Annotated in this window: 44 protein-coding genes and 3 pseudogenes; 18 read left to right on the forward strand and 29 right to left on the reverse strand. The window is 52.9% G+C overall.

Annotated features, from left to right (window positions below; all coding sequences use genetic code 11):
* Nucleotides 1-192 (reverse strand): annotated as a pseudogene (locus G491_RS36160) (IS4 family transposase); the annotation flags it as partial.
* A 300-nt stretch (nt 193-492) separates the two neighbouring features.
* Between G491_RS36160 and G491_RS0124155 the strand changes: the two are divergent.
* The 4 genes from G491_RS0124155 (at nt 493) to G491_RS0124170 (ending at nt 4,947) form a co-directional block, all read left to right on the forward strand.
* Complete coding sequence (locus G491_RS0124155) at nt 493-1,098, forward strand: TetR/AcrR family transcriptional regulator (RefSeq protein ID WP_028316378.1); 606 nt, start codon at nt 493-495, stop codon at nt 1,096-1,098.
* 37 nt (nt 1,099-1,135) lie between these two features.
* Nucleotides 1,136-2,098, forward strand: coding sequence for an ATP-binding protein (locus G491_RS32310; protein ID WP_051327502.1), 963 nt, complete (start codon nt 1,136-1,138; stop codon nt 2,096-2,098).
* Nucleotides 2,099-2,119: 21 nt separating this feature from the next.
* Nucleotides 2,120-3,424, forward strand: a complete 1,305-nt coding sequence (locus G491_RS0124165) for a GMC family oxidoreductase N-terminal domain-containing protein (RefSeq protein ID WP_035220034.1) — start codon at nt 2,120-2,122, stop codon at nt 3,422-3,424.
* A gap of 242 nt (nt 3,425-3,666) precedes the next feature.
* Nucleotides 3,667-4,947: an ATP-binding protein gene (locus tag G491_RS0124170; RefSeq protein ID WP_248635512.1), complete on the forward strand. Its 1,281-nt coding sequence runs from the start codon at nt 3,667-3,669 to the stop codon at nt 4,945-4,947.
* A gap of 167 nt (nt 4,948-5,114) precedes the next feature.
* Here the strand turns inward: G491_RS0124170 and G491_RS0124175 are convergent, their stop codons facing one another.
* The 15 genes from G491_RS0124175 to selA form a co-directional block, all read right to left on the reverse strand.
* The gene (locus tag G491_RS0124175) at nt 5,115-5,600 is read right to left on the reverse strand and encodes a TIGR00725 family protein (protein WP_028316381.1); all 486 of its coding nucleotides are present in this window, start codon (nt 5,598-5,600) and stop codon (nt 5,115-5,117) included.
* An 82-nt stretch (nt 5,601-5,682) separates the two neighbouring features.
* Nucleotides 5,683-7,086, reverse strand: a complete 1,404-nt coding sequence (gltA, locus tag G491_RS0124180; RefSeq protein ID WP_028316382.1) for an NADPH-dependent glutamate synthase — start codon at nt 7,084-7,086, stop codon at nt 5,683-5,685.
* Between the two features lie 65 nt (nt 7,087-7,151).
* Nucleotides 7,152-7,997, reverse strand: a complete 846-nt coding sequence (locus G491_RS0124185; RefSeq protein ID WP_015949084.1) for a sulfide/dihydroorotate dehydrogenase-like FAD/NAD-binding protein — start codon at nt 7,995-7,997, stop codon at nt 7,152-7,154.
* A gap of 258 nt (nt 7,998-8,255) precedes the next feature.
* Nucleotides 8,256-8,831, reverse strand: a complete 576-nt coding sequence (locus tag G491_RS0124190) for an electron transport complex protein RnfA (protein ID WP_015949083.1) — start codon at nt 8,829-8,831, stop codon at nt 8,256-8,258.
* A gap of 45 nt (nt 8,832-8,876) precedes the next feature.
* Nucleotides 8,877-9,488, reverse strand: a complete 612-nt coding sequence (gene rsxE / locus G491_RS0124195) for an electron transport complex subunit RsxE (RefSeq protein ID WP_015949082.1) — start codon at nt 9,486-9,488, stop codon at nt 8,877-8,879.
* Nucleotides 9,489-9,506: 18 nt separating this feature from the next.
* Complete coding sequence (rnfG, locus tag G491_RS0124200) at nt 9,507-10,100, reverse strand: RnfABCDGE type electron transport complex subunit G (RefSeq protein ID WP_015949081.1); 594 nt, start codon at nt 10,098-10,100, stop codon at nt 9,507-9,509.
* Entirely contained in the window at nt 10,093-11,082 is a 990-nt protein-coding gene (locus tag G491_RS0124205; RefSeq protein WP_028316383.1) for an RnfABCDGE type electron transport complex subunit D, read from the reverse strand. Before G491_RS0124205 ends, rnfG begins: the two co-directional genes overlap by 8 nt.
* Nucleotides 11,083-12,351, reverse strand: a complete 1,269-nt coding sequence (locus G491_RS0124210; RefSeq protein WP_028316384.1) for a 4Fe-4S dicluster domain-containing protein — start codon at nt 12,349-12,351, stop codon at nt 11,083-11,085.
* A gap of 77 nt (nt 12,352-12,428) precedes the next feature.
* The gene (locus G491_RS0124215) at nt 12,429-12,800 is read right to left on the reverse strand and encodes a cytochrome c3 family protein (protein WP_015949078.1); all 372 of its coding nucleotides are present in this window, start codon (nt 12,798-12,800) and stop codon (nt 12,429-12,431) included.
* 185 nt (nt 12,801-12,985) lie between these two features.
* A complete protein-coding gene (locus G491_RS0124220; protein ID WP_015949077.1) occupies nt 12,986-13,414 on the reverse strand; it encodes an iron-sulfur cluster assembly scaffold protein in 429 nt (142 codons plus the stop codon).
* Between the two features lie 13 nt (nt 13,415-13,427).
* Nucleotides 13,428-13,631 carry a hypothetical protein gene (locus G491_RS0124225; protein WP_015949076.1) on the reverse strand — a complete coding sequence of 68 codons (204 nt, stop codon included), beginning with the start codon at nt 13,629-13,631 and terminating at the stop codon, nt 13,428-13,430.
* Nucleotides 13,632-13,634: 3 nt separating this feature from the next.
* Nucleotides 13,635-14,603: a GSU2086 family protein gene (locus G491_RS0124230; protein WP_226992311.1), complete on the reverse strand. Its 969-nt coding sequence runs from the start codon at nt 14,601-14,603 to the stop codon at nt 13,635-13,637.
* Nucleotides 14,596-15,192: a D-sedoheptulose-7-phosphate isomerase gene (locus G491_RS0124235; RefSeq protein ID WP_028316386.1), complete on the reverse strand. Its 597-nt coding sequence runs from the start codon at nt 15,190-15,192 to the stop codon at nt 14,596-14,598. Before G491_RS0124235 ends, G491_RS0124230 begins: the two co-directional genes overlap by 8 nt.
* A complete protein-coding gene (locus tag G491_RS0124240; protein ID WP_169829515.1) occupies nt 15,189-16,520 on the reverse strand; it encodes a tetratricopeptide repeat protein in 1,332 nt (443 codons plus the stop codon). Before G491_RS0124240 ends, G491_RS0124235 begins: the two co-directional genes overlap by 4 nt.
* A gap of 51 nt (nt 16,521-16,571) precedes the next feature.
* Complete coding sequence (selA, locus tag G491_RS0124245; RefSeq protein ID WP_035220037.1) at nt 16,572-17,972, reverse strand: L-seryl-tRNA(Sec) selenium transferase; 1,401 nt, start codon at nt 17,970-17,972, stop codon at nt 16,572-16,574.
* A gap of 136 nt (nt 17,973-18,108) precedes the next feature.
* On the opposite strand from selA, the gene G491_RS0124250 reads away from it, so the two are divergent.
* The gene (locus G491_RS0124250) at nt 18,109-19,257 is read left to right on the forward strand and encodes an acyl-CoA dehydrogenase family protein (RefSeq protein WP_028316389.1); all 1,149 of its coding nucleotides are present in this window, start codon (nt 18,109-18,111) and stop codon (nt 19,255-19,257) included.
* Nucleotides 19,258-19,330: 73 nt separating this feature from the next.
* Here G491_RS0124250 and G491_RS0124255 read toward each other — a convergent pair whose 3' ends face one another.
* Entirely contained in the window at nt 19,331-20,686 is a 1,356-nt protein-coding gene (locus tag G491_RS0124255) for a hypothetical protein (RefSeq protein WP_028316390.1), read from the reverse strand.
* A 751-nt stretch (nt 20,687-21,437) separates the two neighbouring features.
* Between G491_RS0124255 and G491_RS0124260 the strand changes: the two genes are divergently transcribed.
* The 4 genes from G491_RS0124260 to G491_RS0124275 all read left to right on the forward strand — a co-directional run bounded on the left by G491_RS0124260 (nt 21,438) and on the right by G491_RS0124275 (nt 22,724).
* Nucleotides 21,438-21,974, forward strand: a complete 537-nt coding sequence (locus G491_RS0124260; RefSeq protein WP_028316391.1) for an ATPase — start codon at nt 21,438-21,440, stop codon at nt 21,972-21,974.
* Nucleotides 21,967-22,149, forward strand: coding sequence for a hypothetical protein (locus tag G491_RS0124265; protein ID WP_035220039.1), 183 nt, complete (start codon nt 21,967-21,969; stop codon nt 22,147-22,149). The genes G491_RS0124260 and G491_RS0124265 overlap by 8 nt, the downstream gene beginning before the upstream one ends.
* A 102-nt stretch (nt 22,150-22,251) precedes the next feature.
* Nucleotides 22,252-22,440, forward strand: coding sequence for a hypothetical protein (locus G491_RS0124270; RefSeq protein WP_015949069.1), 189 nt, complete (start codon nt 22,252-22,254; stop codon nt 22,438-22,440).
* Nucleotides 22,437-22,724, forward strand: coding sequence for a type II toxin-antitoxin system RelE/ParE family toxin (locus tag G491_RS0124275; RefSeq protein ID WP_028316393.1), 288 nt, complete (start codon nt 22,437-22,439; stop codon nt 22,722-22,724). Before G491_RS0124270 ends, G491_RS0124275 begins: the two co-directional genes overlap by 4 nt.
* 347 nt (nt 22,725-23,071) lie before the next feature.
* Here G491_RS0124275 and fdhF read toward each other — a convergent pair whose 3' ends face one another.
* A complete protein-coding gene (fdhF, locus tag G491_RS35065; RefSeq protein ID WP_084511674.1) occupies nt 23,072-25,834 on the reverse strand; it encodes a formate dehydrogenase subunit alpha in 2,763 nt (920 codons plus the stop codon).
* Between the two features lie 431 nt (nt 25,835-26,265).
* Here fdhF and G491_RS0124295 point away from each other — a divergent pair, with 431 nt between their 5' ends.
* The 3 genes from G491_RS0124295 to lepB are packed head-to-tail and all read left to right on the forward strand — an operon-like array spanning nt 26,266 to nt 27,868.
* Entirely contained in the window at nt 26,266-26,820 is a 555-nt protein-coding gene (locus G491_RS0124295; RefSeq protein WP_028316396.1) for an RNA polymerase sigma factor, read from the forward strand.
* Nucleotides 26,813-27,025 carry a hypothetical protein gene (locus G491_RS0124300; RefSeq protein ID WP_028316397.1) on the forward strand — a complete coding sequence of 71 codons (213 nt, stop codon included), beginning with the start codon at nt 26,813-26,815 and terminating at the stop codon, nt 27,023-27,025. Before G491_RS0124295 ends, G491_RS0124300 begins: the two co-directional genes overlap by 8 nt.
* Before the next feature lie 45 nt (nt 27,026-27,070).
* Nucleotides 27,071-27,868: a signal peptidase I gene (lepB, locus tag G491_RS0124305; RefSeq protein WP_028316398.1), complete on the forward strand. Its 798-nt coding sequence runs from the start codon at nt 27,071-27,073 to the stop codon at nt 27,866-27,868.
* Nucleotides 27,869-28,194: 326 nt separating this feature from the next.
* Here lepB and G491_RS0124310 read toward each other — a convergent pair whose 3' ends face one another.
* Both G491_RS0124310 and G491_RS0124315 read right to left on the reverse strand, forming a co-directional pair.
* Nucleotides 28,195-28,659 carry a GNAT family N-acetyltransferase gene (locus tag G491_RS0124310; protein ID WP_028316399.1) on the reverse strand — a complete coding sequence of 155 codons (465 nt, stop codon included), beginning with the start codon at nt 28,657-28,659 and terminating at the stop codon, nt 28,195-28,197.
* Nucleotides 28,660-28,690: 31 nt separating this feature from the next.
* Complete coding sequence (locus G491_RS0124315; protein WP_028316400.1) at nt 28,691-29,935, reverse strand: radical SAM/SPASM domain-containing protein; 1,245 nt, start codon at nt 29,933-29,935, stop codon at nt 28,691-28,693.
* Between the two features lie 142 nt (nt 29,936-30,077).
* On the opposite strand from G491_RS0124315, the gene G491_RS0124320 reads away from it, so the two are divergent.
* A complete protein-coding gene (locus G491_RS0124320; protein WP_084511675.1) occupies nt 30,078-30,416 on the forward strand; it encodes an acyl-CoA dehydrogenase C-terminal domain-containing protein in 339 nt (112 codons plus the stop codon).
* 604 nt (nt 30,417-31,020) lie between these two features.
* Here the strand turns inward: G491_RS0124320 and G491_RS0124325 are convergent.
* The 5 genes from G491_RS0124325 to G491_RS0124345 are packed head-to-tail and all read right to left on the reverse strand — an operon-like array spanning nt 31,021 to nt 40,333.
* A complete protein-coding gene (locus G491_RS0124325; protein ID WP_028316402.1) occupies nt 31,021-31,968 on the reverse strand; it encodes a carbohydrate kinase family protein in 948 nt (315 codons plus the stop codon).
* Between the two features lie 51 nt (nt 31,969-32,019).
* On the reverse strand, nt 32,020-35,163 hold the full coding sequence (locus tag G491_RS0124330; protein WP_028316403.1) for a spermine/spermidine synthase domain-containing protein: 3,144 nt from the start codon (nt 35,161-35,163) through the stop codon (nt 32,020-32,022).
* A complete protein-coding gene (locus tag G491_RS0124335) occupies nt 35,160-37,979 on the reverse strand; it encodes a spermidine synthase (protein ID WP_028316404.1) in 2,820 nt (939 codons plus the stop codon). Before G491_RS0124335 ends, G491_RS0124330 begins: the two co-directional genes overlap by 4 nt.
* Before the next feature lie 20 nt (nt 37,980-37,999).
* Entirely contained in the window at nt 38,000-39,637 is a 1,638-nt protein-coding gene (gene nadB, locus G491_RS0124340) for an L-aspartate oxidase (RefSeq protein WP_015949058.1), read from the reverse strand.
* 42 nt (nt 39,638-39,679) lie between these two features.
* Nucleotides 39,680-40,333, reverse strand: a complete 654-nt coding sequence (locus G491_RS0124345; RefSeq protein ID WP_028316405.1) for a TIGR04211 family SH3 domain-containing protein — start codon at nt 40,331-40,333, stop codon at nt 39,680-39,682.
* A gap of 182 nt (nt 40,334-40,515) precedes the next feature.
* On the opposite strand from G491_RS0124345, the gene G491_RS0124350 reads away from it, so the two are divergent.
* The 4 genes and pseudogenes from G491_RS0124350 (at nt 40,516) to G491_RS0124360 (ending at nt 43,365) form a co-directional block, all read left to right on the forward strand.
* The gene (locus tag G491_RS0124350; protein ID WP_248635514.1) at nt 40,516-40,989 is read left to right on the forward strand and encodes a DUF1178 family protein; all 474 of its coding nucleotides are present in this window, start codon (nt 40,516-40,518) and stop codon (nt 40,987-40,989) included.
* 249 nt (nt 40,990-41,238) lie between these two features.
* Nucleotides 41,239-41,499: pseudogene (locus G491_RS36820) on the forward strand (site-specific integrase); the annotation flags it as partial.
* A 3-nt stretch (nt 41,500-41,502) separates the two neighbouring features.
* The gene (locus G491_RS36610; RefSeq protein ID WP_487042736.1) at nt 41,503-42,228 is read left to right on the forward strand and encodes a tyrosine-type recombinase/integrase; all 726 of its coding nucleotides are present in this window, start codon (nt 41,503-41,505) and stop codon (nt 42,226-42,228) included.
* A 9-nt stretch (nt 42,229-42,237) separates the two neighbouring features.
* On the forward strand, nt 42,238-43,365 hold the full coding sequence (locus tag G491_RS0124360) for a hypothetical protein (RefSeq protein ID WP_028316408.1): 1,128 nt from the start codon (nt 42,238-42,240) through the stop codon (nt 43,363-43,365).
* On the opposite strand, the gene G491_RS0124365 is transcribed toward G491_RS0124360, so the two are convergent.
* The 4 genes from G491_RS0124365 to G491_RS0124380 form a co-directional block, all read right to left on the reverse strand.
* Nucleotides 43,366-44,142 carry a hypothetical protein gene (locus G491_RS0124365; protein ID WP_028316409.1) on the reverse strand — a complete coding sequence of 259 codons (777 nt, stop codon included), beginning with the start codon at nt 44,140-44,142 and terminating at the stop codon, nt 43,366-43,368. It abuts the gene before it with no gap.
* Nucleotides 44,143-44,222: 80 nt separating this feature from the next.
* Nucleotides 44,223-44,996 carry an IS21-like element helper ATPase IstB gene (gene istB / locus G491_RS0124370; protein ID WP_028316410.1) on the reverse strand — a complete coding sequence of 258 codons (774 nt, stop codon included), beginning with the start codon at nt 44,994-44,996 and terminating at the stop codon, nt 44,223-44,225.
* Nucleotides 44,993-46,249 (reverse strand): IS21 family transposase, encoded by a 1,257-nt coding sequence (gene istA, locus G491_RS32315; RefSeq protein ID WP_169829516.1) that lies wholly within the window; start codon nt 46,247-46,249, stop codon nt 44,993-44,995. Before istA ends, istB begins: the two co-directional genes overlap by 4 nt.
* 174 nt (nt 46,250-46,423) lie before the next feature.
* Nucleotides 46,424-48,319, reverse strand: coding sequence for a restriction endonuclease (locus G491_RS0124380; RefSeq protein ID WP_028316411.1), 1,896 nt, complete (start codon nt 48,317-48,319; stop codon nt 46,424-46,426).
* Between the two features lie 538 nt (nt 48,320-48,857).
* Here G491_RS0124380 and G491_RS0124385 point away from each other — a divergent pair.
* Nucleotides 48,858-49,058: pseudogene (locus G491_RS0124385) on the forward strand (hypothetical protein); the annotation flags it as partial.

Here is a 49,058-nt window from a genome sequence, read left to right on the forward strand (position 1 = left end):
AAAAGGCAGCAGCACAAACAAAAACATTAGCCCGACCGTGTCATATCCCCGTTTTTTGACAATGCCGCTGCGTCTCAGGAGCGACCGGAATTTCAGTTCCCTGAATGCTGAATTGATTTCAGAATCCATGGAAATGCTGGTGTTTTGAATTTGTTTTTGCATTGAGAGGGAAAATGTTTTACTTGTATTCATAGCGGCTCTTTCTTGTGTGTTATTAGGTGTTTGGCGATGTCTAATATTACACAATTAAGGCCGCTTTTCAAGTATTTTTTATATTATTTCAAATGGTTATATCTGTCCCCCTCCCATATTTCTTGTGCGAAACTTGAGTAAGAATCAAGGCCATAACGGCCTCCGTCCACATTTTTGTTGACAAGGGCGTCCGCGTCCCGTATTTTTTGTCCGAACGATTAAATATTCCATTCTGTGCGTCCGCCTTTTTTTTGCGCCCCAAAAACTGGTTGGACGTCCAGCCAGATTTCTGGAGGTGAAATGAACCAGCCCAAGGGAAACGCCAAAATCCAAAAAATCCTGGAAGCAGCCAGAGTCATCTTAGCTGAAGAAGGATACACAGCAGCGACCATCAGCCAAATAGCCGCCAAGGCGGAAGTCAGCAGAGGGCTGCTCCATTATCATTTTAAAAGCAAGGAAGATCTGCTTGTGCAGGTTTTCCGCCATAATATGGAAGATATTCTGGAGGCCACCAACAATATTTTCAGCAATGCGGAAAACCTTTCAGATCTTGCCGCAGGCCTGACTCAGGCCTTGCAGTTTATCTTGGAGTCGGACCCCTATTATTTTACTTTGTTTATGGAGAGTTGGACCTTGGTCCGCCAGGGGCCGGAGGCCATGACGCTTCTTAGGGAGTTTCATGCAAGGTTCAGGCAGGCCATCCACGACGGGTTGGAAGGCATGGCGCAAAAGGGGGCGATTCAGCCTGCGAAAAACCTTGAGGGAATGGCTGCCGTCCTCACCGCCATCGTGGATGGGATCAGCCTGCAGATGACTATTGAACCTGTGTTGAGCAAGGATAATTCCATATGGGGTGCGGTTCGCTCGGCCATTGTCCTGCTGGCCGGGCAAGAATGTGAATCTTAACAAGAGCGAGTGAAATCAAACTTTGGGGGAACGGTTTATGGAGGCGGCGAAACTTGAGGGCAAGGCTGGAAACAAAAAGGAAGAGTATACCGGAACGCCTGGGGATTTTTGGAGGATGCACGGCTGGAGGCGGCCGCTGCATTTTCTTCACGCAGTGATTTACTACGGAGATACCAGGCGCTACGTGCATGTTTTGACGGTGGTTCTCACGTATGTCATGGAGCGATCTCCCAAGTTTTTAAATAACAGCGCTGCCTACAAATGGCTCCTTAACTGGCTTCCCAGAAGGTATCACGGCAAGGTGCTGACGTGCGAGCACGCCGCCCAAATTCTTACCCTGAACCAAGACGTCCACGTGCAGCCGGATCAGGCCAAACGGGTTTTGACCTACGACATGGTCAACCAAATCGTTCTGAAGAATCCCAACTCTGTGGCGGTTGGAGATTGCGCATGCAGGGTGCGGCGGGAAAATCCATGCACGCCTTACCATGTATGCATGTTTGTGGGGGAGCCCTTCGCCACTTACGCGGTGCAGCACGGCAAAGAAAAGCTGAACATTCACTACGTCACCCAGGAGGAGGCCCTTGCTGTTTTGCAGCAGGCGCATGAAGCCGGATACGTGCACAACGCTTTTTTTAAGGACGCGGCCGGAGACCGCCTGTTCGCCATATGCAATTGCTGTTTGTGCTGCTGCGGGGGCATGCAGGCGCAGAGCTGGCTTCGGGATTTTTTCCAGGGCGACAACCCGGAGCTGAAATTGCTGGAATCCTCCGGATACGTTGCGGCTCATGATCCTGATAAGTGCCTGGGGTGCGGCCAGTGCGTGGAGGCGTGCGGGTTTCTGGCGGTAAAAATGAAGGACGGGCGGCCTGTGGTGGAGTCGGACAGATGCCTTGGGTGCGGCATTTGCGTGGACAAATGCCCGTCAGGAGCCATTCTCCTGGAGAGGGATTATTCCAAGCCGGAGCCTTTGGATCTATCGGCGCTGGAAACCATATAGGGAAAAAACTAGGAGGGGTGCATGAAAACGATAGAGACCGATGTGGTTATAGCGGGTTCCGGACCTGGAGGCGCCACCGTGGCGCGGGAGCTTTCTTTGGCGGGGAAAAACGTGGTCATTCTGGAACGAGGCGCTCATCATAAGGTTCGAGGAAACGTGGCCGGGCCGTTCTCAATGGTTGAGAAAATGGGCTTTACCTGGTCCAGGGAAGGCCTGAACATGCTTCGAGCCCTAACCACCGGGGGCAGTTCCATGCTCTTTTGCGGGGCGGCCATTCCAGCGCCGACCTGGCTGCTTGAAAAGTATGGCGTCGACCTGACGCCTTTCATGGAGGAGGCGGAAAAAGAGATCGGAATAGCCGCTTTTCCTGACAGCCATATCGGCCCCGGCGCCCGCGCCCTTATGGCTGCCGCCCATGCCCTGGACATTCCGTGGGAGCCCATGAAAAAATTCATCCGGCATGACTTGTGCGATGTTTCCTGCCCAGTATGCATGTACGGATGCAGGAAAAAAGCCAAATGGACGGCCAGGGATTATGTGGAGGAAGCGGTCAAAAACGGGGCGCAGTTGATTAACAAGGCCCGGGTTGACAGGATTATGGAAAAAAATGGCCAGGCGGCCGGAGTCCTTGCTCAAACCCCGGAAGGGGAATTGGCCGTACGAGCCAAAGCGGTGGTGATCGCCGGCGGTGGGCTTGGAACTCCGGTCGTCCTGCAGCGCTCGGGGATCGAAAATGCAGGGCAAGGACTGTTTGCAGATCCGCTGGTCATTACCTACGGAGTGTATAGCGGCCCGGAAATGGACATGCGTAAGGAAATTCCCATGTGCTGCGGCAATCTGGATAATTCGCACGACGGCATCATCATAGGCGATCTTATGGACCCTCTGCCTACCTTTTTGCTTCAAATGATGTACAAGGGAATCAGCCATATTCCCAAATCGTTGTCCCACTCCAAAATGCTGGGTGTCATGATTAAAATTCGGGACGAAATATCGGGCCGCATCTATCCTGACGAAACTTTTTCCAAACCCTTAACCCCTGCGGATCAGCAAAAAATCGACAGGGGTATACAGGTTTCGCGCAAGATACTGGCCCAAGCAGGCTGCAAGCCGGAAACCATCGTTTCCACGCCGGTCAGGGCCGCCCATCCAGGAGGAACCGCGCCTATCGGGCAGGTGGTGGACAGGGATTTGGAAACCCGTATTACGAATTGTTTTGTATGCGACGCCAGCGTATTTCCCGAGCCTTGCGGCCTACCTCCGGTATGGAGTTTAATCGGGTTTGGGAAGCGCTTAGCGCAAACCCGCTTGATTGATGCAATTTAGGGGGTAAAAACACAATGCTTTTGGATTTCAGTAATTATTCAAGCAAAGGCGTCAAAACTGACATAACTTCTTTGTTTACACCCGGAAAGTCAGGACTTAACTTGTAATTTATTCGATCTTGTGGTAATTGCTTCTCATCCATCCTATCACCTTAGAAAACTCGATGAGCAGCCATGGACCACGCCACTTTAAAGACGCTGATAACCTCTTATAATGCTGATCCTGGGCCCCAAAGCCTTTTAATGGCTATTGTCAGAGCTTGCCTGGAATTGGAGGAATACCAAACCGGCCTGGAATTTTTGGCAAACAAGGACGCCGCCCTTGCGCAATTGTCGCCTGAAGACCAGGCGGACGCAGCCAGATTGTGCCTTCGGGGCGAGGCGCCGGAGTTGGCCTTATCCGTCTGCCTGGACGCAGACCCCCGCTGCCTGATTTTACGCGCCAGGGCGCTGCTTGAATTAAACCGGCAAAAGGAGGCCCGGGATCTTTACGCAAGCGCTTTAGAAAAGAACTCCGCCCTGGAAGACCTGCATTTTGAGGCTTTGTTAGAGGCTAAGGTAGTGGAACAAGCCTCTGGGCCCAACGGCAAGGTTGCCCATCTGCGCGTCATAGCAAATGGCGCCAGGGATGACTCCGAGTTGAACCGATTGTTGACCCCCTTGGAGCCGACCGTCACTTTTAGTGATGTAGGCGGCCTGGAGGACATTAAACGGCAAATTTGCCGAAAAATCATTCTGCCTTTTCAAAAACCGACCATCTTTCAAAAATTCCGGAAAAAAGCCGGAGGCGGCATATTGCTCTACGGCCCGCCGGGGTGCGGTAAAACCCTGTTGGCCAGAGCAACGGCCGGGGAATGCCAGGCCGCCTTCTTTAGTGTGACGATTGCGGACATTTTGCACATGTATGCCGGGGAATCGGAACGGAAGCTCAACGCCATCTTTGAAAACGCTCGGCTGGAGGCGCCTTCGGTCATATTCTTTGACGAGTTGGAGGCGATAGGAGGCAAAAGGAGGTTTAACTGCGAAAGAACATCCTCCAAATTGGTCAGCCAGTTTTTGTACGAGCTTGACGGTTACTCTCAAAATAATCAGGGATTGCTTATCATAGGCGCTACCAACGCGCCCTGGGCTGTTGATCCCGCCTTTTGCAGGCCAGGCCGCCTCGACAGGGTATTTGTCCCTCCTCCTGACAGGGAAGCCAGGGAGCGCATTATAGAAATCCACCTTAAGGACCGCCCCGCCGCCGACTGCGTCAGCCCCAAAGATTTAGCAAAGGCTACTAGGGGTTTTTCAGGCGCTGATCTGTGCAGTTTGGTGGAAACCGCGTGCGACTGGGCCATTGACGCCTCTTTAACATCCGGGGAGGAAACGCCTCTAACCGGCGAGTTTTTCGAGACTGCCATGAAGAAGGTAAAGCCGACGACCATGGAGTGGCTTACCACTGCCGGAAATTACGCCGGATACGTCAATGAATCCGGCCAGTACAATGACGTCCTGGAATTTTTAACGAAGTACGGAAAGTAACCCTGCTCTCACCACTCGGAACGAACCCTTACCATGGCTCAAAACAATGAGAAATCCGCATATTAGCGTTATTTTTGCTTTATTTCTCTATTTTGGCGCATCAGGTGCACTTTTTAAATGGCCCCCTCAATAAAAAAAATCCGCCAGGTAAAGTTAAAAGCAGACTTTTAAGGCAGGTCACGCAACAAACGCTTTATTTCAGTGATTGCCTCTTCGGGATTCTCAACTAGAACAAACATTCCGGTTTTTGCCATGTTCGCCACAACCGGGCCTGGGTCCCAGCCCATGCAGATGACAGGGCGCTGGCTTTTCATGGCCAGGGCGATTTCAGAAAGAGTGCCAGCGGCGCCAGGACAGGCCACCACCACTTGGGAGGACAGGACGTTGATGTAATTTCTGGCCGCGTTCATGCCCGTAAGGATCGGTATATCAATATATTGGGAAGTCTGGGAGGCGTCCGTGTCAGGCAGCACGCCGATGGTGAGTCCTCCGGCATCTTTGGCGCCTTTGGCGGAAGCGTCCATGACCCCGGCGGCCCGGCCGCCGTTTAAAAGCGCCCAGCCTTCCCGGGCGATGAGTTTGCCCAGTTTATAGGCCTGGGCTTCGCTGTTATCCGTTACACTTCCCCCGCCCATCACGCCGATAACTATCATGGTTTGACCCCATCAATAGCAAAAAGGCAGGGCATCCTAAACGGAAGCCCTGCCTTGATATCAATTCTGCATCCTTGGAGTTTTACCAGCCCAGCTTAAGGTAATCTTCCATGGAGTTGGCTGCGGCGCGGCCTGCGCCCATGGCCATGATGACCGTAGCCATACCGGTGACGATGTCGCCGCCGGCCCACACGCCCTTCATGGTGGTTTTGCCCGTGTTGGGATCTGCCACGATGTAGCCCCGTTTGTTCAGTTCCAGGGCCGGGGTGGTGGAGGTGAGCAGCGGGTTTGCGCCGGCGCCCACGGAGATGACTGCCAGGTCGCATTCCAGATCGAATTCAGAGCCTTCGATGGGCACAGGGCGGCGGCGTCCGGAAGCGTCGGGTTCGCCCAGTTCCATTTTCTTGCAGTGCATAGTGGTCAAGCGGCCGTCATCCGTGCCGGAGAATCCCAGAGGCGCCGTCAGGAGGAAGAGCTCTATGCCTTCCTCTTGCGCATGGTGGATTTCCTCGCCGCGGGCGGGCATTTCTTCGCGGGAGCGGCGATACACGATCTTGACGGTTTCCGCGCCCAGGCGCATGGCCGTGCGGGCGGAGTCCATGGCCACGTTTCCGGCGCCGATGACGACCACGTTCTTGCCGATGACGATAGGCGTATCGTATTCGGGGAAGAGGTAAGCCTTCATGAGGTTGGAACGGGTCAGGTACTCGTTGGCCGAGTATACGCCGATGAGGTTTTCGCCGGGAATGCCCAGGAAGTAGGGCAGGCCGGCGCCGACGGCCACGTAAATAGCGTCGAAGCCTTCTTCGAACAATTCTTCCAGGGACTTGATGGCGCCCATCACCTGGTTGCACTCAAACTTGACGCCCAGGCGTTCCATGTAATTGATTTCCGCAAACAGGATTTCCTTGGGCAGACGGAACTCGGGAATGCCGTACAGAAGCACGCCGCCAGGCTTATGGAAAGCCTCGAACACGGTGACGTCGTGTCCGTTAAGGATCAGGTCGCCGGCCACGGTGAGCCCGGAGGGGCCGGAGCCGATAACGGCCACTTTTTTGCCGGTGGCAGGTTTCTTCTCGGGAATCTTGACAGCGCCGTTTTTGCGCTCCCAATCCGCCAAAAAGCGTTCCAGGCGGCCGATAGCAACGGGTTCGTCCTTTTTACCCAAGATGCACTTGGACTCGCATTGCACTTCCTGGGGGCAAACGCGGCCGCATACTGCGGGCAGTGCGTTGGTTTCCTTGATTTTTGCGATGCCGGCGGCGAAGTCGCCCTTGGCAATCTGCTTGATGAATCCGGGGATATCGATGCCCACGGGGCAGCCCTGACGGCAACCGGGATTCTTACATTGAATGCACCTGGAAGCCTCCAGCATGGCTGTTTCTTCTGAGTAGCCGAAAGGAACTTCTTCGAAATTTCTTGCCCGAACTTTAGGGTCCTGCTCGGGCATGGGCTGCCTGGGGACCTTTTCTTTTTTTTCTGCCATTATAACACCCTCTCTTTTGAGCCGATGGGTTTAGTAAATTCGTTTTTGCCTGGATGCAACAAAACCTATTCCTTGCAGGAGCAGTTGCAAGACGCCGTGAAGCGGTCCATGGAGACCTTTTCCTCAGCCATGTAGCCTGCGAGCCTCTGGGAGAGACCGTCGAAGTCCACTTTGTGGCCGTCAAACTCGGGGCCATCCACACAAGCGAACTTGGTGTCTCCGCCCACGGAAACGCGGCAGCAGCCGCACATGCCGGTGCCGTCCACCATAATGGCGTTCAGGCTGACCAGGGTAGGCACGTCATATTGCTTGGTCACGGAGCACACGAACTTCATCATGGGCACGGGGCCGATGCCGACGACCAGGTCGACTTTCTCGCTCTCCAGCCTTTTCTTCAAAAGGTCCGTTCCAAAACCATGGTAACCGCAGGACCCGTCGTCCGTGCATACTTCAAATTCGGTGGAAGCGGCCTTCATTTCATCTTCCATGATCAGCAGCTCTTTGTTGCGAGCGCCAATGATGCCGATGACCTTGTTGCCCATCTCCTTGAAACCACGGGTGATGGGATGAAGCACGGCCACGCCGGTGCCGCCGCCGATGCATACCACGGTGCCTATATTGTCAATATGGGTGGGCTTGCCCAACGGTCCGGCGATATCCATGAAAGCGTCCCCGACCTGCAGGGTCTTCATCAGAGAGGTGGTTTTGCCGACAATCTGATAAATCAGGGTGATGGTTCCCCTTTCAGGGTCGGTGTTGGCCATGGTCAGGGGAATTCTTTCCCCTGTCTCATTGACGCGCAGAATCACAAACTGGCCGGGTTTGGCTTTTTTTGCAATTTGCGGGGCCTCGATAACGTTTTCGACCACAGTTCCCTGGGCCATTTCCCGTCTTGATAAAATTTTAAACATCGAAAACCTCCGGATAGGGGGTTCCCGGGCTTGCCATGTATTCACTTGACGCCTTATTTGAAACAAAAGGCATGGTTTTGAAACAAAAAACCGGGTGTTTAGGCAACTTACCGCGGAACCGAAAGTTATATTATGCGCCAAGTGAAACATTTCCTTGGCGGAGAACCAAAACAGCCCACATGACCTATAGGCCGTGCGGGCATGCTTTAGAAACCTTATTGAGACAACAAGGTAATAAACAGAATTTAGTCTGACTAACTAGACCATTCCCTTGAATCCCATGAAAGCCAAAGCCAGCACACCTGCTGCGATAAGGCCGATGGATGTATCCTGCAGGGGTTTGGGCACCCTGGCGAGGATAATGCGCTCCCTGACGCCTGCGAACAGGACCAGGGCCAGACCAAAACCGGCGGCGTATGCAAAAGAGGAAACCAGGGTTTCCAGGAAACCGTAGCCCTCTTTCATATTGATGATGCAGACGCCGAACACAGCGCAGTTCGTGGTGATCAGGGGCAGGAAGATGCCCAGACCGGCGTAGAGGCCGGGGATGCTCTTTTTAAGGAACATTTCCACAAACTGAACCAGGGATGCAATAACCAGAATAAACGCAATGGTTTGCAGATATTGCAGGTTGAATTTTTCCAGCACGAAATATTGGACAATCCAAGTGATGGCGCCCGCCATGACCAGAACAAAAATAACCGCCATGGCCATACCCAGTGCCGTCTCCAGTTTTTTGGAGGTTCCCAGGAAGGGGCAGTTGCCCAAAAACTGCGCCAGAAGGATGTTGTTGACAAAGATGCAACTAATAATAAGGACTATAATATCTTCCATTGTTATATCTCCTGCGGCTCCCGCCGCTGCGGCTTAAATCCTCGCCTATTTGCTGGGCACCAGGTTCATAAGGCAAAGCATCAATCCCAGGCCGATAAACGCGCCGGGGGCCTGCACCATAAAGGAAAAAGGCGTGTACCAGTCAGCAGAAAGAATGGTCAGGGTGGGGCCGAAAGGAACGGTGAAGCAACCGGTTCCGATCACTTCCCTGACTGCGCCCAAGGCGCCCAGAGCCATGGTGAAGCCGAGCCCGATTCCCAAGCCGTCTGCAAGGCTGGGGAGAATGGGATTTTTGTACGCAAATGCCTCGGCGCGCCCCAGGACGATGCAGTTAACAACGATCAGGGGGATGAAGATGCCGAGCATGCCGTAAAGCGGGTAGGTAAAAGCCTGCATGAGCATTTCCACCAGGGTGACGAAGGTGGCGATGACCACGATAAAGCAGGCGATGCGGACTTTAGGCGGAATTACTTTGCGCAGTGCGGAAACCAAGAGGTTGGCGCAGACCAGCACAAAGGTAGTGGCCAGGCCCATGCCCACGCCGTTCTGCACGGTGGTGGTGACGCCCAGAGTGGGACAGAGACCCAACACAAGCCTGAAAGGCGGAATCTCCTGCCATAAGCCCTTGGTAAATTCCTGAGTCAGTGTTTTAGCCATGGTATTGATCTCCTATCCTTATAACGCCTTCACTTTGTCAAGAATTTCAGGCTTAATGGATTTGTAGGTCTCGCCGGCGGAGGTAACCGCAGCGCAGACAGCCCTGGAGGTAACGGTTGCGCCGGAGATGGCGTCGACTGTACCGCCGTCCGCCTTGACGGAGAAAGACTGCAACAAGCCCAAACCTTTAAACTGGTTGGCCAGGTCCGGCTCTTCCTTGGCTCTGGAGCCGAAGCCCGGAGTTTCCGAACTGGTGGTCACGCCGATGGCGACCATTTCGTCGGTGTCCAGGTTGACGGCAACCATAACGCCCACAGGTCCGCCAAAGCCCGTGCCTTTGGATTCAAAAGCAACCGCTTTGGGCTGTCCGTCAAAGATGCCGGGGAATATGGTAACTTCCTTTTCTCCGGCAGGCACCTTAAAACGCTGATCCAACAGGGTGGACAGGTTGTCTGCATCATGAAAAAGGACCTGAAGAGTCGGCCACTGCTCATTATTGAGCACCTGCATTTCAATCAAAGGGTCGGTCTTGACTTTGGCGCCGGCAAGCAGCAAACCCGACACAGCCGCCAAGGCGGTGAGGACAAAGACCATTTTAATCATATCATTCATTTTCCACCACCTTTCCCAACGCCTTGGGCCGGATATTATCCAACAGGGGGTTGAGGACATTCATAAGCAGAAAGGCGAAGATCACGCCGTCTGCATAGTTTCCAATGTTTCTGATCAGTATGGTCAAGACGCCTGCCCCCACCCCGTAAATCACCATGGGAATCAGGTTGATCGGTGTGGAGGAGTCCTCCGCCATAAAGAAGAATGCTGCAATGAGGGTGAAACCCGCCAGTACGTGGAAGGTGGCTCCTGCATATTTACCTTCAGGACCGAAAGCCGAGAACAAGGTTGCTGTGACGATAACGCCCGCCAGGTAGGACAGGCAGAGCTCCCACCGGAGGTAGCCGCGAATAATCAGATAGAGGCCGCCCACAATCAGGCCCAGGCCAAACATGGTTCCGATGGTCCCGCAATGCTGTCCCAAAAGAAGGGCTTTGGTGGAAAACGCAGAGGCGGCGTCCGCTCCCGCGCCGTCCCATATCGCAGACTTAACGGCGACAATGGGATTGGCCATGTTGAAATCGAAAATGTATCCGGGCGCCAGGGAGGCGTCCACATCCAGAAATCCGCCCCAGGACAGTCTTGTAATGGCGTAGCCGAGGATGACGGGATTGAACGGGTTGCCGCCCATTCCGCCCCAAATCACTTTTCCGATCAGGATCGTCACAAAGGTCATGGTGAGGATCACCCACCAGGGAACGACCGGCGGCATGAGCATGCCGAGAAGCAGGCCTGTCAAAGCAGCGTTTCCGTCGCCGATGGTGGGGGGCTGCTTCATGATCCGGTTGAAAATCAGCTCCCATGCCATGGCGGTGGAGACGCACAGGCAGATCACGCTAAGGGCCGCGATGCCGTACTGCAGTATCCCGAAAAACACCGCCGGCAGCGCCGCCAACATCATGTTATAGCTTTTCTTGGATATCCGGTCCCCGTTGTGGCAATGGGGCGCGTAGGATACCACAAATTTTTTATTAGTTTCCATCTATTCCGCCTCCGGGGCCATCCGGCTCAGTTCGAACTTGGCCAGCCCAATGTACTGATAAATGGGTATTCTTGCGGGGCAGACAAAGCTGCAGAACCCGCAATCCACGCAGGAGAGCAGATCGTACTTTTCGGCTGCATCCACGTAGAGTTGGTTTTCGAGAAAGCGCACCAGCATGTTGACAGGCACCTTGGCGGGGCAGACCTTGATGCATTCTCCGCAATTGATGCAAGAAGCGTCTTCGATTTCAGGCAGCTTGGCGCCGTCCTGGACCATGATGGCGTCCGTGTCGGGAAGAACCGGCAGGGAAGTGGAGTAGGTTGCCACGCCGGTCATGGGTCCTCCCAGGATCAGCCTGTCCCCGTCATTAAGCGCAATGCGTTTGACGTCCAGCACGTCCTGGATAGGCGTTCCCACGGGAACCTGGACGTTCAAAGCCTCTCCATCCTTGGCGACAAGAGTCACGATCTTGTTGACGCAGGGCTTGCCGGTCTCGCAGGATTCGCCCAGGGCGGCGACCGCTTCCGCGGAAAGGCAAAGGACGCCCATGTCTTCCAGGGTCTTGCCGGCCGGAACGGTTTTGCCCAGGATGTTGTGCATGACCAGTTTGGGATTGGCGGAAGGATAGGAGGCGCCCACTTCCTTGATGGTGCATTTACAGCCCTGGACGTTGCCGGTCAGACCGGAAGGCACGACCAGGACGATTTCGGAAACGCCCGTGATCTTCTTGAGAGTCTCGATCCCCTTGGCCAGATAAGCGCCCCTGGATTTGACCGCATATTGCACCGCAGTGGTCATCAGGTCCCGATCCATGCCCAGAACCAGGATTGTATTGATGTTGGTTTCCGGGTCCAAAACCGGTTTGAGGCAAAGAGCCCCGGGGCCGTTTTGCAGGTTCGCCGCTACGGCAGCCAAATCCGGGTCAGAGCCCAGGGAGTCCGCCCACTCCTGATTGTCGGCCGCTTCCACGGTGACGGCAATGAAGGCATTGGAATGCGCGTCCGTAAAAGGCTCCAGGGCCGTCACCTTTCCGGCGATAGTTGAAATGGCGTAGTCATCGCTCCCTGCGATGGGCGCCAATGCCTGTCCTGCCTTCACCTCATCACCGACCTTAAGAGCCAAAAGGTCTGTACCCTCAATGGTTCCGGGAACCATGAACGTTGCAGTTTTCGAGGCAGGGACCTTTTTCAGCGGGATTGAAGACAGGTCCGCCAGCGTTGTGTATTCCAACGTTGGTTTAACCAGTCCTAAAAACGATCTTCGTTTCATCGGTGTTACCCTTTTTGGTTTTTACAATATATGCGCAAATGCGTTACTTATTATGGAATTCAGTGTATACCGCCGGCCTATTTTTTATGGCAATCGCCGCAGGCCAGATCCATGCCTATGTCTTCATGGCAACCAATGCATTGATTGTGAAAGGCGTCTTTACGGGCCACGCAAGGATCGCCCTTGGGCATTTTCTTCAGGTGGCAGTCTCCGCATTTTTGCATTTCGGACAGTTCGTCCTCGGCCGTGTGGTGGCAGTCGATGCATGCGACGTCAAAGTCTTCGAAATGCTCGTAATGCCCGAACATAACCTTGCCTTGCCCCCCTCCGAAGTCCAAAAGAATCCTGTTGGGCTCTTCCTGACTGTAGGCTGCATAGCACACCGCTCCCACCAGAAATAACGCAGCCATCAGGCACAAGGCGAGAAGGCGTTCCTTGTTTTTGTCCATTTTTGCTTTTTCCTTTATATCGGCTTCACAAAACAAAAGTGCAGTTGACGGGCGCAATGCCCGATGATTGACGTTGCCGACCTACCATAATGCACTGAACCTTTCAACCATTTTCTTCAGGAAGCGCTTTAAACCCTTGTTTGATAATGCTTTTCATTTGTTCAAAAAATCACAAAAAATAAAAGCTATTTCCCCTGAAAATAGCTGTCTACCGCGTCCGATAGAGCCGAGGCCGCCAAGCCCGCGCAATGGAGAGATTCCTCCGGCAGGCCTCCAAGCGCTTCCAGAATCACCTCCCCGGTGATATCGGTGAGGGCTTCCACGCCCTTTTTCATGGCCAGGTCCGCCGCCATGGAGCCGGAGCTGACGCTGGGCCCGCAACCATCCGTAAAAAAAGAGGAATCGATAACAATTCCGTCTTCAATCTTTAAATAGATCTCCATGGAGTCGCCGCAGGAGCCCCGCACCTTTCCGCTGGCCGTGGCGTCCTCCATGCGGCCGAAACGCTTGGGGTCGCGCCACCGTTCGTAGACTTCCTTGGAGTAATCAGCTTCCGCGTCCTTGTATATTTCCTCCTGGAGCTCGTCAGCCCAGGCGTCCAGTTCATCTTTCATGGAATGGTCCTTATCAGGCGGATTCTTTTTCTTCCCGCAACCGCTGTTTCACGGTTTTTTTGCAAAGTTCCCAGGTCATGCAGGCGGACCGGAACTTGCAATAGCCGGTGGGGTCCGTGCACGACTCGCAATTGTCCAGGCATTCCTGGCAATAACCCACGTTCATTTTCTGGCAAACGACCCGGGCCTCGCGGTCCGGGTGATTTCTGCATTGCACAACTTACTCCTTATCCGCTTTGGCTGCGGCCAGCCCTTCCAGCACTCCGGCCGCCAAGAGCGGAACCATGATTTCATGATGCCCGGTCAGGTGGATTCCCCTTCCCCCTTCCATTGTCGGCCTGTTGACCACGTTGACCGTAGGCCGGTAGTGGCGCATGAAATCCATATTTACGGTGGTGAAGCCCCCGACCTTGGCGCCCAAGTTCCGGGCCAGGGAAAGAGCCTTTAGGAAGACCTCGGGCATAACCACGGCCGAGCCCACGTTCAGAAACACCCCCTGAGAAAGCCCGCTGACCAGGTTGGCGAAGACCAGAAAGTCCCTGTGGGTGGCAGCGCCCGCGGCCTTGGGGTCGAAATCCGGGTGCATATGGATGATATCCGTGCCCATGGCCACGTGGACGGTCATGGGGACGCCTAATCGGGCGCCTGCGGCGAAAATGCTGTCCTGGGCGTATGGCAGAGCGTCTTCCAGGATCGCCTCGCCCACAGCCTGGCCCAGGCCCATTGATTTGGCCTCGGCCGACTTGATGGCCTTGCTTAAAAAATCCGCCGTCTCCCGGGCCATGCCGAACCCGCCGCTGCCCAGGCTTTGATCCACAAACTCCGAGGTTTTTCCCGCCAGGGCGATTTCCGAATCATGGATGATGGCGGCGCCGTTGGTGGAAATGGAGCGGATCACGCCTTTTTCCATGAGATCGATCAGGATGGGATTCAAGCCCACCTTGATGACGTGGGCGCCCATGGCCCACATGACCGGCTTTTGATTGTTCACGGCCTTGACAACGGCCTCTATGACCGCTTTCAGGTCCGATGCGGCCAGGAAGTCGGGCAGGGAATCCAAAAAATTCGAGTACGACCCGCCGGGGCGCCAGGGCTTGCCGAATGCCTCGCGGCTGACCTTGCTTTTCCTGTCCGACAAGGGCGCGGTTTGTATGCCGGAATTGTCGATTATTTCATAAGGCTTAGCCACCGTAATCAGGCCCCCCTCCATCCGGGTATAGGATTTGCTCGGTCAGGCCGCACAGGATGTGGGCGAGGATCAAATGGGTTTCCTGCACCCTTGCCGTGACCTTGGATTTTACGCTGTAGACCAGGTCGTACTTGTCCTCGTGGGCCAAACCGCCCTGCCCCGCTTCCAGCAAGGTGAGCAGCCCCGCTTCCCCGGCGACGTCCAGGGCGGCCAGGACATTGGCCGAGGTTCCGCTTGTGCTGATGCCCCAGGCTATATCGCCGGGCTTGCCCAAAGCCTGCACCTGTTTGGTGAAAACCTGGGCGTAGCTGTAATCGTTGCCGATGCTGGTGAGCACGGAGGTGTCCGTGGTCAGGGCGATGGCCGCCAGGGGGGCGCGCTCCAACTCGAACCGGTTAACGAATTCCGCGGCGATGTGTTGGGAATCCGCAGCCGAGCCGCCGTTGCCGAAAATCAGGATTTTTCCGCCCGCCGTCAGGCATTGGGCCAGCATGGTCGCGCCTTTGACCACCAGGCCCGCGTTTTCGTTAAAAAAAGCAGTTGAAAGAGCCGCGCTTTCCTTGGCTATGTCCAGAACAAGGTTTTTCATGCCGATTCCCGCTTTATTTTGTCCTTGAGGTCTATAACCGATTCCCTGCACGGATACCCTTGCGCCAGGGCCTTTTCGTAATGCCTGACCGCCTTGTGCAGCTCGCCGCGTTTTTCCAGGATGCTCGCCATTCGGTATTGGCAGAGTGCGTTTTCCGGGGCGATTTCTATGCTCTGGGTTGCAAAACTGAGGGCGATTTCCGGATTTTCGCCGATCTGGTCGTAGGCGACTGCCAGGCTGGACAGGGATTCCGCCTCTTCGGGATTGCACTTTACGGCGTTGGCGTAGGCCTTGGCCGCCTCCGATGGATTTCCCATTTCCATGTAGCAATCGCCCAGATACTTATGCCCGGTCCAGGCGTCCTGGTTGGATGCAACGGCCTTGTTCAAACAGTCCAGCGCTTTATCCGTTCGCCCTTTGGAAAGGTAAATCTTGCCTGTTTCCAAAAGCAATTCAAACAGGTCGGGCTCGATTTCCCCGGCTTGCAAAAAAAGATCCAGGGCCTTATCCCGATTACCCATCATGAGATGGCTTACGCCCGTATTATAAACCGGCATGATCTCCGAGGGGTCCAGTTGAGACGCCATGTCAAACCGATCCAGGGCTTTGGGGTAGTCGCCCAGGACGGCGAAGCACACGCCCAGGCTGTTGTGCACGTTCACGGCGCCCGAATCCACCAATAGCGCCCGTTCATACTCCCGGATGGCGCCCTGGACGTCGTTGTCGTGATAGAGCTTGTCGCCGCTTATGTTCAGGCTGACGGAATCAAAAGGCGTAAACACGTCCGGGCCGAAGAATGCCGCATGGTCCAACGCCTTGAGTATGTTGTCAAAAATTTCCGCTTTCTTGAAATCCGCCGTAGGGAAGACGGCCGCGCCTACGGTGACTGTGGTCAGGCCATGATCCCTGACTGCGTCCTGGACGGCCAGGCCGATCTCGCGGCAGTCCCCGTCGCCGCCTTCCGGCAGGCACAGGGCGAAAACGCCGCGACCCAAAAGCCCCCATAAAAAGCCTTTTTCCGCGCAGGCTGTTTCAATGGCCTGGGCCGTGCTTTTCAGTTTTTCCAGTTGGGATTCCTGGGCGTCCTCCCCTTCCGGCGGGTCCAGGGCGTCCACCTTGACGGAAACGGCGCCAAAGGCGTGGAGAGGCTTGACCTGGGCCAGGCAGGCGTCAATAAAGGCCTGACCGGCCTTCAAGTCCGGGAATAGCTCCGCCAATTCCGGCGGCAGGACTTCCCGGGCTTCTTTGACCTCTTCGTGGTCCAGTTGCGGTACAGCCTCGGAAAACAAAAAGGCTTCGGTAAGATGTCGATTTTTACGGTTCCCCAAAAACAAACGCTCCTTTGCCGTCAATTTGTATCAAAGGCGAAGCAGGCCTTTTTAGCTTTTCCCGGCGACCAGCTCCGCAGCATGGGCCGCCAGGGGTATTTCATCGTCCGCGATGGTGCGCATATCCAGGGTGAACACGTCGTCCTCGATGCGCCCCACCATGGGAAGCTCCAGCTTCCGCATGGCCTTTTCCACGCTGTTGGCGGTGCGGCCTTTAATTAAAATAGCCACGCCAAAGCTGGGCAGATTTTGCAACGGCAAGGCGCCGCCGCCGACTTTGGAGTCGATGGCTTTGACCTTGGCGGAGAGGTTCTCGAGCCCCAGTTTTTTGATGCGGGCCTGCAGGCGCCTGGCTTTTCGTTTGATGATTTCCGGGTCCATGGTCAACATGCGCAGGGTGGGCACGGCCTCCATGCGCTTAATGGGATCCCGGTACAGCCGCAAAGTGGTTTCCAGGGCCGCCAAAGTCAGCTTGTCTATGCGTAAAGCCCGGGCCACGGGATGCTTCTTGATCTTGTTGACGGACTCCGCCTTGCCCACGATGATCCCGGCCTGGGGGCCGCCCAGCATTTTATCGCCGGAAAAGGTGACCACGTCGGCGCCGGCCGCCACGGACTCCATGACCGTAGGCTCCTTGGCCAGGCCGTATTGAGAGAGATCCACCAGACTGCCGCTGCCCAGATCCTCCATGACGATCAGATCGTGCTTTTTGCCCAGGCCCACGATTTCCTCCAGGCTGACGGTGGCGGTAAACCCGACCACGGCGAAGTTGCTGGTGTGGGCCTTTAAAAGCATGGCGGTTTCTACGCCAATGGCGTTTTCGTAGTCGTGCAAGTGGGTGCGGTTGGTGGTTCCCACTTCCTTGAGGACGGCGCCGCTGGACGCCATGACGTCCGGAATGCGGAAGGACCCGCCGATTTCCACCAGCTCCCCGCGGGAAACCACGACTTCATGCCCTTTAGCCAGGGCCATGAGGCTCAGAAACACGGCGCCCGCGTTGTTGTTCACCGCCATGGCTGCTTCGGCGCCCGTCAATTCGCACAGGAGGTCTTCCACAATGGAAAAACGGGAGCCGCGTTTGCCGGCCTCCAAGTCGAATTCCAGATTGGAATAGCGCCCGGCGACATTCACAATGTGGTCGCACACGACAGAGGGCAGCAGGCTGCGGCCCAGGTTGGTGTGCACCACCACGCCTGTGCCGTTGATAACCCGCCTTAGGTTGTCCCGCATATCCAGGGCAACGAGAGCGCGCGCCCTTTCCAAAACCGAGTCCTCCAGGTTGTCGCCAGTCCAGGAAGGCGCCTCGCCTGCAACCAGGCTGCGCCTGGCGTCTTCAATGGCGGTTCTGGCTGCCTTAAGCAGCACGGAGCGGGGCGGGCCGCCGTTTTCAGCCATCAGGGAATCCAGGATGCGATCCACCTTGGGCAGGGACTTTAACTGGTTGATAGCCATATTATTTTCAGACCTGAGTGGTTTATTCTGTTTTGTATTTTTTTCCGGCATGATTCTGTTTTGTTTGGATTGTTACTGTCAAACGTGTTATTCTGTCGTGACCTCGGTACATTGTCAACCTGAAAAGGAGGGTCTGGTGGACTTTGATCTTAATAAAGAACAAGAAATGATCCGTGACGCGGTGCGGAGCTTCGCCGAAAAGGAAATAGCTCCGGTCGCTTTGGAATTGGATGAGAAGGAAGAGTTCTCCCCGGAGCTGACCAAAGCCATGGGGGAAATCGGCCTGTTCGGCATGTTCGTGCCCGAAGTCTACGGCGGGCAGGAAATGGACTACATCTCCTACGCCATCGCCGTGGAAGAGGTGGCGCGCATTGACGGGTCCCAGGCTGCTACCGTGGCCGCGGGCAACTCTCTGGGCATCGGTCCCATCAATTATTTCGGCAGCGAAGAGCAAAAAAAGAAATACCTGCCCAAGCTGTGTACGGGCGAGGCCCTGTGGGGATTCGGCCTGACCGAGCCCGAGGCGGGCTCCGACGCGGGCGGATCCAAGACCACGGCCGTCAAGGACGGCAATGAATGGGTCCTTAACGGGTCCAAGATTTTCATCACCAACGCGGCCTGCGAACTTTCTCTGGGCGTGACGGTTCAAGCGGTTACGGGAACCAGGGCCGACGGCCGCCCGGAAACCACCTGCTTTTTGCTGGAGCACGGCACCCCCGGCTTTACCGCCAAAGCCATGCATAAAAAGCTCATGTGGCGTTCCTCCAGCACGGCGGAACTTTATTTTGACAACGTGCGCCTGAAAGAAGACGCCATCCTGGGCAAGCCCGGCGACGGATTCAAGCAAATGCTCAAGACGCTCGACGGCGGCAGGCTGTCCATCGGCGCCATGGGCCTGGGCGGCGCGCAAGGCGCGTATGAACTGGCCCTGAAATACGCCAAGCAGCGCAAACAGTTCGGTCAGCCCATCTCCAAATTCCAGGCCAACGCCTTTAAACTGGCGGACTGCGCCATGGAAATCGAATGCGCCAGAAACCTTCTTTATAAGGCCTGCTGGCTCAGATCCCAGCACAGGCCGTTCCAGAAACTGGCCTCCATGGCCAAGCTCTACTGCTCCGAGGTCATGTACCGGGTGGCCAACCACGCCGTGCAGATTCACGGCGGTTACGGCCTTATGAAGGAATACAATGTAGAGCGTTTCTACCGCGACCAGAAATTGCTGGACATCGGCGAAGGCACGTCTGAAATCCAGAGACTTGTCATCTCCCGGTATATCGGGTGCTGAGTACTTAAAAGGGGCAAGGCATCCTGGAATAAAAGCCAGGATGCCTTCTTTAAGTTCATTCCTATGGCTTAGGTTATTTTAACCTTTGCACGGGGCCTTTTCCGTCCCCAACATGTCCTTCAGTAGATGATAGTAATATTTGATACTCCTCAATTAACTTATCAATATACTTTTCTTCAGTAGCTATAATTGTTTTCATAGGCCATTTGACCGCGTCATAACCGTCATATTGTTTAAGAGCAGTTCCTATGTTGCCACAGTCTGGGACACAAACATCTTCGGTATCAATATCTGGTATGGGAATTATTGCATATTTGTACTTAGTTGATATTGTGCATCCAAATAATAACGCATTTAACTCACGGCTTTTTTGCAATTCAGGAAAAAAATCATGGATGCTATAATAGGTATTTTTTTTATGAATGGCCGCAAGCTTTCCCAAAATGCCATTGTCATCTGCTAAACCGGAATCGCTATTTGCCGAATTATATACCCGTATTCGAGTCTGATTTATTGTGCCACCAGACTTTTTTGCATTTGATTCCAAATTGCTGATATATTTACCTCCCTTAATCTGCTTCCAAAAAGCTGCTTTCTGATCCTCTCTGGAAATAACCAACACATTATCATCAGACTCATAATTTAGCTGATTTAATATATCTATTACATGTGTATGAGTTGCCATATTTTTAGTAATATTAACCTGCTTTACTGTTTCAAAGGCTCTTGATGCAACTTTATCCAATTCATGATCCAATCCTATACTCATATAAAATCTCAGCACATCACCTTTAATGGGTGGAAAATAGCTATATTTTTTAAAGGTATGCCCTGGCGAACTTGGGCTATATACACATTCTTTGTAGTCCACAGGAGGAGAATACGTATATGTTTGCAACTCAATACCATGCTTACATATCAAAACATCGTTTGGGACAAACTCAAATTTTGTTCCTATATTTAAATTCCTCAAAAGATCATAATATGATTTACTAATCATAATTTCACGGTCATCACAAAAGTTTAATATTCGCTCTGCTATATTAATTGTATCGCCTATCTGTATGACTTTGTTTTGTACAAACTGATAGTCTTTAGTTATAAAAACATGATCAAATTCGGAATAGTTCGCAGAGGCCTTAACTTCCAGACCATTTTGACACATATCAATAGCAAAATTTATTATAAAATGAGTAAATTTTTCCATTACATTTTTATTAATGTCACACTTGCGGCCTAATGATATAATTGCTCCGTCGCCCGTCGAATGCACATCAGGTTCGTATTCTGACAAACTCTCTAGGTTGACTTCCAATTCCTGTATAAAGAACTCAACATCTTCTTTCTGCTGATCAAGTGTTTTTTTTGAATAGCTCACTATATCAAAAATTGCTACGACCACCCTATTCAACCGTTCCATTTTCCCCATACCCCTCTCCTTTCGGCATCTGATAGTCACTGCAACTGAAATTCAGGCATTAAATTACAGTCGTGTAGCATAGAATTTTGAATGCTTCAACAGAATTATGAACTGCATACACAATATTAATTCGAGATATGATCGTAGATATATAGCAATCATCATAAGGGGGAACAAAATAAGTATTTTCACATAATGCCTTGATATTATGTATGTTATAACGTTAAAATATTCCTAAAAAATTTCTGAGAAGAGGCCCGGCAAACACCTTTGGAATCAATCCGAACTTGGAAATTTTCGGATACGCACCAGGTCGCTGTTTTATGCTTCGATGAAATGGTCTCCTCAGTTTCACAAAACGACGTCTATGCGCACCCTGCCCTATACCTTCCATACTGTAGAAGTACACATAAATTCGAAAGGGACCCGCAGCAACGGCTTTTCCCGTTTGCGCTTTATGGGGTTGTTCTTGTATACTATTTCAAGCGGTTAACTTTGGGGCGTACATAGGATTAGTCTTGTCTCGCTCGGCGTTTTGACAAAAGGACGCTGGGTCCCCGCTTGCGGGGATGACGACCTATTAGGTTACTCTTAATTCTGGGGAAGATTGCGATTTCAGGGGACACGATACTGATTTCACAGTCTTCCTTGGCGGCATTTTACGCACTTGCAGAAATCAGTTCATGTCCCCGAAATCTTACGCCGTATCCGTTGCCCGTCATCCCTGTGAAAGGATGCGGTGGAATGAGTTAAATATTTCATGGCGAACCCTATTCACGAAAAGAAAATCATCATCATCGCCGGGCCGAACGGCGCGGGAAAGACCACCTTTGCGGAGGAGTTTCTTCCCAAGGACGCAGGCTGCCCTAACTTCGTCAATGCGGACCTGATCGCCGCGGGCTTATCTCCTTTTGCGCCCGAGCAAGCCGCCATAAAGGCCGGACGCCTGATGTTGCAGGAAATTCATGGCTATGCGAAAAAAGGCGTGAGTTTCAGCTTTGAGACAACCTTGGCCGGGAAGAGTTACGCGAGGTTGATCCCTAAGTGGCGCAGGTCAGGATACAGTGTCAAAATGTTCTTTTTGTCCTTGCCCACGCCGGAATTGGCTATTGAACGGGTGAGGATAAGGGTCGCATTAGGCGGCCACAGCGTCCCTGAGCCAGTGGTCAGGAGGCGATTTTCCGCTGGCTTAAAAAACTTTGAGGAAATATACAAACCCATTGTAGACGAATGGATTTTATACGATAATTCAACTGATTATCCCAAGATACTATTGGAAGGAGAAAGTGATGGATAAGCAAAACCAGGAATCTTCCAATCAAAAAAAGCGTGATCCTGATATCGCTGCTTCTGAGGCAGCCCTGATCCGCGCAGGCAAACTGGCCCGAAAAAGAGCCCGCCAGGCAGGCGTGGGCGTTATCATCATGAAAGATGGCAAAATTGTGGAGGATTTTTCGGAAGAGAAAGAATAGCCAACACCCGGCTTGGCGCCCTGCCGAAGTAAAAGCCTTGCACAAATTAGCAACAGCCTGATATAAAAAATATAAATAAACTAACGACATAAGGGTGTGCATATGCAAACTGAAAAAATCAAACCCAAAGCCCAGCAAATTCTGGATAGCCTGCCGGATTCGGCTACCTGGGATGACTTGATGTATCGGATATACGTGCGCCAATCCATTGAAGCCGGGCTGGAAGACAGCGATAATGGGCGGACAATGGACGTTAGGGACGTGCGAAAAAAATTCGGACTGCCGGAATGAAGGTCCTTTGGACAAAAAACGCCATTGACCACCTGGATGGCATTTATGAATATATAGCCGTTAACTCCCCCACCTACGCCAAAAAAACGGTGGACAGAATTACCCGCCGGTCGCAGCAAATCGCCGACCAGCCCTTTTCCGGGCGCAAAGTTCCTGAATATGAGTCTGATGATATTCGTGAGTTGATAGAAAACCCTTATAGATTAATTTATCGGATCAAGCCGGATCAAATAGACGTCCTGGCTGTAATCCACGGGGTGCGGTTGCTTCCGGAGGACTTATAATGGCCAATTCCTTGAGCGAAAGTTGGCCCGAAAAAGAGCCTGCCAGGCCGGCGTGGGCGTTATCATCATGAGAGACGGCAAGATTGTGGAGGATTTTTCCGAATAGTACGCCGTCAATGTTAACTGATTTGTTTTGATACAATTAGCGTCTTTTACTGATAAAAAAACTCGGGCAGTGCGAGGGAAATTCGCACCGCCCGGTTTTTTTTTAGCAGACCTGCCGATTGGGAATCAATCGTCAAGATGGTTATGGAAGCAGGAAGACCTGCCGTCCATTTTTAGAGAGGGCTATCGCCCATTTTTTTAGTGCGTTTTCATACGAACCCAACGGCTTTCCGCCGGAGTTCCTATTGTTTTTCAATGCGCACGGCGCAGGCCTTGTACTCCGCAGTCAGAGTCACGGGGTCAAAGGCCGGGTTGGTCAGCCAGTTGGCGTTGCCTTCCCGGAAGTGGAAGGCCATCCACACCATGCCCTTGGGCACTTCGGGCGTCACCCTGGCGCGCACGGTGACTTCTCCGCGGCGGGATTTGACCTTGATGTACTCCTTATCCTCAATGCCGAGAGCGTCGGCGTCTTCCAGGGAGATGTCCGCGGTTTCCTCGCCCAAAAGGTCGTTCAGGCCTTCGCAGCGCCCTGTCTGGGTGCGCGTGTGGTAATGGTACAGGCGCCGTCCGGTGGACAGGACCAGGGGATATTCCTCGCACTCCACTTCGGCCGGGGGCGTCCATTCCACGGACTGGAAATTGCCCAGGCCGCAGGTGAAATTGCCTTCCTTGTGTAGAAAGGAGGTTCCGGGGTGGCATTCGTCCGTACAGGGCCATTGGAGCCCGTCCCCTTCGATCCGGTTGTACCGGATGCCGAAGAAGTTGGGGGAGAACGCGGAAACCTCGTTATCCCAGATTTCCTGGCCGCTGTTGGATTCCCATTCGTGGCCGAAGCGCTTGGCGATCTGTTTGAAAATCCACCAGTTGGGCTTGGAGATTCCAGGGGGCTCGCTGGCTTTGCGCACCCGGTTCACCCGGCGTTCGCTGTTGGTGAAGGTGCCGTTGTTCTCGCTCCAGGCGCAGCCCGGGAGGATCACGTGGGCGAACCTTGTGGTCTCGTTCTGGAAGATGTCCTGGACCACCAGGAATTCCGCGGAGGCCAGTTCGTGCTCCACCTTGCGGATATCCGGTTCGGTGTTGGCCAAATTCTCGCCGAAGATGTAAAAGGCCCGGACCGATTTATCCACCAAGCCGTCCATCATCTGCGGGATCATGAGCCCCAGTTTGTCGGACAAGCCTTCCACGCCCCAGCACTTTTCGAACTTCTCCTTGGCCTTGGGATCGGTGACCGCCTGGTATCCGCAGTAGACGTTGGGCAGTGCGCCCATGTCGCAGGCACCCTGCACGTTGTTCTGACCGCGCAGGGGATTCACCCCGCCGCACTCCATGCCCATGTTTCCCAGAAGCATCTGGAGGTTGGCGGTGGACATAACGTTGTTTCTGCCGCAGGTATGCTCGGTAATGCCCAGGGTGTAGCAGAGCATGACCGGCTTGACCGAGGCAAGACGCCGGGCCGCGTCCACGATCAACTCAGGCTTAAGGCCCGTGATCTCCGCGGCTTTTTCCGGCGGATAATTCTCCACCTGGGCTTTGAGATTCTCAAAGTCCACCGTGCAGGATTGCACGAATTTCTTGTCGTACAGTTCTTCCTTAATCAGCACGTGCATGAGCCCGTTCAACAGGGCGATGTCTGAGCCCACTTTCAAGGGCAGATGGAGTTCGGCGAAATCCACCAGCTTGTGAGCCCTGGGGTCGGCTACAATGAGCCTCGCCCCGCTTTGCACGGCGTTCTTAAGAAAGGTGGAGGCCACAGGGTGGGCCTCTGTCATATTAGAGCCAATGACAAGGAACATTTTGGCTTTGTGGAACTCGCCAAAGGAATTCGTCATGGCGCCCGATCCAAAACTTGCCGCCAGACCGGCGACCGTGGGGGCATGTCAAGTGCGTGCACAATGGTCGATGTTGTTCGTCTTGAACACCGACCTGAACAGCTTCATCATCTGGTACGAGTCTTCGTTGATGCTCCTGGCGCAGCTTACGCCGGCCACGGAGTTCGGCCCGTACTTGTCGATGGCTTCCTTGAACTTGCTTGCCACCAGATCCAGGGCCTCGTCCCAGGATGCGTCCCGGAAAGTCCCGTCGTTGTTTCGGATCAGGGGATTGGTCAAACGCTCGTCGGAATAGATGAAGTCGTACCCGAAACGGCCCTTGACGCACAAACGGCCCTTGTTGGGAGAGCCTTCCTCCACGCCCGTGACCTTGGCGATCTTGCCGTCCACCACGTGGAGCATCTGCTGACAGCCCACGCCGCAGTAAGGACAGGTGGTGCGGATTTTCTCCGCTTTCCAGGGACGGAACTGATACCGGGCCTTTCTTTCCACCAGGGCGCCCACCGGACAGGCCTGGATGCACTCGCCGCAGTAAACGCAGTTGTCCTTGGCCACGGGGTACGCCTTGTCCGGGTTGGAAAAGGGGTCTTCCTCGAGGAAGCCTGTGTCAATGGCCAGGTTCACCTGGATTTCGTTGCAGGCCGCCACGCAGCGTCCGCAACGGATGCAGCGGGAGTAGTCCCGGATGATCAGGGGCTCGCCCTTTTTCTCGGGATACTGGCGGACCGTATGATCCTGATGGCCGCCGCCCGTGACCTGATACTCGTAGGCCAGTTCCTGCAGACGGCAGTCGCCCCAGGCCGGGCAAAGCTCGGTCGCGCCGTCGCTGGCCTGCACGCTTTGCTGAAAATTGGCCCAATCGCCGTTGTCCGACGACCCGATGGCGCAATTGTGGTTGCCCGAGTCCAGAAGATCCTTGATGCGCTGCTTACGCAAAGCCACGATGGCGGGAGTCTGGGTGCGAACCGCAATCCCCTCGTTGGCGGGCGTGGAGCAGGCCAGGACTTCCTCTCCGTTCATGTCCACCACGCACACCCCGCAATTGCCCGTGGGGGAAGCCCCCTTCATATGGCAAAGCGAGGGGATGGGCACATTGGCCGCCTCCGCCGCTTCCAGGATGGACTGCCCCTTTACGAATGAGACGGTCCTTCCGTTTAAAATAAAGCTCGGTTTCACGACATCCTCTCCTTGGATTGTTCTTAAAGCGCCTTTTTGCCTTTTATTTGAAAAAAGGCCTTGGCGAATCCGCTTGTTTCATTATATCAATTTTGGCATCACGATACTACCGTTATGCCAGAAATGTCACCACGCAACTATGTAACGGGGTCCTCTGAATTTGTCAATACCAATAAAGCGCAGACCCGCCAGGATTGCATTTCCATTCATTGATACTTTACAACAAGGTCGTCGCCGTACATGATGCTCTTTGCGCCGTTTTTATACCGGAACCTATTTTTTTATCAATTTTAAATATCAATATTAACAACATTAGTGCGCCCACATGCCTCCTTCTTGGCCGCCCAGCTATTTTTTGGGAAACCTTTTTCTTTGAGGTGCGTATGCCATGTTAGAAGCAAAGGCCATGCATCAAGGACGGGAAATGCCCAATGGACGACAAAGATATCATAAGGCGGGTTAAGAACGGGGATGTAGAGAGCTTTGCCTTGCTTGTCCGCAGGTATCAGGGCAATCTGATCGGATTCCTTACGAGGATGCTGGGAGACCGGGGCCTCGCTGAGGATGCGGCCCAGGATGTTTTTCTGAACATCTACAAAGCGCTGGACAGTTTTGACGAAAACAGAAACGTCCCCTTTGCAGCATGGTTGTTCATTACGGCGAAAAATGCGGCCATATCGCAAATCAGGAAGCAGGCCCTTCGCCGCTCCCTGCCGCTGGACGCCGCGGCCGAGCTTCCGGACTCCGCGCCTGGGGCCTTGTCCGTCCTTCTTTCCCATGAAAGGCGCCTTCACGTGAAAGAAGCCCTGGACGAAGTTCCTGAGCCGCATCGCAGTTCGCTCTTGTTCCAATTGGAGGGAAAAACCATCCGGGAAATAGCCGATCTCCAGGGGGCGACTGCCGGCGCAGTAAAAAGCCGCATCCATCGGGCGAAGGCGGCGCTTGTCCGCATCTTAGGCAAGGGAGGCTTGATCGACCATGAGTGACAATGCAAATAAGGCAGACTTTGTCCAAAGAACCATGGCGGCTGTGTACGCCTATGAGGAAAGCCGGCCGGCGGCCAGGCTTCGGCGGCATCCGGCGGTTGCTGATATCCTGATGAAAGCCGGCGCAGCAGGCGGCATCGGCCTTGGGTTGATCAGCACGGCCAGGCTGTTCGCTGCGGCCCTGGCGCCAGGGCTTTGCGGATAACGCGCCTGTTTTAACGACTCACACCGAATACTACGGAGAGACAATATGGATACCAACACAATAGTAGGGAAAAGCCGCAATGGATTTGCGGCCCTGGGCTTGAGCCTGGCCCTTCCCGGCCTGGGCCAGGTTTATAACGGCGAAGTCATAAAGGGCTTATGCTTTTTCGTACTGGTCATGGCGGCCCATTTTGCGGGCTTCGCCCTGGCGGTCCGTTTGCCGGACTCCCGGCTTTTTGGCGGGCTGCTGTTGACGCTTTCGTTGGTTCTTTTATTGTATCTGGGGATAGCCGCAGAGGCGTATCGAACCGCCAAAGAGATCAGCCATGCTTATATTTTGAAGCCGTACAACCGGGTTTATCTTTATGCGGCGATCTGGGTGCTGGGCGCCCTGCTCTATCTGTGCATCGGCCAATACACGCGGGCCAACTACGTCCATTTTTTCAAAATTCCATCCCACAGCATGGAGCCGGGCGTCCTGGCCGGGGATTACGTGGTCGCGGACAGGTTATGCTATCAGCATCAATCTCCGCAAAAAGGCGACGTCATTGTGTTTGTATACCCGGACGACCGGAGCAAGGTGTTCATGAAACGCGTGGCGGCCCTTCCCGGCGATACGGTAACGCTTCCGGGAGGCAGATCAGAGAAAGTTCCCCACGGGAGGATTTTTGTCATAGGGGATAACCAAAAGGACAGCCTGGACAGCCGCAAGTTCGGAACCGTCCCGCTTGCGGACGTCATGGGGAAAATCCGGGTGGTCTATTTTTCCAGGGGGGCGGAGGGGGTTCGTTGGGATAGGATCGGGAAGATTGTGGGGGCTGTTAAAGATGGCAATAGACATTGAAGCGTTTCATGTAAAAAAAGCCTCCGCCGGAAAGTTCGGCGGGGGCTTTGATATTTTCGGAAAAGATGTTCGGATGGAGAGCCGCAATGTGAGGCTGAACAACATGTCGCTCTGCGACCCCGGCAGGATACTGCTCTGCCGGGGCTACCCTTGGACCAGAGGCGTTTTAGACTGGGCGTCAACAACGCCCCTCATCTTGTTTCATAGGTTCGAATCACATCACCATCTTCATCGATCACAACAGCCAACATGAAATGATTCTCCCTGTAGATAAAGCCGTTCCCATTCCTTGAAAAGTCATTTTGTTACGTTGAGCGCAGCCCGGATTATTCGGTAAACGTTATTGCCAGTCTTAGCATGTCTTTGAGTTGAATCCCGTCTTCATAGATGGGCTCCTCGTAATTCAGCAGGAAGAAATCCTTATCGATGGAATCCACCCGGAATCCCTCGCGCTGATAAAAAGCCAGTTGATACCCGAAGGTTCCCGTTCCAACTTCCAGCCGCTCAGCCTTTGCGTCGCGAATGGACAGAATGACATGCTGCAGCAATTTTCTTCCAATGCCCTTTTGTTGATGCTCCGGAGCCACCGAGATATTCATCAGCTCATTTACTCCCGGTGCAATCGGCTGCACAATGCAAACCCCGACGGATTCTTCGTTCAATGTTGCGACAAAGCACCTGGAACGGTTTAAATAGCCTTTGACCTTAGATATGGAAGGGTCCGCCTGAAGAAGCAAATCCATGGGCGCTTCCGACGGAGCCGTTTCTTTAATTTGGATTGAATCAATCATGTTTAATCACCCTGCTCGCACTTAAAAATGTTCACTCCCCCATTTTTTCGTACAGCCAGGGGGTTTCGTTGGGCGAGGCGGGCGGGCATTGTTGAATGATGTCCAGGCTGTCCTCCCGGTTCATGGGGAATTTTTCCGGATTCTTGGCTTTGATGGCCGCCGCGATTTTATTGGCGTAGCAGGTGTTTCCGGGTTTGTGGAATTTTTTGCTGGTTTCCTCCCAGATGTCGGCCAGGGGGCGTTCCAGGATATTGCCCAAGGACAGCATGGTGAAGTCGCAGGGGCACACATTGCCCTGGGAATCGATGAACATATAATTGTAGCCTGCGCCGCAACCGTAAAAATGCTTGCTTTCAAAATAGTCGTAGGCGAACACGCCGGGCAGGCCGGGGGTCTTGGTGCTTTGCTTTTGAATTTCAAAAATGGTTTGGACGTTTTCCCTGGTCAGGAGGTCGTCCGGGTGCTCGGTCAGTTTTCCGGCCAGGATGGGCGAAGTCAGGCGCATGTCGTTAACGCCGATATGCTTGAAAAAACGCATGACCTTGAAGATTTCCTCGCGGTCGCTCACAAGCTCCCGGCTGGGCACAAAGGAGACCGCCGTGTAAAAGCCTTCAGACTTGAACAACTCAATGGCCTTGAGGGCCGTGTCGAACATGCCTTTGCGGTTTCGGCCTTTGTCGTGGATCTCCGGCGTGTAATGATCCAGGCTGATGACCGGAATTTTCAGCCCCGCCTTTTTCAAATCCCGCACCCTCTCCCGGGTGAGTTCAAACCCGGTGGTGAACATGATGGGCATGGAGCGTTCGTCGATGGAGGCGATGATCTCCTCCAGGTCCTTGCGCAAAAGGGGCTCGCCGCCGGTGAGTCCTATGACGCTGGCGCCCAGGTCCTGCACCTGCTTGATGGCGTTTTTCATGACGTCCAGGGTGAGCTTGTCCTTTTTATCGCGATCCGCAAAGGAGCAGTGCCAGCAGTTGCAGCAGCATTTGGCGGTGACGGCGAAGTTGGTCACCACAGGCCAGGGCTTGTTTTTAATGATGGATCGAAGCCCCTGCAAAAACCGGTCGTAGGCCGGGGAGGGAAAATAGGGCGTGAAGGTGTTGGAATAATATTCGCCGCCCAGTTTGGTCAGCTTGCTTTGTCCGGAAAGATGGTTCAAAGCCAGCTTCTGCTTGATGGTCATGCCTTTCAGCTCCGGGTGCATGCCGATTTTCAGGTTGGCCGCCAGGCGCCGAAACCCGTAAAGCTGCTTGCCGTTCATGGGTGTGAATTCCATAATCCCCTCCTTGTTTTGCGCCGTACATCCATGGGTTGCCAATCAAAAGCCTTTTGAGGTACATATCATATAGAGGGGATTATTTCATGCCTATTCCTCCGTCCATACTCTTCCTTGTCTTGCGTTTTAACCCCTATTTTAGATGCGGCTGAATCAAGGTTTGGACCGGGTTCAGGACGTGCTGATGGGTTTAATCGGCTCGGATAGCAAGGACGGCGTGGAGGTTTTCTTGTCCGACGCCGCCCTGTTCCTGGAAATGATGGGCGTAACAACGATCGCCTGGCAATGGATGGTCCTGGCCGCCAGGGAAGGGCTGGAAAAGGCCAAGTCCGCCTCGGAGAAAAAATTCCACCTTGGCAAAATCCATACGTTCCGGTACTTTTTCGCCTATGAAATGCCCAAAACCAGGGCCCTGGCCACCCGGCTGATGGATTCCGACCCCATTACCGTGGAAATGCAGCCGGACTTTTTTGAGGACTAAGGAACGGAGAAAAGATAAAAGAAAACTGCGCCTCCGGCGAGAAAATATACGAGCAAAAGATTAACTGCGCCTCCGGCGGCAAACTTTTTGAAAAAAGTTTGATCAAAAACCTTTCAATGGCGCTTCGCGCGGGGAGTTGTTCAACGTAAGGCAGAAAGCAGGAGGTTGTTCCGCAACGAATTTCGGCGCGTGATCCTTATCTCTTGCGTCTTATCCGGCAATTGAACAAAAGACACTGGATTCCGGCTTGCGGGACGGTCCTAAAAAGCGGACCGTCCCGCAAGCCGGAATGACCGGTGGTTGAACTGCACGCATAATACATAAGACCGAGCCGCCGCGTCACATCCCTCCTGTGATTTCCGGGGACATGAACTTATCTCCCCGATAGTCATACAATTCACCGAGCATAAGTATGGAGATAAGTATCGTGTCCCCGTGAAATCGTCCTCTCCAAGTGCCGGACTTGAAAAAATTTCGAGGGACACGATACTGATTTCAACGATCTTCACTGGCGGCTTCCGCCGATTTTGCAGAAATCAGTTCATGTCCCTGAAATTCCCCAACGGCTTTTTTCATCACGCGATAGATAACCTGAAAGTGTGAATCAATCCAAAGGCTGTAGGTCTTCCATGGCGTCCAGGGTGGATTGAAAGTCCGTCACGCCTGCGTCGCTGCCAAGGCCTGTGGCCACCAGGGCGGAGGTGGCTGTTGCAAAGCGGCAGGCTTTTTCCGGGTCCCAGCCCTGGGCAAGGCCGGCGGCGAATCCCGCGCAATAGGCGTCTCCGCAGCCCGTGGTGTCCAGCACGTCCACCTTCAAGGCCGGGATGCGGGTTTTGCCGCCGTTGGCGTAAAGCAGCGAGCCTTTGGCGCCGTCCTTCAAAATGCAGGCCTTGGCGCCCGCGTCCATATAAAAAGCGGCGGTGTCGTCGGCATTGGACGTTTCGGCTACTTCCATGGCTTCGTCCAGGCTTGGCATGAAATAGTCCACATAAGGCATAACCAGCTTGAGAGCGTCCAGGCTTCCCGGGCCGGGGGTTATGAAGTCGCAGGTGATCACGGCGCCGTTTTCGGAAGATTGCTTGAGGACTTCGGCGCCCGGGCCTCCATCCAGCATGAGCATGGTCCCCACCCCGCCCCAATGGACGAAACGGCTGTTGACGATGGCGTCAATGCGGGCCTGATCCAGTTCCAGCATGACCGATGCGCCGATGGCGTGGAAGTTGGGCCGCTGCCCGTCCGGGGCCACGGCCAGCATGGTGGCGGCGGTGGGCATGTCGGTCCTGCGCTGAAGCAGGGAGGCGTCCACGCCGTTGTTTTTCAGCATGGTTTCCAGGATGAATCCCATGTCGTCGCTGCCAATGGCGCCCACCAGGGCGGTTTTCAGGCCGTACTTGGCGCCGATCACGGCCGGGCCTGCCGCCGTTCCGGCGGCGGTAATGCGAATCTGCTCAATGATTTCAGTTTTGCCTCCCGGCGGAATCTGGCTGATGCGCCGCCCCAAAATATCCAGGATGGTAAGTCCGGTGCAAACATAGTCGTAGACTTGGCTCATGATGTTCCCCCCTTTTTGATAATGATTCGAATAAATTTCTTACTATTTCAATCAGTCGTAAACCAGGGCGTCGGAAAATTCAAGCAGGTCGTTGGACAGATAAGCCTGCATCTCAGCCAGGGCGCGGGGCGTGCGCGGATCCTTGGCGGCGCGATAGGCGATGAGCCTTTGCTTCAAATATTCCCGGGTCCAGGGATGATTCGGACCGAAGGCGCCCACGGCTGCCAGGGCTTCCTCAAAGCCGACCACTTGCGCTGCGGCCAGTCTTGTTTCCAAGCGCTGCTCCTCCGCCTGCATCAGGCAAAACGGATGAGCCGCCACGGCCAGTATCCTGGCGGCTGCATTTGCATCTTCCCGGGCCAATTCCTTTGCCAGATCCAGCCCCCATTGCACAGCGACGGGCCACGTCCAGGGATGAGTGGACATCCCGGAGAACGCCTTTTCCAAAGAGCCCAAAGCCTGTTCCTTTTGGCCTGTTTTCCAATAAAATTCAGCCCGGATAATATGTGAAGCATCGGGCCATTGCCCATCCATTTCAGAGCACAGGTCCAAGGCTTTTTCATGCCCTTCAATTGCCAGGGCATGGGCGTTCATGGCGATTTCCAGGGGAGACTCAGGCTTTATATTCAAAGCGTTCCATTGGCTGAGGAAGCTCAAATAATTTTCCTGCTGAAAAGACTGGCAGGCCCGGACCATGGGCTCCAATCTTGGAGAGAACAGATCCGGCGAAAGGTCAGGGCTGTCCGCCAGGACGAACAATTCCACCTGCTGCCTTTTGATCCGGTGCAAATCCACGTTTCCCCGGGCGAAAAAGGGCTTACGGTAATGCTCCCGCTCTTCCGCGTCCTGCATGCCAATGACGGATTTGGGATCTATCCGCCCCTGAGCGCCCGCCATAATGGCGTAGGCCTGGGGCTGGTCGTCCCGGCTGGTGATTCCGTGCCAGATCGCCATGCCGGACAGCATGCGGCTGAACCCCGGCCCGGCCAGATAGCGGCTGAACAGGCCTTCCAGGCCGGACGTCCCCCACACGGCGGTCATGGCCGAAGTGTATGGCTCCGCCGCAAGCCTGGCGCGCAGGGCGTCTTCGTTAAACGAGACCGCCTCTTTGGAGCAAACCAGAAACAGGACGTCGGGCTGGGGCCTAAAGGTGTGCACGTGCGTGAACGCCTCCCCCAAAGCGCCGTAGATGGATTGCAGGGCGATGGGGTCGATGCCCCGGATGGAAATGGAAAGATTGAAGACGCCTCCGGGGGCGAGCCTGCGGGCTGCCAGTTGGAAAAACTCCGCCGTGTACAATCCGGGATTGGAAGCCAGGGGCGCGGCCTGGCCTTTTTGTACGATCAAATCGTACCGTCTTTTCTTAAAACGCAATACGGGGGCGAACTCCGCCATCTGAACTTGCACCTTGGAGTTTTCAAGGACGTTAAGGTTGGCGGGGCCGCAAAGCCGGGCCATTTCCAGGCTATAAGGGTTTTGCTCCGCAACGAGGATTTCCTGAATCCCCCTCTCTTTGACCAGCCAGCCGGGCGTGACGCCGGCGCCCAATCCCAAAATCAGGGCGGATTTGGGGCTGGGATGCAGCGCAGCCGGAACCAGTCCGGCCATGACATCCCTGGAAGCGTCCCAACGCACGTTGACTCGGGCTGCGCCGTTTTCCAAAAGTTCCAGGCCGTCCCCGGCCTTGATCGCCGTGGCGCCTTTGGGGCTGTGCGCCTCCCATTTGACCTGCCTTCGCACGGTGCGCATGTTGTTCAAGATGGAATTGAAATCCTGATTTTGAAGGGCGGCGATTTCGTTTAAGGGATCATGCTGGGTCCAGACCGTGGAAGGACCGGGCAGCCTGAACATCATCAGGGACGTTAGGCCAAGAGCGAGAATCAGCACGAACGAGACTGGCTTACGATTCCCAGTTAAAAAAATAACGGAAAGAACACCTGCAAAAAGGATTGCCGCAAAACCGACGCCCCTGAATACGGAAAGCGTTGATACGCTTGAATAGCTTAAGCCGAAGGCGATCAGCAGGCCAAGGCCGGCGCCCATGGCAAGACATGCCGCGGCTTTGCCTTCCTGGACCGGAGAGGCGGCGGCTTTTCCTATGGATTGCAACCCGCATGCTAAATAACCGGCTGCGATTCCGGGAACAAAGACGGCAAGGCCTGATACAACAGTCTGCATGGCGTAATAATATGGCATGCCCTGGCTTTTGATGAGCCCCAAGGCGTCGGAGAGGATGGCAATTTTGTCCCCGGCGGCCCAGACCAACGCCAACCAGAATCCCATGATCCCCAGAGGCGCCGCAGCGCCGGCTGCGCCTTGGGAGTTGCGCAGGCGGAACAGGATGCATCCGCCTGCTGCGCCGAGCAAGAGGCAGCAAAGCGCGGTCAGGCCCGCCGGATAGGGAAGCGCAGACAAAGGCTGCATCATGCGAATCAGGCTCCATCCCACGATGGAAAGGCATGATCCCGCCGCCAGCAATAAAAGACCATGCCTGTCCAGCAGCCGGATTTCCTGGGGTGCGGGTTCAGATAAAGGGGACATTCTGGCCAGATTATTGGCTCCAATGGCGGTCATGACCAGAAAGACCGCCGGAATCCACAACCCAGGCCCTGTGAGAGCGAGATTCAACCCAAAGCCCAATGCCAACCCCACGGCCGCGCCTGCCAGCCACACGCCTGAAAGCAGGCTGCTTTGCGGCCTGCCTCTTTCCAGCAGGGCCGCGGAAGCGGGAAGCACGGCGCCGGTCATCATGGCGGAAGGGGCGGCGGCCAGGGCTATGGCCAAAGCGCCTGCCAGAGCAGCGCCGCCGGGAAAGGCCCACCCGATTTTTCCGATTACGGGATACAGGGCCTTGATGGGCATGGTCCACAAAAAGGCCAGGGCTGCAAAGGCGGATAAGGCCAAAGCAAGCCGGGCCATGAATAACATGGGCGTAGGACTTTTTTGCACAAGGCGGTCGCCCAACCAGGCCCCCCAGCCTAAGAAAAGCAGCAGCATAGGAGGCGTTAAAATTACGGACGCCGCAAAGTCGGATACATAAACGGAAAATTGAAAATACAGGACCATGCACACAAAGGCGCCGCAAGCCGTCATAAGGCCGGCCATGACGCAGGCTGCGGGCAGCCTCCACCATGGGGCGGTTTGCACGCCGAAATAAAACGAAGCTCCGTCGGTTTTATGCTGGTCGGCGGTCATGGGGTTTTGGGGCTCCAATGTTTGAATTTTTGCAAATCGGCGGCGGCTTTGTTTTGCAGCGGATCTTCCACAAACCCGTAACAGGCCAGCCGATTGTCCAGGAAATCCAAATCCCACGGTACGTAAGGCTCAAAGGATTTCAGCACAGGCACGGCTTTGGCCTGATCCATGGCGAGCGCGGCGTACAACATGGTTTTTCTGCGGGATTCATCCGAGGCCATGCCGGCGAAAGGCGTTTCCAAACCACCCAAAATCTGCTTGGCGTAAGTTTTTCCTTCCTTGGAGAGCTGGGCCGCGTGCTCCAGGGCGGAGAACAGCTCCAAAGGATGGGCGATCCGATCCGTTTGCAGCGCAGCCAGGATGTCGAGCAAATCCTTTTCCGGCTTATGCAGCTCGCCGGTTTTCCAATGATAGCGCGCCCGGCAAATTTGGGCGCCCACAGGCCACAAGCTGTCCAGGCGATTGGCCTGCTTCAGGGCCAGGGGCGCGCCGTATTCGGCCAAAGCCATGCCCGAGGAAAAAATGTCCGCCGGATAGGGGGAATCTCTAAAAAGCCTCTCCTGCCGGGAGTAGTAAAAATGAACGTCGCCGTCCAAAAGGGCGTCATAAGACTCCCGCTTTCGTTCGTTTAAGGGGGAAAGGCCGGGCAATTCGGGCGCCTGCTCACGGCAAAGGTAGAAGGCCAGCAACCGGTTGTGATGGACCTTTTCCCAATCCAGGGAGGCCCCGCTGAGACGCGGTTTGTCCGCCGCAATTGACGCCGCGGCCTCGAACAGATCGTTGATTTCCAGGCCGGAAGGCCTGCCCCAGGCTTGGGAGAAAGCGGCTTCCAGCGCAGGCAAATCGCGGGTGGAGATCCAGTTGCGGGAGAGGGCTTTTTCTCCCGCGGAAACGGCGAGTTTATCGGACGCAATGAACCGGGCCAGCAGGCCTTCCACGTCCGTGACGCTCCAGGCCTTGGCAAGGCGGGATCGGTAGGGCTCAACAGCGATCATACCGGCCAGTTTGTCCGCATCCAGGACGATCGGCTGCTGAGAGCAGACCAAAGCAAGATTGTGCGGGTCGATCATCCAGGTCTGGACTTCGTTAAACGCGGAAGACAACGCCCCGTACAGGATGCTTAAGGATCGGGCGTCCCAGGAATTTAGACGGATATGCTGGATAAACAGTGCGTTCGGGTTCATCCTTTGGGCGGCGGCCTGATAATAGGACGGGGTGTACAGCCTGGACACGCCGGAAACCGAGCAACGGGCCGGATTGCTTATGATGAGGTCGTATTTTTCAGTGCGCATATGCACCGCCGCCAAAGGCCCCTGGTTGATGAGACTGATTTTGGGATTGCTCAGGATTTCCTCGGGGTTGCCGCCTGTCTGGTTTGCAAGAGCGCGGACCGTGGCTGCATCGCAAGCCAAGTCAATGGACTTGACGGACGAAGGCAGGGACGCCCAGGCTGCAGCAGTTCCGTTGGAAAAACCCACGATCAGCACGCGCTGGGCTTGCGGGTGCAGCATCGGCCCTATAAGGCCCAACATACCCTGCGAAAATTCCTCCTGCCGCGCGTTAGTGCGGGGAGCGCCGTTCAGCATTATGCTTTGGCCGCTGCGGATATCCACGCCCACAAAGCCCTGGGGAGTTTCCATCTCCCAGATCCGTCCCCGCCGTAGGCCGTTGGACAGGTCCACCGATTCATTTTTGCTTAACCCCTGGAAATCCATGCCGCCCAAGCCTGGGGCGCCGTGCTTCCAGAGAGCGCCGGGGCCAGGGAAAAACAGAGCCGCGGCGACCAAGGCGGCGGCGACAAGGGCGAAAATCCGGCCGGGAGTTTTGCACGTCCGCCAAATCAAAATGACAAACAAAGCTGCGGCCAATAGAGCGGCGGTTCGGAGGCTGTGCACGGTTCCCAAATGGGGAAGGAAAATCACATAAAAGGAAAGATAGCCGCCCAAAAAGCCGCCCGCCGCCCAAGACGTGAGTCTTGGTTTAGGTTCCGGGCTTAGGGCAGGCAGTGCAGAAAGGCTGTATCCCAAGGCCATGCAGGGCAAAAATTCTATTATCAGGGAGAGAGCGGTCCAGGCGACCGCGTTTCCCGGCGGCCCCAGTCTTCCCAAGGGCCTGAGCAAAGCGGCCAATACCGCGAGGCCGTCTCCCGCCGCAAAAATCCCTCCGACGCAAAGGGCGAAAAGCAGCATGGCCCAGCCGGGGCCGATGGGGGAGGCGCCCTGTTCTGCGGCTTTCCAGGCGAAAAAAATCGCGCCCAGGGCCAGCCCAATGCAAGCTATGGAGACCGCTATCCATAAGGCCGGAAGATAGCCGCCCAGCGGCGGGCTTAAATATCGCAGGAACCAAAGACAGAAAATCGCCAGGATCCAACCCTGCAGAAAAGCCAATGCTTTTAACGATATACCTGAATTGGGCACGTCCGCATTATTGGAAGGCGCGTCAGCTTCCATGGGGGGCCGGAAGAAAAAAAGCCCGGCGCCGGAAGCTGCCAAGACCGCGCATCCGGCGATCAAGGAGGCTTTTACGCCAGCCAGGGAGTACAATAAAAAAGGAAGCACCCAGGCGGCCAGAGCCGCGCCCAAAAAGACGGCGGCCAGACTTTTTCCGCCAGTCTTCAGGCTTGGGCGCACCACGGCGTCGTACAGGCGCGCCCCCGGAATCAGGCAAAACAGGCATGCCGCCTGAATCCATAACCATTGTGGAGAGTGAGGGTCGAAAGCCTGCTGCAAGGCCTCGGTCAGGGCGCCGGCGCTCACCATGAGTCCGGCGCCCAACCAAAACAGGCTGATTGTGGAGAAAAAAAAGCGGAAGCTCACAAAGTTTCCCGATTCAGGAATCAGTTAACAAAGGGACGTCTCAAAACCGTGTTTTTCTTCCAGCGTTCGTCGTTCTTTTCAGGGTACTCGATGTTATAATGGAGGCCGCGGCTCTCCTGCCGGCGCATGGCGCACCGGATGACGAGCTTGGCCACCAGGGCCAGATTCCTCAACTCCACCAGATCCGAGGTAATCTTAAAATCCCAATAATATTCGTTAATCTCCTGGGCGATGTTTTCGGCCCGGTTCTGGGCGCGCTGCAAACGCTTGTTGGAGCGCACAATGCCCACGTAATTCCACATGAACCGGCGGATTTCGTCCCAGTTGGCCGTGACCATAATGGCCTCGTCGCTGTCCGTGGTCCCGACTTCGTCCCAGGGGAGGAGCTCGGGATAAGGCGTCAGGGCGCCGGATTCCAGCTCCGCAACGGCCCGTTTGGAGGCGCGATCCGCATAAACCAGGGCCTCCAAAAGGGAGTTGCTGGCGAGCCGGTTGGCGCCGTGCAAGCCCGTGCAGGCGGTTTCCCCCACCACATAAAGGCGGGCGATGTCGGTTCTGCCGTCCAGGTCGGTGGCCACGCCGCCGCACATATAATGGGCTGCAGGAACGACCGGGATGGGCTCTTTGGTCATGTCCACCCCAAAGGAGTAGCATTTTTCGTAAATATTGGGAAAACGCTCTTTTACAAAAGCTGCGTCCTTGTGGGAGATGTCCAGGTAAACCGAGTCGTCGCCGCTTTTCTTCAGCTCCGTGTCAATGGCGCGGGCCACCACGTCGCGGCAGGCCAGGTCTTTTTGGGGATCGTATTTTTCCATAAAGGCGTTACCCTTGGAATCCAAAAGGACCGCGCCCTCGCCGCGCACCGCCTCGGAAATGAGGAAGTTCTTGGCGTCCGGGTGATACATGCACGTGGGATGGAACTGGACGAATTCCAGGTTGGCCACCCTTGCTCCGGCCCGGTAAGCCATGGCGATGCCGTCGCCGGTGGCGATGTCCGGGTTGGAGGTGTACAAATACACCTTGCCCGCGCCGCCGGTGGCCAACAGGGTGATCTTGCCGGAAAATGTGTGGACCTCGTTGGCTTTGGAGTCCAGGACGTAGGCGCCGCAGCAGGCTTCCTCGTGAGAGGTAACCACAATGCCGCGCTTCATACGCATGGAGTAGGTGACCAGGTCGATGGCGATATGGTCTTCAAAAACCGTGATGCGGTCGTGCTCGCGGACGTTTTGCACCAGGACCCGTTCGATTTCCCGACCGGTCATGTCCTGGGCGTGGACGATGCGCTGACGGGAATGGCCGCCCTCGCGGCCCAGGCTCAACTCGGGTTCTCCTTCGCCTTCCTTTTCCTGCTTGAGGTTGAACTGAACTCCCATGTCGATGAGTTCGCGAATGCGGTCCGGGCCGCCCTTGACCACCATTTCCACCACTTCCTCGTCGCACAGGCCGTCGCCGGCGGCGTGGGTGTCCTGGATATGAAGGTCGAAACTGTCCAACTTGCTGAAAACGGAGGCCACGCCTCCCTGGGCCGCTTCGGTGCTTGTGTCCGTGATGCCCTTTTTTGTGATGACGGCCACGCTCCCGTGTTGGGCGGCTTTGAGGGCGAAAGTCAAGCCTCCCACCCCGCTGCCGATGACCAGAAAATCAAAATTGTATTCCATGCACTAGGCTCCTTGTAATTAAAATGCGCCCTTTCCTGGGGCTTAACGCAAAAGGGAACCGGACTTGCGCTTTCTGTTTACGCCGCCCAGGATGATTCCCGTCAATAGAACGGCGGCGCCGGAAAGAAACCACCTCCAGCGGGTATCCCTTCTGAGTTCCTTTAACTCCGCTTCAGCGCTTTCCGCAATATTCTTTTGCCGCTCGGTTTCGCGGCGTGCAGCTTCCAACTGCTGTTTAACCGTGAAAAAATCTGCGGAATCCGCCTTGAGGGAGTTGTATTCTTTTTGAAGATTCGACGCGGTCTGGCTGTTTTGGGTATTCTCCTGGTTCAGGAGGGTGTTTTCCTCGGACAGCCGGCTGTTTTCCGTGGTGAGCTCCGCCATGGCCTCCCGAAGCCTGGCCAGCTCCTTTTGCGTCCTTTCCAGGGTGCGGCCGCAAGGCTCCTGGGCGGTGAGCATCCGGGACAGCACCCAGCCTTCCTTGCCGTCGCCCAGCCGAATCTTGGCCCAGCCGTCGGATTGCTCCAGAAGCTCCACGGTCTGGCCCGTGTCCAGCATGGCGATGATCCGGTAGTCTACGCCCTTTCCGCTGCGCATGTTTATTTTTGTAATATCGCCTATGTATATTGTGTCCGCAAAGGATAGAGAAGTTCCGGACAGGATTAACAGGATTACAGCCAAAATATAACGTCTCATCAAATTCACTCCAAAGCATTGGCGATTAAAAGATACCAATCAGGCTCAGCAGGCCCGCAACGGGGATTTTCCGCCTTATAAGTCAATGAGGATATGGGTAACTAGCGAATCTGTCAATATAAACGTTGAAATCCCGCCCGGCTGTGTTATATTATTAAAGCATAGCCTCCATGGGAACGTGGATGGATTTTTTAGAACAACCTTTGCAAAGCAATTTGTCAGCCATGATTATTTTTGACCTGCAATGCATTAATGGACACGTTTTCGAGGGATGGTTCGACGACCTGGAATCCCTGGAAGACCAGTTGTCCAGAAAACTCGTGAGCTGCCCGGTTTGCGATTCCACGGAAGCAGTGCGCGTGCCTTCGACCTTTGGAATCAAGACTTCCTCCAGCCAGTACAGGGAACAGGCTCCGCCGCCGCAGTTGAACGAGGAGCAGATCATCAAGCAATTGACTGAATATGTAGATAAAAACTTTGATAATGTGGGAAGCAAGTTTACGGATGAGGCCCTGAAAATCCACTACGGAGCCTCCGAACCCCGCAACATCCGCGGCACCAGCACCAAGGCCCAGGAAGAGCTCCTGGCCAAGGAAGGGGTGAACTTCGTCAAGTTCCCCATGCCCGCCGCCCCCAAAAACGATACGGACGCTTAAATTCAATCTGCTTATAAGCTGATTTATTGCATCCAGCCCACGTTGGAGCTATGCCCGCTTTTTTTGCTCCTTTTTTACCTTGTTACGCAGCCTAAAGCTCGATATCCCGGATATTGAAAGCCGCCGATAGCCCTGGCGCCCAGCGCCATCCAATCGAACAAAAACCAAAGATTAACGCATTGGCAATGGACAAAGCTACATTAAAGCTATAAATCAGCTTCGACATCTTTTTCCATGTTGGAGCAATTTATGGATCTTTTGGAAGTAACAAGGCTTTATGAAGCGCATTGCCGCCTTGAGCGCAACCTTTCCCAACATTCTTTAAGGGCATATTCATGCGATCTTAAAAAATTTACATCTTATTTGCTGCAAAACGGGATAGTCATAATCCCTGACCAAAGAATCAATAGCCACTTAATAATCAAATATCTGGGCTACCTACAGTCTGAAAAAAATCTGAAGCGCAGCTCCATCAAACGAAACATCGCCTGCCTTAAACTATTTTTCAAATGGATGAAACGGTCCAATATCATTGAAGAAACTCCGTTTAATGACCTGGATATAAAAATCAAGCTCCCTAAACGCCTGCCCCGAAGCCTTAACGCCCAGGAGATGAGCCTTCTCTTGAACGGGTCGGCCGATACGGTAAACCTGTGCGCAAACGAGGCCTATTCCTTTCCGCCTTTGCAGGACGCGGTCTCCCTAAAAAGCATCAACAGGCTGACGGCCCTGTTGGCCCTGGAGTTGTTGTTCGCCACCGGAGTCAGGGTGTCGGAGCTGGCGGCTATACGGATTAAGGACATCCGCCTGGGCGACAACACCATCTATATTTACGGCAAAGGGGATCAGGAACGGCGGGTCTTTATCTCGGACGAGAATGTCATGAGCCTGCTTCTGCATTACATGGACGCAAGAAACTACCTGGAGGTGCAGCACGACTATCTGCTGTTCAATTCTCGAAGACGCCCGGCTTCGGCGCAGTTCATCCGCAAGCTGGTTGTAAAGTCCGGCAAAACAGGCGGGCTGAGCCGCCGGGTTACGCCCCATATGCTGCGCCACTCCTGCGCCACCCATTTGCTGGAAGCCGGAATCGACATTCGGTACGTTCAGAGGCTTCTCGGCCACCAAAACATTTCAACCACCCAGATTTACACCAAAGTCAGCGACACCCGCCTAAAGGAATTCATCTCCCAAGCAAATATCAGAAATAAGGTTTGGAGTAAAAAAAGCGATAACTAGGAATTATCGATGTTTTCTTACTATAAGGAAGCTCTTAAAAGGTTTATTGATCTAAGTACAAATGACCCTGCATCGGTATTGGCTAAGGAGAATGCCTTGCAAGGGCTGGCTACATTATTAAAATGCTACAAAAACAACGGCTTATCCTACAATAACCTATATATAGTCGCTCTTCCTGACTTTACCTACACACGCAATAAATTGCGCTGGAACGCGGGATTTTCCTATGGATGCATTCTTTTTCTAGATCAAACGACAGATCCTATTATCCCGTTAGAAGCAAGGCCTAACGCATGTGGGATAATATTTTCAAAAATTTCAGATTGGGAAGAAAATGAAGTAAAATTTTGCGATAAAATATTGGATGTTTTTAGTTCTTACGATGAAATTGATAAAGGCGATTTCCAAAAACGAAATCACTTTTTTGCTGTATACGCAACAGAAGATAAAAAAAATTTCTATGCATTACTCCATGGTTCCTTTTCAAAGGTAAAACGCGATACAGATCAGAGACCGGGCCTGTACGTGGACAGAAGCATGTACTGGCAAAATAATTCTCATAAAATTAGTCTTGGATCTGAAAACTATCATTATCTTATTGGCGATAAAGCTACACAGTATTATAATTTATATACTGAACATGAACAATTTTCGATCCTATATAGAGAAAAGCTATTTAATGACCTGTTTGGAGAACATCAAGTGCTCTCTAACTCAACTCATGAAGGGTTTCACGATATATCCACTCTATTATTAGGGGCCTATGCTTCTGAAAAAATGTTCGAAACACCACTAATGCTTTCTCCTGATTCATTGTTGCCTTTAATTTCGATAAGCAAAACGATTGAAGAACTGACCTCGGGAAAGGTGAAGAAATGCCTATACTGCACACCTCATGGTGGTGGATACCAACTTGAGGGCGTTTCTGATGCAGCAATTGCATACAGAGATGAAGGCAAGTATCATTCGCCCTATTTTTCATTGAATTTTAAAGGGCTTAGCTACAACCTATACGCAAAAAACATTGCAGACCTGCCTTTCAAGTACAGAAAAAATACCGCATCTGTATGGTGCTCGGACTTTGGTGCAGGAAGAATCCAAAAAAATCTTGTACCGATTTTTTCGACTAAAATATGATTAAACCTGGAAAACTGTGGAGAGGGAGTCTCGTAAGATAGGAGTTATTGGTTCAACTCCAGCAAGGAAGTTATCTATTTGCTCGCGTAGCGTCATGGGGAGTTTGAGTAGAAGTTCGCTAACAAGATCACGCATCTCTTGGGACTCTAAGCCTCTTAAAAGGACAGCCTCTTTTTTCAAACAATTAAAGGAAAAACTCGATGAAATAGATTGTAATTCCAAAAGAATTTGTCTATATCTTATCGTTAATCCCATCTCTTTAGATAATGGAATCAAAGAATGAAGAATTTTTTTTGCAACATCCATTTCGCCCATTTTGTTTAAAATTCCGGCTAACACGATTCCCGAGGAAACTACCTCTTTTTTTAAAGCCATATCTACAGCAATTTTATAGGCCATATCTGCGTTCTTGAATGCTTGTTCTAAATTATGCTTTGCCTCGATTTTAGCCTTTAATTTGTATGAAAAAATCAACCCTCTGGTATGGTTCAAAGACTCCTTAATTTTTATACTTTCCTCATTATACTCATTTGCCATTGAGTAATTACTCATCTTAAAATAACATTTGGCAATTCTATATAAAATAAAAGCTCTTCTTTTTTTTGTTAGTATACCCTTCATGCCCGCAAGAAAAAGGAATGTGTCTAACGCCGACTGATTAAAGCCGATAGTTTCCTCTATCATCGCTATTCGATGAGTTGCTTTGACCAATAGCGCCTTGCTCATTGAAAATGATAAATGGTAAGCAGCAAGTTGGATAATTAGCGCCTTCTTCAAGTCTCCACAAATGTAACTCGTCCTCCTGTCAACGGTCGTTTAAAAATGGGCCATTTTCGGTCGTGAGAATTGGGCCACCTTTACTCCTTCTCCGACCTTGGGGCCACCTCCTTTCCGATCCTCCCTTTCAGCCTGAAGCTGTTCCCTTTGATGTTGATCACCGCGCTGTGATGCAGCAGGCGATCCAAAATCGCCGTGACAATGACCGGATCATGAAAAAGCTCCGTCCAATCAGAAAAAGCCTTGTTGGATGTGACGACCGTGCTCGCCTTTTCGTACCGGTTGGCCACAAACCGAAAAAACAGATTGCATTCCTCCCTGTCAATGGGCGTGTATCCCACCTCATCCACAATCACCAACGCGGATTTGTAATAACTCCGACCCTTTCCAGGACGCCCCGCCTCATGATCCTTCCTCAGCTTACCGATCAGATCCTCCATGGTGGTGAAGTAAATGCTCAACCCCGACTGGCACGCCTTGATGGCCAAAGCCACAGCCAGGTGCGTCTTGCCCACGCCCGGAGGCCCCAGAAAGATCACGTTGCCGTTCTGCCTCACAAAGGTCAGATCAAACAGGGACATGACTTTTTGTCGGTCCAGTTGGGGCTGGAAGGTAAAATCAAACTCCTCGATCCCCTTGATGAACGGCAGCCCCGAGATTTTCAGGGCGGTCTCCACCCTCCGTTGCTCCTTTTGGGCCACCTCTTCCTCCAAAAGATCGTCCAAAAAAGAAAGATAGCTTTTGCTCTGGGCCTGGGCGGTTTCGGTCGCCCCATCCAGGATTTCCCGGATGCGGGGAAGGCGCAGCCGGGCCAGATTGGATTCGATCCGGTCCAAAACCAGGGAATCGCTCATGGCTGCGCCTCCCTGGCCGCCTGGTCATAAACCGACGCCGGGCGAACCTGGACGTCCAGGTCGTATTTGGCCTTGCAGGGGCTGATGGTATGCTTGGCCCTGCCTTTTCCTGTCCTGGCATGGCCATATTTGCGCCGGTTCATCTCCCGATCCTTTTTAAGGGCCTCATAAAACCGGGGATTCTGCACCAGATTGCCCTTGTCTCCGGGGATCTCGTATTGCACCACCTGACGGTCGTCGGCAAAGACCCTCATGCCCTGGTCCTTGACCCGCAAAAGCACCTGTTTGCCCACCAAAGTGTGGGGAAGCACATAGCTGTTGCGTTCAAAACGGACCGTGCAATCCTTGGTGACTTTCCGGTAAATCCGGTAGGATGTGTCAAATTCCCGGCGCGGCAAAGGCGCCAGAAAAGGGCGCTCCCGCTCAAAGCGTTGGGACACCACTTCATGGGTGGTGCCGTGAACCCGCTGGTCCTTCAGGGCCAGCCAGGCCAAAAGATCCCGGTTGGCGGACTCCCGGCACACGAATCCATAACCCCGCCAAAAGCCTTCCCGGATAAAGGAATAGGGGCGCTCCACCTTGCCCTTGACCCAGGCGGCGTAGGCGGGCGCCACCCTGGGCGTGAACCCGTAATGCAGGGCAAAGCCCATGAGGCTGTCATTGAACCGGTCTTTGCCCAGGATTTTTCCGATATAGACGTTCTTCATGCGGTCGTACAGGATCTCCCGGGGAAGCCCGCCAAAATGGCGGAAGGCCCGGATATGGCAATCCAGGAAGGTGGGCAGGTCGCAGCGTTCCACGATCTCGGCGTACATGCGCCGGGAATATCCCAGGATCATGGCGAACACGAAGAATTTGTCGATGCCGCCGTCCGGCCGTTCCACCTGGAACTCACCGAAGTCCACCTGGGCCTGGTATCCGGGTTCGGTTTCAAAGCGCATGAAGGCCACCTTGTGGTGTTCCGCCTTCATCACCCCAACTTTGCGTTTAACGATTTCGTAACTTCCGGCAAATCCCATGGCGGCAAGGCGGTCGTAAATCCAGGTGGCCTTGTACTTTGGATCTTCTTCCAGGAAGGCTTTGATATGGCCGTGGAATGGATCCACCTTGCTGGATCGCTCCCGCTTTTTGGGCGGTTCAAAGGCCAGTTGGGGGTTGTCGATGTATTTTTTCACGGTGGTGCGGCTGATTCCCAGCTTTTCGGCGATGGCGTGCTGGGAAAGCCCTTGCCGATGCATGGCGTTAATGTCCAAAACGGTCTCCTTTTTTTCAATTGAACCCACTCCGTTGTTTTGAGGGTAAAAGGACAAATATACCCTTTTCACAAGGCATGGGAAATGGAGGATCTGCCCTCACGGCTATCCTCCAACTCCCTGCCAGGTGGCCCAATTCTACACGACCATTTTTGGCTCAATTTAATACGACCATTAACACCTCCCCAGTAAGAAAAGAAATTGTATCCCCTCTTCACTACTAATAGGAACTTGTTTTTCTATCACCTTCATTGATTCTTCAACCACGGATTCAAATTGATTATTAAAGTAAAGGATCCGAGTCTTTGTATATTGCCATTTACAATAATCATTATTTTTAGTATCTATACTTGAGTCGACGATCTCTACCAACTGCCGAGCTTGCTTAAGTTCGCCAACTCTTTCCAACAAAGATATCTTCTTTATTGATAAATTAATAAAATCACAATCTTCAACAAGTAAGTTGTTTATTACGACAATTAGTTCTAAGTCCAACCCTCCATCCATCAGCCTCTCGAAATAATCATCTAAAACAAATAAGGCATTATTGTACTCAAAAGAATTTATATATGCATTGATGATATCAATAGCTATTGCAATGTTGCACTTCGTCTCATTTTGAAGGATTCTTAACGATGTCTCTCCTATAGATTCCCCTTGAAAGGTATTTTTAGCAAATAATTTAATGCTATCATGAAGAAAGCATTTTGAGCCGGCAATATTTACTATCATTTTTTCGCATAAACTTTCTAGAGGTGATAAAGATTTTTGTTTTTTAAAGGACTTTACACTGACAGGTAGCCGACAAAGAGCTAATGCTTTCACAACACCTATCTCGTCTGCTTTTAGATGACTCAAATACTTTTGGAAAACCAATTCGGGCACAGGTAGAGCGTCTATATTTTCAGTACCTTCAGATAGTCTATCTGCGAACGCTGCATATAATGGAAGTCCGCCGTAGTATTTGCCCAATATAGATAATGAGGAAGGAGTGGGGTATGTTCCAGTTTGTTGGTAAATCAACTCTTTTAAATGCTTTGTAGATAAGCCGTTAATATGAATATATCTTATTTTGTTGCGAAGTAAAAGACTGTATGAAAAGATGTTGTACCAACCAATCAAATAAAATTGGCATGTACATTTGTTGATCAAACGCATTAACAAGGTTATAAGCACATCATTTTCATGTCTACACTTATGAACATCATCAATAAAAATTATGGGATGATATCGGGCTGTCAGTTCTATTAATAAATGGATAAGAGTGTTTGTTAAACCAAAGCCATAACTGTTAAAGTAATTATGTAGTTCTCCATCATCACAATTAATTTTAAAGAAATCACCCAGAGAACTCAGAAAGGCCTTGCTCTGATTGTCGGAATCGTGTTCTCCAATTATTGAATGCCAGTATACAGCTCGGCCTGACTTAAAAAAGTGTTGGGCAACATTTTTTGCTATTTGAGATTTACCCACCCCGGAGATGCCATGTATATAATAGGAAGAGCATTTGACATCTTTAAGGAGTTTGATTTCATCCTCCCTGTCGACAAGGGAATGATCTGAGAGGGATATTGTTGACTCATACTCTAAAGCCGTTTTTTCAATAGAATATAGTCTTTGCTTTATTGATTTTTCAAAATGACTTAACAATCGAGGCAATATCTGCTCGCGAATTGAAGATCTTTCATGAAAAATTAAGCTTTGATAGGATCTGATGTTAGCTTGATCCTCATAGTCAATATTGATATTGTAGTTATCTGTAAACTTGTGAAGATAATCTTTAGTATCTGGAGTTAAGTACGGAGTAACCCAGAAGTATAATAAGTCCGGTCTATGAACTTTAGCCCAATTCACCGAATTAGAAATCGCCGCAATATTTACTGGTTTAGAATAAAACTTGCATTCAACAGTAACAGAAAATATTTCATTATTATAACGATATAGTAAAGAGATGTCCCTGCCCCTGTCACGCCCCCCCTGCTTCCAATCTATTTTCAATGGGTTTGTACAGGATAGGATATTAAAAACTAATTCTTCAAACTGATCAGGACCGTTTAATTGCATTACCATGATGCAGGACTGTTTCTGTTCATTAAATTGTCGATATCGATAATTCATAGTTATCAGTTTTTGGGGAAAAGATACGCTTTAATTCACATAAAATTTCATAGCAGTCAACCCCATTTTGGGCATTTGGGCGATATTTTAGAATGCATATGAAGCAGGGAGTTGGAGCGCACGGGGTGATATTTAATTTCAATGGTCTGCCCCAAAAGGCTGTAGGATAGTATTATGGCTGTCAGCGGTTGGAGATTGCGGCGGCGTCCACTCTGTATGACTGATTACAGGTGAAAGCGCCGAAATACGTTTGACTCCAACGAGCTTTCCATTGAAACGTTGAATAAACTACTGTGTAAGTGCTAAGCTGATTTTCGGTTGCAAAGCATAGGAAACAGACCACCGAACTTTGACACCAATCTTGCCTTAAACAAGAAATCCAGATTGAAATCATTGAAGATAATATCTGTTTCGGGAAGGTTAATGTAGTACGTAAACTATTGTATTTATACTTGACTTAATGAATAATATATTATAGTGTTTACGCACTATGTATATCCGAATCGTCAAAAGTAAACAGCGGGGCAAGGTCTATCAGTCGGTCCAGATCGCGGAAAGCGTCAGGGAACCCGGCGTCAAAAATCCACGCACCAAAATTATCGCCCATTTGGGCCAGGTGGACAAGCTCAAGGAAAAGGACGTGGATAATATCATCAACGGGCTGTGCAAAGCCATTGGCAGGCCCGCCCGG

The organism is Desulfatibacillum aliphaticivorans DSM 15576, from assembly GCF_000429905.1.
GTDB classification, from domain to species: Bacteria; Desulfobacterota; Desulfobacteria; order Desulfobacterales; family Desulfatibacillaceae; genus Desulfatibacillum; species Desulfatibacillum aliphaticivorans.

Bases quoted from the DNA above. Each gene is read 5' to 3' on its own strand.
- G491_RS0124155 (WP_028316378.1), top strand. From the start codon at position 493: ATGAACCAGCCCAAGGGAAACGCCAAAATCCAAAAAATCCTGGAAGCA.
- G491_RS32310 (WP_051327502.1), top strand. From the start codon at position 1,136: ATGGAGGCGGCGAAACTTGAGGGCAAGGCTGGAAACAAAAAGGAAGAG.
- G491_RS0124165 (WP_035220034.1), top strand. From the start codon at position 2,120: ATGAAAACGATAGAGACCGATGTGGTTATAGCGGGTTCCGGACCTGGA.
- G491_RS0124170 (WP_248635512.1), top strand. From the start codon at position 3,667: ATGGCTATTGTCAGAGCTTGCCTGGAATTGGAGGAATACCAAACCGGC.
- G491_RS0124175 (WP_028316381.1), bottom strand. From the start codon at position 5,600: ATGATAGTTATCGGCGTGATGGGCGGGGGAAGTGTAACGGATAACAGC.
- gltA (WP_028316382.1), bottom strand. From the start codon at position 7,086: ATGGCAGAAAAAAAAGAAAAGGTCCCCAGGCAGCCCATGCCCGAGCAG.
- G491_RS0124185 (WP_015949084.1), bottom strand. From the start codon at position 7,997: ATGTTTAAAATTTTATCAAGACGGGAAATGGCCCAGGGAACTGTGGTC.
- G491_RS0124190 (WP_015949083.1), bottom strand. From the start codon at position 8,831: ATGGAAGATATTATAGTCCTTATTATTAGTTGCATCTTTGTCAACAAC.
- rsxE (WP_015949082.1), bottom strand. From the start codon at position 9,488: ATGGCTAAAACACTGACTCAGGAATTTACCAAGGGCTTATGGCAGGAG.
- rnfG (WP_015949081.1), bottom strand. From the start codon at position 10,100: ATGAATGATATGATTAAAATGGTCTTTGTCCTCACCGCCTTGGCGGCT.
- G491_RS0124205 (WP_028316383.1), bottom strand. From the start codon at position 11,082: ATGGAAACTAATAAAAAATTTGTGGTATCCTACGCGCCCCATTGCCAC.
- G491_RS0124210 (WP_028316384.1), bottom strand. From the start codon at position 12,351: ATGAAACGAAGATCGTTTTTAGGACTGGTTAAACCAACGTTGGAATAC.
- G491_RS0124215 (WP_015949078.1), bottom strand. From the start codon at position 12,800: ATGGACAAAAACAAGGAACGCCTTCTCGCCTTGTGCCTGATGGCTGCG.
- G491_RS0124220 (WP_015949077.1), bottom strand. From the start codon at position 13,414: ATGAAAGATGAACTGGACGCCTGGGCTGACGAGCTCCAGGAGGAAATA.
- G491_RS0124235 (WP_028316386.1), bottom strand. From the start codon at position 15,192: ATGAAAAACCTTGTTCTGGACATAGCCAAGGAAAGCGCGGCTCTTTCA.
- selA (WP_035220037.1), bottom strand. From the start codon at position 17,972: ATGGCTATCAACCAGTTAAAGTCCCTGCCCAAGGTGGATCGCATCCTG.
- G491_RS0124255 (WP_028316390.1), bottom strand. From the start codon at position 20,686: ATGGGGAAAATGGAACGGTTGAATAGGGTGGTCGTAGCAATTTTTGAT.
- G491_RS0124260 (WP_028316391.1), top strand. From the start codon at position 21,438: ATGGCGAACCCTATTCACGAAAAGAAAATCATCATCATCGCCGGGCCG.
- G491_RS0124265 (WP_035220039.1), top strand. From the start codon at position 21,967: ATGGATAAGCAAAACCAGGAATCTTCCAATCAAAAAAAGCGTGATCCT.
- G491_RS0124270 (WP_015949069.1), top strand. From the start codon at position 22,252: ATGCAAACTGAAAAAATCAAACCCAAAGCCCAGCAAATTCTGGATAGC.
- G491_RS0124275 (WP_028316393.1), top strand. From the start codon at position 22,437: ATGAAGGTCCTTTGGACAAAAAACGCCATTGACCACCTGGATGGCATT.
- G491_RS0124295 (WP_028316396.1), top strand. From the start codon at position 26,266: ATGGACGACAAAGATATCATAAGGCGGGTTAAGAACGGGGATGTAGAG.
- G491_RS0124300 (WP_028316397.1), top strand. From the start codon at position 26,813: ATGAGTGACAATGCAAATAAGGCAGACTTTGTCCAAAGAACCATGGCG.
- lepB (WP_028316398.1), top strand. From the start codon at position 27,071: ATGGATACCAACACAATAGTAGGGAAAAGCCGCAATGGATTTGCGGCC.
- G491_RS0124310 (WP_028316399.1), bottom strand. From the start codon at position 28,659: ATGATTGATTCAATCCAAATTAAAGAAACGGCTCCGTCGGAAGCGCCC.
- G491_RS0124315 (WP_028316400.1), bottom strand. From the start codon at position 29,935: ATGGAATTCACACCCATGAACGGCAAGCAGCTTTACGGGTTTCGGCGC.
- G491_RS0124320 (WP_084511675.1), top strand. From the start codon at position 30,078: ATGCGGCTGAATCAAGGTTTGGACCGGGTTCAGGACGTGCTGATGGGT.
- G491_RS0124325 (WP_028316402.1), bottom strand. From the start codon at position 31,968: ATGAGCCAAGTCTACGACTATGTTTGCACCGGACTTACCATCCTGGAT.
- G491_RS0124330 (WP_028316403.1), bottom strand. From the start codon at position 35,163: ATGACCGCCGACCAGCATAAAACCGACGGAGCTTCGTTTTATTTCGGC.
- nadB (WP_015949058.1), bottom strand. From the start codon at position 39,637: ATGGAATACAATTTTGATTTTCTGGTCATCGGCAGCGGGGTGGGAGGC.
- G491_RS0124345 (WP_028316405.1), bottom strand. From the start codon at position 40,333: ATGAGACGTTATATTTTGGCTGTAATCCTGTTAATCCTGTCCGGAACT.
- G491_RS0124350 (WP_248635514.1), top strand. From the start codon at position 40,516: ATGGATTTTTTAGAACAACCTTTGCAAAGCAATTTGTCAGCCATGATT.
- G491_RS36610 (WP_487042736.1), top strand. From the start codon at position 41,503: ATGAAACGGTCCAATATCATTGAAGAAACTCCGTTTAATGACCTGGAT.
- G491_RS0124360 (WP_028316408.1), top strand. From the start codon at position 42,238: ATGTTTTCTTACTATAAGGAAGCTCTTAAAAGGTTTATTGATCTAAGT.
- istB (WP_028316410.1), bottom strand. From the start codon at position 44,996: ATGAGCGATTCCCTGGTTTTGGACCGGATCGAATCCAATCTGGCCCGG.
- G491_RS0124380 (WP_028316411.1), bottom strand. From the start codon at position 48,319: ATGGTAATGCAATTAAACGGTCCTGATCAGTTTGAAGAATTAGTTTTT.